This window comes from Streptomyces luteosporeus, assembly GCF_039532865.1.
In the GTDB taxonomy this organism is placed as follows: Bacteria; Actinomycetota; Actinomycetes; order Streptomycetales; family Streptomycetaceae; genus Streptomyces; species Streptomyces luteosporeus.
The window spans coordinates 228,218-283,850 of record NZ_BAAASL010000003.1 but is presented as its reverse complement, the minus strand read 5'-3'; the positions used below and the strand labels follow the sequence as shown (position 1 = coordinate 283,850).

Here is a 55,633-nt window from a genome sequence, read left to right as displayed (position 1 = left end):
GCTCCTTGTCGGAGACCAGGAGGTTGCCCTCGCCGGCGCCCGTGGTCCCGCCGGCGACGGGACCACGGTCGATCACGGTGACGGAAAGGCCGCTGCGGGCGGCGTAGTAGGCGCAGGCGGCGCCAACCACCCCGGCTCCGACGACGATGACGTCAGGGGAGTTGCTCTGAGACACGGCAGTAATATTTCACATTGCACTACTCCTGCCAAGGGTCTGCCGGACCGTACCGGGCCGGGCGGCGTTTTTTCTACCGCTCCGTCAGTTCGCCCATCCACGCCTCGATCGCGTCCGGCGTGCGCGGCAGCGCGCCCGACAGCAGCCGGGCTCCGTCTGCGGTGATGACGAGGTCGTCCTCGATGCGCACGCCGATGCCGCGCAGTTCCGCCGGCAGGGTCTCGTCGTCGGGCTGCAGGTACAGGCCGGGCTCGACGGTGAGCACCTGGCCCTCCTCCAGGACGCCGTCCAGGTAGGTCTCCGCCCGGGCGCGGGCGCAGTCGTGGACGTCGAGGCCGAGCATGTGGCCGCTGCTGCACAGGGTGTAGCGGCGGTGGAGGTCGCCCTCCGCGCTCTTCAGCACGCCCCACTCGGCGAGGCCTTCGGCGATGACGCGCATGCCGGCCCGGTGGAAGTCGCGGAAGCTCGCGCCGGGCTTCAGGGCGGCGATGCCGGCCTCCTGTGCGGCGAGGACGAGCTCGTAGACCCGGCGCTGGACGGGGCTGAAGCGCCCGGACAGCGGCAGGGTGCGGGTGATGTCGGCGGTGTAGAGGGTGTCGGTCTCCACGCCCGCGTCCAGGAGCAGCAGGTCGCCGGGGTTCAGGCGGCCGTCGTTGCGTATCCAGTGCAGGACGCACGCGTGCGCGCCGGAGGCGGCGATCGTCTCGTATCCGGTGCCGTTGCCCTCGGCGCGGGCGCGCAGGGCGAAGACGCCCTCGATCCACCGCTCGCCGCGCGGGTGGGCCAGGGCACGCGGCAGGGCCCGCACGACGTCCTCGAAGCCGGCTGAGGTGTGGTCGACGGCCAGTTGCAGCTGTTCGACCTCCCAGGCGTCCTTGACCAGGCGCAGTTCGCTGATCGCGGCGGCGAGTTCGGCGTCGGTGGCCGCGTCGCGGCCCTGTGGCAGCCGGTCCTGCGCGTCGAGGTGCACGCAGCGGATGCCGGTCATGCGCTCCGCCTCGGCGAGGTCGGGGCGGCGGCCCACCCAGAACTCGCCGTAGCGGCGGTCGCGGTAGAACTCCGCGGACCCGGCGCCGCGCGGGGAGCGCGGGCGTATGTGGAGCACGGCCTCGTGCCCGTGCGGCCCGTCGGGCTCCAGCACCAGCACGTGGCCGGCCTGCTCCTCGCCGGTGAGCCCGGTCAGCCAGGCGTACGCGCTGTGCGGGCGGAAGCGGTAGTCGCAGTCGTTGGACCGGACCTTGAGTTCGCCCGCGGGGACGATCAGCCGCTCACCGGGGAAGCGTGCGGAGAGCTTCGCCCGGCGGCCCGCGGTGAGAGCGGCCACCGGCAGCCGGATGTCGCCCGGCAGCGGGGTGGCCGCCCAGCCGCCCGCCATGAACTTCTCCAGCTCGGGGCCGACGGGGAGATCGTGACTGACCGTACGGGGGGCACTGGCCGGCGGTCGGCTCATGAGGGGCTCCTCCTGGGGGGAAATGCCTGATTAACCGTCAACTTGTCATGGCGCTGGGATGAACGAAAACGGACTGAGGGGTTGTCAGTGCCATTTCACATTACTACGTTACGTGTCACACGGCGCCGCCTCGCACCCCCCACGGACGACGCGCTCGCGCCGTGCAACCTCCCACGCACACCTCCCACCAGGAGTACATCGGTGTCCCTCTCCACCCTGCGCAGAACCGTTCGCAGACCCCTGCTCACCGCGGCCATCGCCGTGACGCTGTGCGCCACCGCCGGCCAGACCGGCTGGGCGGCCCCCTCCCCCGCCAAGGCCCCGGCACCCGCCACCGCCACCAAGGCCACCAAGGCCGCGCCCAACCCCTTCGACGAGGTGAAACGTCTCGCCGACGCGCCGCGCCCGGCGATCGAGAAGCCCACCGCCCCCCGCGGCCTGACCAAGGCCGCCATCCCCGGCCCCGCCACCGACAAGGCCGCGCAGGGCACGTCCAAGGGCGTGGCGGCGGCGCCGCGCGTCACCGTGCGCGGCGTCACCGTGGCCTGCACGGTCGACGGCATCGCCGGCCTCGGCCCGGAACAGTTCGCGGACTTTCTCATGGACCCGGCCGTCACCGCCGACGGCTGTCTGCGCAGCGTCCTGTGGACCTGGGACTCGCGCATGACCCGCGTCTTCTCCCGGGAGAACGTACGGGCCGTGGCCCTGCGCGCCGAGCGCTACGGCTACTGGCACGACGGGAAGAACACCGACCACCTGCTGGAGATGTTCACCTATCTCCACGCCGCGGCCTACCACGACTTCGCGCACGACGAGATAGACCTCTCCGACGCCACGACCGTGGAAGCCGTGCGCCGCGCCGTCTACTACTTCGGCATCGGGCAGCACACCTTCGACGCCACGGCCACCAACGGCACCACCCTGCGCGAGGCGCTCTACGCCGCGAGCACCCCCGAGCTGCGCCAGTACCAGCTGCCGCTGATGAAGCGGATCCTGGGCATGCTGGACGCCTCCCACCCGCAGACCGCCAATGACCCGGCCTGGGGCAACGCCGCCCTCGGCGCGCTGTCCGTGGGCTACCTGGGCGTCAACAACGAAGACCCCGGTTTCGTCGCGGCCGCCACCGCCGACCCCGCCTACCGCGCGGCGCTCAAGGCGTTCGCCGGCTACGGCCACCTCAAGGGCACGCCCAACGACTGGGTGGCGCGCGACGCGATCAACGAGTACGGCCGGCTCAGCCAGATCGGCGCGCTCAAGAGCGAGATCGGCTCCTCGCTCGGCGGCGTGCTAGACACCGTCGTGCGGACCTTCGGCCAGGGCAGCGAGCCCTGGGGCAAGGTCGTCACCTGGCTCAACCAGCTCGACATGTGCAAGCAGTACGGCGTGTGCAAGGCGGACATCGAGCGCCGGCTCTTCCCGAGCACGTACACGTACGACAACGGCGGCATCAAGGTCCGCACCGCGCTCCCCCGCGAGACGGTGGACCGGCTGTACTACGCGAGCAAGCAGGTCAAGGCGCAGTACCACCGGGTGCTCGGCACCGACCAGCCGCTGGCGGGCGACACCAACTCCACGCTGAACATCGTGCTGTACGCCTCCCGCCAGGACTACGAGATCTACCACCCGCTGCTGACGGGCATGGACACCAAGAACGGCGGCATCTACATCGAGAACGGCGCGACGTTCTACACGTACGAGCGCCGCGTGCCGCAGGACTCCACGCTCACGCTGGAGGAGCTCTTCCGCCACGAGTACACGCACTACCTCAACGGCCGCTGGGCGGTGCCCGGCAGCTTCGGCGACGGCCCGTGGTACCAGGGCGACCGGACGACGGCGATGGACGAGGGCACGGCCGAGTTCTTCGCCGGCTCCACGCGCGACGACGGCGTCAAGGTCCGCAAGTCGCTGGTGCAGGGCATCATCAACGACACGGCGAACGGCGGGCCGCGCATGAGCGTCGACCAGCTGCTGCACGCCGAGTACGAGCGCGACGGCTTCCGCTTCTACAACTACGCGGGCACGTTCTTCGAGTTCCTGTGGAACGAGCGGCCCTCGCAGCTGCGGGAGATGTACGGCTACCTGCGGGCGAACGACGTCGCGGGCTTCGACGCCTGGCGCAGCCGCATGGGCCGCGACTGGTACGTGCAGCGGGACTACAACGCCTTCCTGGACAAGCAGATCGGCCAGGTCAAGGACCTGTACGTGCCGGCCACCGCGTTCACCCCGGTGAGCCGGCTGCAGGACGCCTCGGCCTCCCAGGTCCGCTCGTCCTTCGCGGCCGCGACGGGCCAGGCGCCCGACGACTGCCGCACCGCCGGCTCCCCCGACCGCCCCCGGTTCGTGTGCAACGGCAGGATCACCGCGAACCTGAGCAGCCCGGGCAACGCCGATGCGGTCTTCAAGGACATGTCCGAGACGGTCGACTACTTCATCCTCGACCGCACCAAGCCCCGCAGCAACAACTTCGCCGACATGAACTGCTCCTTCGGCAAGGTCGAGCAGTGGTCCGGCCGTGCCGCGGGCACGGCGGACTACGTGTGCGAGGGCCCGCTGCGCGGCTGACGCCGCGTGCCGCCCAGGCTCCCGGGCAGGAAGGCTCGCCTCCTGTCCGGGGGCTCACGGCACCCGCCTACGGGCGTCAGGTCGTCCGACCGGGCAGTGACGTGGCGCCGGGCAGCGACGCGGCGAGGAAGAAACCGGTCAGGGAGTGCTCCGCCTCGGCCAGGCCGGCCGGCGTCCCCTCGAAGACCACCTCGCCGCCGGAGCTGCCGCCGCCGGGGCCCAGGTCGACGACCCGGTCGGCGTTCACACGGAGACGACGCGCTCGAGCGCCCGGCGGTTCTTGGCGCTCATCTCGTCGGGTTCCTTGCGGCTGCGTCGCGCGCTCGTTGCTCACGCCAGCGACGATCGCGGACACCTCGTGGCCGCAGTCGACACCGGGCTCGCCCCGTCAGACCACCTGGAAGTTCGCCATCATCGCCATGTCCTCGTGTTCGAGGTTGTGGCAGTGCAGCATGTAGCGGCCCTGGTAATGGGTGAACCGCACGAGGACCTCGACCACCTCGTACGGGCGGACGTCGACGGTGTCCTTCCAGCCGGCGTCCGCCGGCCCCGGCCCCCGGCCGCCGCGGGCGACCACCTGGAACTGGCCCAGGTGCACGTGCACGGGGTGGTGGAAGTCGCTGCTGAAGCGCCAGCGTTCCACCCTGCCCAGCCGCGGGGAGGCCAGGACCGCATCGGTGTCGAACGGCCGCCCGTTGACCGTCCACATCTGCCGGTCGTCCGGGCCGTGCGTGCGGCGGAAGTCGAAGGAGCGCACCGGCATCGTCCGGTCCGGGACGAGGGGGGCGAACGAGGTCGACAGACGGGCCGGCACCCGGCTGTCGTCCTTCCCCGTGCGCACGACGCGGAAGCGCATGACGTCGCGCATGCCGCCGGCGGCCGCGGTGTTGCGCAAGGTGAGCTCGCTGCCGAGGGGGAAGGCCGAGAAGTCGACGACGACGTCGAAGCGTTCGCCGGGTGCCATGGCGAGGGACGTCACGGCCCGGGGCGCGGCCAGCAGGCCGCCGTCGCTGCCGATCTGGACGAACGGCGCGCTCCTGCCGGCGGGGGCATCGAGCCGCAGCCGGTAGCGGCGGGCGTTGGAGGCGTTGAGCAGGCGGAAGCGGTAGCGGGTGGCGCAGACGTCCAGGACGGGCCAGGGCGCGCCGTTGACGAGCTGGACGTCGCCGAGCACGCCGTCCGGGAACGCGTCGTGGTCGTGCGGGGCGGGATAGCGGAAGGAACCGTCCTCCTCGAAGGAGCGGTCGCACAGCATCAGGGGCACGTCGCGCTCCCCGTGCGGCAGCGGCAGCCGCTCCTCCTCCGCGTCGGTGACGAGGAAGAAGCCGGCCAGGCCGCGCCAGACCTGCGGGGCGCTGAAGTCCATGCGGTGGTCGTGGTACCAGAGGGTCGCGGCCCGCTGCGGCAGCGGGTACGCGTAGCTGCGGTACCCCACGGCCGTGCGCCCGCCGTGCGCGGCGGCCATGCCCGCGTCCGCCCCGCCGGGTGCGCAGCGCACGGGCAGCAGCAGGTCGGTGGGGTAGCCGTCGGACTCGGGCGGGGTGACGCCGCCGTGCAGGTGGGTGACGGTGGGCACGGCGAGGCCGTTGCGCACCCGGACCACGGTGCGGCGCCCGGAGCGGGCGGCGAAGGTCGGGCCGGGGAAGATCCCGTCGTACCCCCACACCGTGGTGCTGCGGCCGGGCAGGATCTGCGCCGTGCCCTCCCGCTGCTCGACCTCGTAGAAGTCGGTGCCGTGCGCGCTGCGCACCGGCCGGGCCACCGGCGGCACGGGCAACGGCACCGCGAAGGGCCGGGGCAGCGGGCCCGCACTGGCCAGGACGCGCCCGGTGGACGCCGCGGCGAGGCGGGACCAGCCGGCCGCGCCCACCGTGATCGCCGCTCCGGCGGCGGCCGTCAGCCCGAGGAACCCCCGCCGGCCCGGGAGCGCGGGCCTCACCCGGCCGCCCCCGCCGGCGCGGGGCGGGCGGCGTCCTGCTGGGCGAAGGCCCAGCAGGTCAGACCCGCCGCGCAGCCGAAGACGGCCATGCCCAGCGGCAGGTGCCCGGCCAGGATGCGCGCCTCCCCCAGCCCTTGCTGCACGCCGACCAGGGCGGCGAGCACCGCGCTGGCCACGGCCGGCCACAGGGGCCCGCGGGCGGCGCGCCACACGGCCAGGGCCGCGGCGGTCTGGACGACGGTGAGGGCGCCGAGCACGCCGGCGTTCGCCGCGTGCCAGGCGAGGAAGTCGAGGTCGCCGGTGACGAACAGACCGGCCAGTGCCGCCTGCGCCAGGGTGTCCAGCAGCACCAGCACGGCCGCGGTCCGCAGCGCCGCCAGCGGCCAGCGGCGCGCGGGCGGGTGGAGTTGTGCGGTCACCGGGGGCCGGCCGCGGCGGTCAGGGCCTGCTCGTAGGTGTGGAAGCCGTCCTCGACGCCCAGGAGGACGTCGTTGAAGGCCAGGTAGCCCTCGGCGATGACCGGGGTGTCGCGCAGGGCCTCGACGAGGAAGTAGTACGCGCCCAGGTCCTCCGTCTCGAGCAGGGCGAAGTCGGAGAAGCGGCCGTTGAAGGCCTCGGCGTCGAAGAAGCGGGCCTTCACCCGGTCCGCGTAGGCGGCGAAGACCGGCTCCAGGTGCTGGGCGCGCAGGGCGTTGCGCTCCTCGCGCGACAGGGCGAGCCAGCGCGGCGTGACGGTGTAGGTCAGGACGATGCCGTAGGTCATGAGGGTCCCCCGAAGAGATTTGCTAACACCGTTAACTTTCGGAACAAGCTAAAGTTACAGGTGTTCACTTTGTCAAGAGAAGGCGAGGGCACCCTCGTGCCGGGCACATCGGGAACCCCAGCCGGCGGACGCCGCCACCGCGTCCGCGAACAGGCACTGACCGAGATCCTGGACACCGGCCGCCGGCTCCTGGTCGAGGAGGGGCCCTCCGCCGTCACCCTGCGGGCCATCGCCCGCGAGATGGGCATGACCGCACCCGCCCTCTACCGCTACTACGCCGGCCACCGGGACCTCGTCCAGGCCCTGGTCTCGCGCCTGTACGACGAGCTGGCGGTCTCGCTGGCCGAGGCCCGCGAGCGCCGGCCGGCCGACGATCCGGGCGGGCGGCTGCGGGAGGTGTGCCGGCAGCTGCGCCGCTGGGCGCTGGCCCATCCCCGCGAATTCGGGCTGCTGTTCGCCAAGCCGCTCACGGACGCCGACACCGCACCCGGTTCGGCCGCGCACGACCCCAGCTGGCGCTTCGGCACGATCCTCCTGGAGCTGATGGTCCAGCTGTGGCGCCGCGGCACCGTCACGCCACCGGCCGGGCTGGATCCGGCGTGGACGGCCCAACTGGAGGAGGTGCGCGAGCACTTGGCCGGCGAGCCCGTCCCCCTGGAGGTCATCTACGTCTTCGTCTCCTGCTGGGCCCGCGTGTACGGCGCGGTGGCCGTCGAGGTGTTCGGCCACCTCGACTTCGCCCTCACCGACCCCGAACCGCTCTTCGAGCACGCCCTGCGCGACGTCCTCACCGCCCTGGGCGCCCCCGAGGCGTAGCCGCGGGCCCGAATCGCGGACCGGCCCCACCGCGCGGCATCGTGGAAGGTGACGTCCGGTACGACGACGTCCGGTACGACAGCGAGGTGGTGGACGCGGTGGAGCGACCCCTGGTCGTGGGCGCGGACGGCTCCCCCGGCAGCCTGCCCGCCCTGGACTGGGCCGCCGCCGAGGCGGCCCGGCGCGGGCTGCCGCTGCGCATCGTGTGCGCCTCGCTGTTCGAGCGCTACGAGGCCGGTCTGCCCTCGGCCGGCGGGGAGGAGCTCCCCGAACGGGTGCTGGCCGAGCACGTCGCCGCCGCGGCCGGGCAGCGCGTCCGGCAGGCGGCCCCCGGGCTCGACGTGCACGCCGAGGTCGTGCCGGCCGAGCCGGTGGACGCGCTGGTGGAGGAGTCGCGCCGGGCTTCCTTGCTGGTCACCGGCTCCTCCGGGCGGGGCGCCGTGCGGGAGCTGCTGCTGGGCTCGGTGAGCCTGTCGGTGGCGGGCCGGGCCCACTGCCCGGTGGTGGTCGTGCGCGGCACCGAGGAGAACGTCCGGGGCAGCGGCCGGCGCGTCGTCGTGGGCGTCGGCCGGGAGGAGGAGGCCCCGGCGGCCGTGGAATTCGCCGTGGCCGCGGCGCAGCTGCGCGGCTGCGAGGTGGAGGCGGTACGGGCCTGGCGCAGCCCGCAGCAGCAGGCCGACCCCCTCGTCGTGCTGGACCAGGCCGCCCGGGCCTACGCCGAGCAGGCCGCCGCCCTGCTGGAGGACGCGCTGCGCGGCCCGCTGGAGCGGTACCCCGGGGTCACCGTCCGGCGCACGGTGGTCGAGGGCCCGGCGCACAAGGCCCTGGTGCGGCTGTCGGCGGGTGCCGCCCTGCTGGTGGTCGGGGCCACCCGGCGGCACGGTCTGCGCGGCCTGCAGCTGGGCCGGGTCAGCCACCGTGCGCTGCACCACGCGCCGTGCCCGGTCGCCGTCGTCCCGCACGAGTGAGGCGGTGCCCGCCCCGGCGTTCAGCGGTGGTTCAGCGGTGCCCGGTGGCCTGCGGCGGGGGCGCGACGATCAGCGGGCAGTCCGTCCGGTGGGCGAGGGTGCGGCTGGTGGAGCCCGCCAGCATGCCGCGGAAGCCGCCCCGGCCCCGCGCCCCGACCACCAGGCAGCGGGCACGGCGGGCGGCGGAGGCGAGCATCCCGGCGGGGTCCCCGGTGAGGACCTCGTGGCGGACCTGCACCTCCGGGTACTGCGCGCAGTGTCCGGCGAGGGCCTCGGAGAGCACCAGCCGCGACTCGTCGAGGAACTCCGGCAGCTCCGCGTCCCGCGGACGGCGCACGTCGACGGCGACCAGCCCGGTGCCGGCCAGGGCCGCCTCCTCGAAGGCGAGGGCGACGGCGAGGTCCGAGGCGGGTGAGCCGTCCACGCCGACGACGACGGGTGCGTCCGCGGGCAGCCCGGCCGCCGGCTCGGGCACCAGGACCACCGGGCAGGCCAGGTGGCCGATCAGGGCGTCGCTCTTGTCGCCCGGGGCGAACAGGGTGTCCACCCCCGTGTACCGGCGCGCTCCGAGCACCAGCATCCCCGCCGACTCGGCGGCCTCGCGCAGCACGTGCACCCGCCGCCCGGCCACCAGGGAGGGGACGAGCTCCAGCTCCCGGTGGCGCATGAGCGCGGCCTCCATGGCCCGCTGCAGCAGGGCCTCCCCACCCGCCCGGAAGTGCGTGGCCCAGTGCGGCAGCTCCTGTCCCGGCCCGCCGTGCGGCGGCTTGCCGGTGGGCCACTCCTGGGCGTGCACCAGGTGCAGCGGCAGCCCGCGCCAGGCGGCCTCGTCGGCCGCCCACGCGACGGCGTGCGGGCTCACGGCGGTGCGGGTGACGTCGACGAGCACGGGTCCGCTCACGCGCATCCGCGGGGTCCCTTCCGTCGGCAGGTCCGCTTCCCTTCCGGCTTCCATCATCGGGCCGGACGGGGAGCGGCGCAGGCCGGGGCCGGCCCGCGGGAACCTCCCGCGTCGTCCGTCACACCCGTGGGCGCGGTGCCTGCGGCGTGCGCTCCCCCGTGCTCCGTACGGCCCTGCCGGCCCCCCGGGCGCCCTCGGGCCGCCGTCACCGCGGCCACCGCCCGTCCGTTGGGCAGGACGTGCAGGGGGCGAGGAGGACGCGCGGACGCCGGGTGAACCGGACACGGCTGGCGGTGGCGGGCGGTGTCGCCCTCGCGGCGGCCTGCGGGCTGCTCGCGGCCACGGCCGACGGGGTGCTGGCGGTCTCGGCCGCGGCCTCCGGCGGCGCGTTCAAGCTGACGGGCGAGCGGCTGGAGGGCGAGGGCTTCAGCGAGCGCACCGACGTGCTCGTGGAGCACGGCGGCGCCCGGCACCCGGTCGGCGTGGTGACCGCCGACCAGGCCTGGCTCAAGGGCCTGTGCGCCAGCCTGCTCGTGCCCACCCCCTTCGGGCCGGTGACGCTGCGCGGCAGCGCCGGGCGCATACGGCCCGTCCTGGCCACCGGCATCGTCGTCAACACCGACCGGGTGCGCGGCCGGGAGACCGTCTTCGAGGGCCTGCGCGTCGGCGTGCTTCCGGAGGGCGGCATCGGCGCCAGTACGCGCCATGCGACGGTCGAACGGCCGGAGTTCACCTCGTGGCTGGCCACGGCGGGCACCTTCCGGCTGAGCGACGTGGACATCGGCATCGAGGCGGGCCGGCACGAGTGCTCCTGACGCGGGCGGGGGCGGCGCGGCGGCGGTTCGGCGCCTGGCGCCGCGGCCGGCCGCTGGGCGCGGCGGTGCTGGCCGTGCTCGGCGCGCTGGAGTTGCTCTGGCTGCCGTTCACGGGCTTCCCGGCGGCCGTTCAGGTCGCCGGCGTGGTGGCCGGGGCCGGGCTGTCCACGAGCGTGCCGCTGCTGGTGGCCGCGGTGATGCTGGCCACGCACCCGGGGCTGCACACGCCCGTCGGGCTGACCGTGCTGGCCCTGGCCCTTCTCGCGCTGGTCACCTGCAACGCCGGCGGGATGCTGCTGGGCAGCCTGCTCGCGGGCGCAGGCGGGGTGTGGGGGTTCGCGTGGCTGCCGCCCGAGCGGGAAGCGGGGTGAGGGCCGGCCCTGCCGTCCTGCGGACTCTGCTGGTCTGCGCCGGAGCGGTCCTGGCGTGCACGGCCGCGGACGCCCGCGCCCCGGGGCCGGGCGCGGGCGCCGGATTCGCGGCCGCCGCCGCCCGCGACGTCGCGGGCGCGCCGGTCACCCTCGTCGCCCGCAGGGCGGTGACGGGCCCGGTCGGCTGCGTCCGCCCCGCCGGCGCGGGGCATCCGGTGCTGCGGTGCCGCTTGGAGCGCGCCACGCTCACCGACGCCGTCGTGACCGTCCGTACGGCGGGCCACCCGACCACGGCGCGTTTCGCGTACGCCGGGCTGTCGGGCGGCATCGACGTGGACCTCACCCGCATCGACGCCCGGCTCCTGGGCGTCCTTCCGGTGCACGTCGCCGCGGACCTGCCGCTGCCCGCGGCGGCCGCCCCCGGGCTGGAGCTGACCGACGTCACCCTCAGCGCGGACCGGGTGGCCGTCGGCGGCGGCCGGGTGCGCGACGCCGGGCTGGCGACCGGACGGTGACCACCGGAGGGCTCAGACGGTGCCGAAGCGGCGCTTGCGGGCGGCGAACGCCGTGATGAGGGCGCGCAGTTGATCGCCCGTGAAGTCGGGCCAGAGGGTGTCGACGAAGAAGAACTCCGCGTAGGCGGCGCGCCAGAGCATGAAGTTGGAGATGCGCTGCTCGCCGGAGGTGCGGATGAGCATGTCGATGTCGGGGAGGTCCGGCAGCGGCAGGTGCCGGGCGAAGAGCGGCTCGTCGATGACCTCCGGGTCCAGCCCTCCGGTGGCGGCGCGGCGGGCCAGCACGGCCGCGGTGCGCACGATCTCGTCACGGCCGCCGTGGTTGAAGCAGAAGGCCACGGTCATGGCCCGGCCCGCCCGGGTACGCTCCTCCGCCTCGTGCAGCGCGCGGATCACGGTGGGGGACAGCCGGGCCTCCGACCCGAGCCACCAGAAGCGCACTCCGCGCTCCACATGGCCCTCGAAGGACTCCGAGGCCTCCTCGGCCAGCCGCATCAAGGCGTTCACTTCGGCAGAGGGCCGGTTCCAGTTCTCGGTGGAGAAGATGAACAGCGACAGGTACTCGATGCCCTCCTCCAGCGCGCCGTCCAGCACGGACGACACCGCGCGGACGCCGGCCTCGTGCCCGCTCGTGCGCGGCAGTCCGCGCCGGGCCGCCCAGCGGCCGTTGCCGTCCATGATGAGGGCCACGTGGCGCGGCCGGTGGCCGCCCCCTGCCGCAGCAGACCGCCGGGCAGCGGCGTCCACGGCCATGGGGTAGGTCTCGCGCAGCAGCCATTTGACCACGGATATCCGCCACTTGGCGGCCCGGGCACCTCGACGAGGCATGGCGCCTCCTCACCTCGCGCTCCCGCACGCTGAGAGGAGTCTGCGCCGTGCCGGCGCCACTCACACCTCAAACCATCCGAAAAGATGAAATCATCAATCATAGCCTTGGATAAGCTCGTTGACCGACATGACCGCACCGCCCTCCACCCCGAGCGCCGCCGACCGGCTGGCGCGCCACACCGCGCGCTGCCTCTCACCACCCGTGCTGCCGGTGGCTGCGGGCTGCGCGGTGAGCTGGCACGCCGGCCGGCCCGGTTACGCAGGGCTGGTGTGGGGCGCTACGGCCGCGGTGTGCGGCGCCGTGGCCGTGGCGGTGATGGCCCTCGGCGTACGGCGCGGCTGGTGGTCGGACCTGGCGTTGAGCCGGCGCGCCGAGCGCCCGCTGCCGCTGGCCTGCGCCTCGGCGGCCGCGGCCGTGGTGTGGCTGGTCTGCCTGCGCGCGGGCGCCCCCCGCGACGTGCTGGTACCGGGCGCCCTGGCGCCCGCCGGCGGGGCGGTGTTCGTGCTGTGCACCCGCTTCGGCAAGGTCTCGCTGCACACCTGCGCGGCCGCGGGCAGCGTCGCCCTGCTGGCGCTGCGCGTGGACCCGGTGTGCGCGCTCCTGGCACCCCTGCCGGTGGCCGTCGGCTGGGCCCGGATCCGCCTGGGCGCGCACACGCCGGCACAGGTGTGGGCCGGCGGGCTGCTCGGTGCGGGGCTGACGGTGGCGGTGCTGCTCATCGCCGGCTGACGCGCGGTGCGCAGATCATCTCGATCGAGCGCGGGGAGAGGAAGATGCGCGCCGACGGGTGCGGGCGGGACCCGGGCACGGCCCGCAGCCGCCAGTGGGTGGCGACGGTGGCGACGACGGTCAGCATCTGGTGCATGGACAGCCGGTCGCCGATGCACTTGCGGGGCCCGGTTCCGAAGGGCACGTAGGCGCACCGGGGCAGCAGCGCCGCCCGTTCGGGCAGCCACCGGTCGGGGTCGAAGCGCAGCGGATCGGTGTGGTGGCGCGGGTGACGGTGCATTCCGTAGGCGCTGAAGACCAGTTCCGTACCGGCCGGCAGGGGTACGCCGCCCAGCTCGACGGCTTCGAGGGCGCGGCGCGCGAGCAGCCACACCGGCGGGTACAGTCGCAGCGCCTCGCAGAGCACCCGGCGCGTGTACACCAGTTGCGGCAGGTGCTCGGCGTTCACGTCGTCGCCGGCCAGGACGGTGTCGAGCTCGTCGTGCAGCCGGCGCTCGACGTCCGGATGGGCGGCCAGTTCGTGGAAGACCCAGGGCAGGATGTCGCCGATGCCGTGGGCGGCGGCGATGAGGTAGAAGACGAGCTCGTGGACGATCTGCTCGTCGTCCAGGCCGCTGCCGTCGTCGGCGTAGCGGGCACGGGCCAGGGCGGTGAGAACGTCGCCGTCGTCGCGCCGCGGGTCGGTGCGGCGTTCGTGCAGGGCTGCGCGGAGCGCGGCGCGCAGCCGGGCGCGCGCCCGCAGGAAGCCGCCGGTGCCGGGTACGGGCAGGGAGTCGGTCCAGCGCGGGGCGACCGAGCGCCAGTACAGGCCGGGAACGAGGTTGCGCTGGACGCCGGCGAGGGGGCCGGCCACGGCGGCGGCCGGTTCGCCGCAGAAGACCAGCGCGTTGACCTCGTTGGACAGCGCCAGCAGTTCCTTCTCCAGCCGCAGCCGCAGCCCCGGCCGCCAGTGGGCGAGCCGGTGGCGGGTCACGCGCGCGACCAGTGCCGTCCGCGCGGCCAGCCGCTCGGGGTGGAAGGCCGGTTGGATCGCCCGGCGGTGGCGCCGGTGGGCGGCGGAGGGGGTCAGGCCCTCGACATGCATGTCCATCACCAGGCTGACGCCGAGCTGCGGCCCGGCGGTGTCCGTCAGGCGGCCCTTGACGAAGTCGCGGGCCCCGGTGACCAGGAGGTGGTGCAGCAGCCCCGGGTCGGTGACGAGGTAGGAGGGGTGGAGGCCGGGGCGGAAGCGCACGAGGGGGCCCAGCTCGTTCATCCCGGCGATGAACTCCGTGGGACGGAACCACAGATCGGCGCCGTGGCCGATGAGCGGCAGTGCTCCGCGAGCCGTCGGGACGTCCATCGGCACCCCCCAGGGCCGGTCCGTGAGGTTTCCCCGCCTTCATGGGTACATACCCGTCATGACGGTCAGGGACGTCGTCGTCGTGGGCTCCGGTTTCGGCGGTTCGGTGGCCGCGTTGCGCCTGGCGGAGCGGGGGCACCGGGTGACGGTCGTGGAGGCCGGCTGCCGGTTCGCCGACGCCGACTTCGCCGCCTCCCCCTGGCAGGCGCACCGCCTGCTGTGGGCTCCCCGGCTCGGCCTGCGCGGCATTCTCCGGGTGCGGGTGCTGCGCAACCTGCTGGTGCTCACGGGTGTGGGGGTGGGCGGTGGTTCGCTGGCGTACGCCGGGGTGCTGCACCGGCCCGCCGCGGGGGCCTTCCGCCGGGCCGGGTGGGACCCGGCGGTGGACTGGGCGGCCGAACTGGCCCCGCACTACGCGGTGGCCGAGCGCATGCTGGGCGCCGCCCCGGCGCCGCTGCCCGACGCGGACGGCGCGGGTGAGGCGGTGCTGCGCCGGGTGGCCGGGGACGCGGGGGCGGGCGGCTCCTTCGGGCCGACCCGGGTGGGCATCGTGCTCGACTCCCCCGGCCGGCCGGTGCCGGACCCCTACTTCGGCGGGCGGGGCCCCGGCCGCACCGGCTGCACCCGCTGTGCGCGCTGCGTCCTGGGCTGCCGGGTGGGGGCGAAGAACACCCTGGTCAAGAACTACCTGCACCTGGCCGGGCGGCTGGGTGCCCGGGTGCTGCCCCTGACCACCGTGACCGCGCTGGCCCCGCGCCCGGACGGCGGCTGGTGGGTGCACACGGCGCCCACCGGCGGCCCGCCGTACCGCCGGGGCGGCGGCCTGCGCGCGGACCACGTGGTGCTGGCCGCCGGTGCGTGGGGGACGCCCGAGCTGCTGCACCGCTGCCGCGCCGCCGGTGCCCTGCCCGGCCTCGGGCCGGCGCTGGGCACCCGGACCTGCACCAACCGCGAGGTGCTGCTGGCCGTGGCGGCGCCCGGCTTCGACGTCGGCCCCGGTGTCGCCGTCGGCGCGCAGGTGCGGGCCGACGAGGCGACGGTGGTGCAACTGTGCCGGGTCGGCGGCGCCGGCCACCCGTTGTCCGCCCTGTTGGCCCCGCTGGCCGGGGCCGGCCCGGGCGCCCTGGCCCACTGGCCGGTGCGGGGCTTCGGCCGGCGCACGGCGCTGCTGCTGGCGATGGAGGCCCGGCCGTCCTCGCTCACCAGCCGGCTGCGGCACGGGCGCCTGGCCCTCGTGCCGGACGAGGGCCCCGGCGAGCCCGCCCGGCTGCCGGCCGCCGACACCCTCGCGCGGGCGTTCGCCGGGCACATCGGCGGCAGCGCCTACGGCCTGTGGTGGAACCGCCTGCTCGGACTGCCCTTCACCGCGCACCTGACGGGCGGCTGCCCGCTCGGCACCGATCCGCGCACGTCCGTCGCCGACCCGGGCCACCGGGTGCACGGCCACCCCACGCTGCACATCGCCGACGCCTCGGTCGTCCCGGCCGGCCTCGGCTGCAACCCGGCGCTGACCGTCACCGCCCTGGCCGAGCGCGCCTTCTCCGCCTGGCCGGGCGCATGAGCAGCCGCGGGAGCGACGGCGGGAGCAGCGGCAACCGCCCCGTGCACCCGGCCCTCGCCCGGGCCGGGGCCACCCGTGCGTTCCTGCTGCTCGCGCCGCACGTGCTGCCGCGCCTGGACCGGGCCGTGCACCGGCTGACGGGCGGCCGGCTGCTGCCCAGCCGGCTGCTCCTGCCGACCGTCGTGCTCACCACCACCGGGCACCGCAGCGGCCGGCCGCATGCGACGCCCCTGTGCGCGTACCGCTGTCCCGACGGCAGCTGGCTGGTCGCGGCCACCAACTTCGGCCGCCCCGGCCACCCGCACTGGAGCACCAACCTGCTGCGCACCCCGCGCGCCACGGTCACCTGGCGGGGCGTGGCCCACCCGGTTCGCGCACACCTGCTCTCCCCCGCGGCGCAGCGCGCGGAGCGCGCCCGGATCCTCGCGGTGCTGCCGGTGTACGACCTGTATGCGGCCCGGGCGGCAGGGCGGGGGGTGCGGGTGTTCCGGCTGCAGCTGCTGACGCGCTGACCGCGTGGGCAAATCACTACATATGCGACCCTTGCGACCTAGGCTCGGCCTCGTGATCAACCTGACGGGGCTCGTGAAGCGGCTGGCCATCGGCCGGGCGAGGCGCAGCGAGGAGCTGGGCGAGACGCTGCTGCCCAAGCGGCTGGCGCTGCCCATCTTCGCCTCCGACCCGCTGTCGTCGGTGGCCTACGCCACCCAGGAGATCCTGCTCGTGCTGACCCTGGGCGGCATGGCGTACCTGCACTTCACGCCCTGGATCGCCGCGGCGGTCGTGGCGCTGATGGCGGTGGTGGTGCTGTCGTACCGCCAGGTGGTGCACGCCTATCCGAGCGGCGGCGGCTCCTACGAGGTGGTCTCGCGGAACCTGGGCCCCTCGGCCGGCCTGGTGGTCGCGGCGTCGCTGCTGGTCGACTACGTGATGACGGTGGCGGTCTCCGTCGCCTCGGGCGTGGACAACGTCATCTCGGCCGTGCCGCAGCTGGCGGACTTCCGCGTGGTGATGGCGGTGGGCTTCGTGGCCCTGCTGACGGGGGTGAACCTGCGGGGCGTACGGGAGTCCGGCCAGGCCTTCGCCGCGCCGACGTACCTGTTCATCACCGGTGTGCTGATCATGGTCGGCACTGGGCTGGTCCGCTGGGCGCTGGGGCACGCGCCCGTCGCGGAGAGCGCCGGCTTCGGCATCGCGCCCGATCCGCGCGACGCGGGGCTGGCCGGCTTCGCGCTGGTCATGCTGTGCCTGCGCGCGTTCTCCAGCGGCTGTACGGCCCTGACGGGCGTGGAGGCGATCTCCAACGGCGTGCCGGCGTTCCGCAAGCCCAAGTCGAGGAACGCGGCCACCACGATGAGCGTCATGGGCGCCATCGCGGTGACCATGTTCGTGGGCGTGACGGCCCTCGCGCTGCTGACCAAGGTGCACATCACCGACGACTCCTGCCGGCTGACCGGCCTGCCGGGCGACTGCGGCTCGTACACCCAGCGCACGGTCATCGCCCAGCTGGCCGCGGCGATCTTCGGGGGCGAGCACAGTGCCGGCTTCTACTTCGTCCAGGCGGCCACCGCCCTGGTGCTGATCCTGGCCGCGAACACCGCCTTCAACGGCTTCCCGCTGCTGGCCTCGATCCTCGCCCAGCACCGCTACCTGCCCCGCCAGCTGCACAACCGCGGCGACCGGCTGGCGTTCTCCAACGGCATCATCGCCCTGGCGCTGGCCGCCGTGCTGCTGCTGTGGTTCTACAAGGCGGACGTCACCAGCCTCATCCACCTCTACATCCTGGGCGTCTTCACCTCCTTCACGCTCTCCCAGGCGGGCATGGTCCTGCACTGGAACCGCGCGCTGCGCGAGGAGGGCGACCAGGCCGTACGGCGGCGGGGGCTGACGGCGCGGGTCATCAACGCCACCGGCGCCGTCGTCACGGGCCTGGTGCTGGTGATCGTGCTGGCCACCAAGTTCGTGCAGGGCGCGTGGCTGGCCGTCGTGGCCGCGGCCGTGCTGTGGACGACGATGCGCGGCATCCGCCGGCACTACGACGCGGTCGCCGCCGAACTGGCCGTCGTCGACCCGCGGGCCGAGCTGGTGCGCCCCACGCGCGTGGTGGCGATCATCCTGGTCTCCACGATCCACAAGCCGACGCTGAGGGCCCTGGCCTATGCCAGGGCCCTGCACCCGGACCACCTGGAGGCGCTGACCGTCTCGGTGGACCGGGAGGAGACCAAGGCCCTGCAGGGGCAGTGGACGGCCCTGGACGCCGACGTCCCGCTGAAGGTGCTCGCCTCCCCGTACCGGGAGATCACCCGGCCCGTGGTGGAGTACGTGCGCTCCATCCGGCGCGACAGCCCCCGGGACGTGGTGGGGGTGTTCATTCCCGAGTACGTGGTGGGCCACTGGTGGGAGCACTTCCTGCACAACCAGTCCGCGCTGTGGCTCAAGAGCCGGCTGCTGTTCACCCCCGGCGTGATGGTCACCAGCGTGCCCTGGCAGCTGAGCTCCTCCCGCCGGGCCGACCACCCCGCCCGCCGCGCCCCGGGCGCCATCCGCCGCGGCGAGCCGGTGCCCCTCCACCAGCACCACCACCCGTTCGCCCACCACGGCCGCGAGCAGCAGAAGTAGCCCTCCTCAAGGGCAGGCGCCGTCGGCGGTGAGCGGGCCGGGGCCGACGAGGGGGCCGAGTGCGCCCGTCAGGGCGCCGAGGCACGTCTCGCGCAGTGCGTCGCGGGAGCACATCCGCCGGGTGAGCCATTCCACGCACAGGGCACGGACGAAGGCCAGCCAGCTCATGAGGACGGCCGACATCAGCTCGGGGGGCACCGCGTCGAAGGCGGCCGCACCGGCCAGGCGCTCGCGGAGCACGGTCATCTCCCCGAGGACGACGGCCTGGATCACGGGATCGCCCGCGAGCGTGCGGTTCGCGGCGAGCACGGTGTGACGGTTCTCGGCGAAGTAGTCGATGTGGCGGTCGAGTCCGGCGCGTACCTGGGGGATCAGGGGCAGGGACCGGTCGATCGGCGTCGCGTCCAGGAGCCGGTCTGCGGCCTGCCGGTAGACCGCCGCGAAGAGGTCGCGCTTGCTCGGGAAGTGGCGGTAGAGCAGGGCCCGGGAGACGGCGGCCTGCTTGGCCACGTCCTCCATGAGGACGTCGTCGTACGGCCGGGCCGCGAACAGCTCCGCTGCCACCGTCAGCAGCTGGTGGCGGCGCGCCGCGGGGGTCAGTCTGCTCCGAGTGGTCACGCCCCCAGGCTAGTTGACGCCCGTTCGGGCGGTGCCGTACGTTCGTTCCCAGGCTAGTAGATGCGTGTCTACTAAAGGGGGGCCGGTCGTGACCGGACTGCTCAGATGGCTCCTGCTCCTCATGGGCGCCGCCTGCACGGCGATCGGCGCCGCGCACCTCGTCGCCGGGGTCCACTCCGTCCCCGGAGAGGGCCTTGCGGGTGCGACCGTCGACAGCCGGGAGCGCTTCTACGGCGCGATCTTCATGGGGTACGGCCTCGCCTGGATCCACGTCGCCCGGCGCTCGCCGATCCCGGCCCGTGCCGTCCGGTGGCTGGCGGGTCTGCTGCTGCTCGGCGGTGCCGGCCGGCTGCTGTCCCTCCTCTCCCACGGGCCACCGCACTGGTTCCAGGTGGTCCTCACCGGCACCGAGCTCCTCCTGCCCCCGCTCTTCCTGTGGCTGGCCGCCGTCGAGGAGAAGGCGGCGAGCACGGCGGGACGGGCGGCGCCCGACTCGAACAATTGACCGCCCCGGTTCCCCCGGATGCCGCCCCACGCCTGGCGGCCGTGATCCGTCCGACGGATGCTGGGCCTGCGGGGCGTACGGCACCAACACACCGGGAGCGGGTACGTGAGGGCACCGAGCGCGGGGCGCACCGCCGTGATGCGCTGGTTCCTGCGCCACCTCCCGCTGGTTCCGGTCGTGATGCTGGTCGGCGGCGCCCTCATCGACGTCAACACCCCGCCGCACTTCAGCCTGGAGGCGGTCTACACCGCCGCGCCGATGACGGCCGCGGCACTGCTGTCGCTGCGCGCCACGATCCTGGCGGGCATCGGCGCGTGCCTCGCCGACGCGCTGGTGCTCGCGCACTTCGGCTTCCTCGACGAATCCGGCGGCCGCAGCGAGCTGGCGACGGTCGCCACGGTCTCGGCCCTCGCCGTCGTCGTCAGCCGGCTCATGCACTACCGGGACGTCCGGCTGCAGTCCGCGCGCGAGGTCGCCCTCGCGGTGCAGCGCGCCGTCCTGCCGCACCCGCCGCCGCGCCTGGGCCCGGTGCGCATCGCCGTGCGCTACCAGTCGGCCGTGCGGGAGGCGCAGATCGGGGGCGACCTGTACGGGGTGCAGGCGACCCCGTACGGCGTGCGCTGCCTGGTCGGGGACGTGCGGGGCAAGGGCATGCAGGCGGTCAAGGCCGTCGACGTGGCCCTCGGGGTCTTCCGCGAGGCCGCGGAGGACGAGCCGGCGCTCACCGGCATCGCGGCCCGTCTCGAACGGGCGCTGGTGCGCGAGGCCGCGGAGCGCGCCGGGTTGGAGGAGACGGAGGGGTTCGTCACCGCGGTGCTGGCCCAGATCCCGTACGCCGGCGACGAGGTGCTCCTGGTCAACCGCGGCCACCCGGCGCCGCTGCTGCTGCGGCCGGACGGCGAGGTGCGCTGCGCGGAGCCGTCCGACCCGGCGCTGCCCCTGTGCCTGGCCGGGCTGGGGCCCGACGGGGTGGCGGCCGACGCCCTGGCCTTCCCCGCGGGGACGACCCTGCTGCTGTACACGGACGGCCTGACCGAGGCCAAGGACCGCACGGGCGCCTTCTACGATCCCGTCGCCGCCCTGACCGGCCGTCGCTTCCGCGGGCCGGAGGAGCTGCTCGACGCGCTGCTGGCCGACGTCACCCGGCACACCGGGGGCAGCATCACCGACGACATGGCCCTGCTCGCGCTCACCCGGGACCGGTGAGCACTCACGGGGCGGCGCCCGCCGGGGCGGGGCAGGCGGTGAACCTGAAGCTGCTCGACGTCTCGAACCCGGCCGACAGCTGGGACTTCTTCCTCAACGTGGTCATGTTCGTCCCCGGCGGGCTGCTGCCGGCGAGCGCGGGCACGCGCCTGGCGACCGCGGCCGCCTGCGGCTTCGCCGGCTCGCTCGCCATCGAGACGATGCAGTACCTCACGTCCTCGGGCCGCACGGCCGACATCAACGACCTGCTGTCCAACTCGGGCGGCTGCGTGGCCGCTTACGCCTGTGCCGCGGCGGTCCGGGCGGCCGCCCGGAGGGCGGCGGCGACGGCCGCCGGGCCGCGGCTGCGGGGCTGACGCCGGTCCGCGTTCCCTCCGGGTCCCGGAAGGACCTGCGGCGCCCGGGGCTCACGGGAGGCCCGGGGCGCCCGGGTCGCGACAGCGGGCGCGCGCCCGCGCCTGCACCCGTGACCCGCTGCGGCAGTTGCTGACGCGGTGGTCCCCGAGGACTACGGTGTTCCCTGGTTCACCGCAGTCCCCCCACCCCTCTGCACGCACAGCATCCCTGTTTGCCTCCCCGTACGCCGTTCCGACCTGAGCGTTCGCGCGGGCGTCACACCGCCCGCCGAGACTGCGACGTGACGAGGCGTACGTGTCATGCCATCACAGGGCAGGAGAGAGAACGTGGTGAAGATCAGACGCACGCCCGGGGCCGCGCTCGCAGCCGGCCTCGCCGCGCTGGTGCTCGTCGCTCCCGCCGCGGCCGGACGGGCCCAGGCCGCACCGCCGCGGGCCGCGAGCGGCCTGCCGCTGGGCGCCTACAACCTTCCCGAGACCCGCCGCACCGCCGAGCTCGCGCCCGGAGTGACCTGGACCCACATCGAGCGCGGCCGCGCGGATGCGAACGACCGCTGGACGGTCGAGGTCGACCTGCTGCGGGACGAGGGCGCCGCCCGCGCCCTGGCCGACCGCCTGGCGAAGGCCGGCTTCCCGCCCACCGTCACCCGCGTCGACGACCGCCCCCAGGACCTGCCGTCCTCCCTGCCGTGGGGCTGGCGCGTACGGGTCGGCAGCCTCACCGACAAGGCGGCCGCCGCCCAGTTGGTGCAGAAGCTGCGCACGGCGGGGTTCAACCCGTCCCGGACGTACTTCACCGGTGAGGACGGCCGGGGACGCAGCGGCTCGGGCCCGTGGGTCGTCGACGTCCTGAAGGTCGACGCCGCGCACCGGGACCGCGTCCGGGCCCGGCAGTCGCTGGACCGGGTGCCGGGTGCCGAGACCGTCGCCGAGATGGTCAAGCGCACCGGCGGCATCGCCGGGATCAACGGGGGCTACGGCTCCGACGAGGAGGACGGCACGTTCGGCGACATGGCCGGGCTGTCCGTGATCAACGGTGAGCTGGTCAGCGAGGCCGTCAACGGGCGCAGCGCCCTGGTCCTGCCCGTGGATCCCGACCGCCGCCCGTCGGTCCGCCAGTTCACGACCGATCTGCGCGTGCGGTCCGAGGACGGTGCCGAGCGCGAGGTCGACGGGATCAACCGGCAGCCCGGAAAGATCCGCAACTGCGGCGGCGTGGGGGGCGACCTGCCCACCGAACGGCCGCTGCACGACGTGCAGTGCACGGACGACTCCGAGATCATCCAGTACACGGGCTTCTTCTACGGCCCCACCCACGAGGGCGCCGGAGCGGCGGCGGTCGTCGCGAAGGACGGCACGGTGCTCGACCTGCGCGACCACCGCGGCGGAGCGGTTCCGGCCGGCACGACGCTGCTCGCCGGTACCGGTGACGGCGCCGACTGGCTGCGCGACCACGCCCGGCCGGGCAGCGTGCTGACGGTCACCACGGACGTGAACGACACCACCTCGCACCGCTCGCTGCGCACCTCCGGCGACGGCCCCGCCGACATCGTCTCGGGCGGCCCGCAGCTGCTGCGCGACGGGCAGGTGGCGATCCCGTCCGAGGCCGAGGGCTTCGACCACCCCGACGACCCGGGCTTCTTCGACTACTTCTCCACCCACCGGCACCCGCGCACGGTCGCCGGCGTCACCGAGGACGGCTCGCTGCTCCTGATCACCGTCGACGGGCGCCGTCCCGGCTACAGCGAGGGCCTGTCCTTCCGCGAATCGGCGCTGGTGGCGCGCGCACTGGGGGCGGTCGACGCCATCAACCTCGACGGTGGCGGCTCGACGACGATGGTCGTGGGCGACAAGGTGGTCAACCGTCCGTCCGACGCGACGGGCCCCCGCCAGATGGCCACGGCCCTGATCGTCCACTGAGGCTTCCGCTTTGACGGTCACAGGGCGCCCGGCACCGGCCGGGCGCCCTCGGGGCCGTTCAGCCACGCCCCGTACCAGGCGCGGAAGTCCGGCCCGGGCGTGAGCCCGCCCCACACGGGGTCGTCGCACCACACCCGGCCCGCGTGCGCGCCGGTGACGACGAGCCGGGAGAAGGCCCCGCAGCCGATCTCGCCGATGACGAGCGTCCCGTGCACCGCGTACGCGGTGTCGCCGCCGTTGCCCGGCCCCGGGCGGGCGCGGGTGTGGGGGAAGGGCGTGGCCAGGATGCCGGGTTGGAGGTCCTCCTGCCGGAGGTCGTGGAGTGCCTCGTCCTCGTCGGCGTCCTCCGTCAGCCCGACGACTCCGTGGCCGGGGCCGGCTCCTCCGTCGGCGACGTGGAGGAGGAAGCGGCGGTAGGAGCCGGGCAGTTCGACGCCGTGCCGGCGTTCGAACGCCCGGACGTCCGCCTCCTTCAAGGCAGGCCGCAGCCGGTACCGATGGGTTGCGGCCCCGAAGCGCCGCAGCCCGGCGTCCTCGCGTGCCATGGCGGCGAGACGATCCCGCACCGCGGCACGGTCCCAGGACGCAGGGGACGCCGGGCTCGCGGTCATGACCGGTAGCGGTAGCGGATCCGGCCGCGGGTCAGGTCGTAAGGGCTCAGTTCCACGAGCACCCGGTCGAACGGGAGGATCTTGATGTAGTTCTTGCGGATCTTCCCGCTGATGTGGGCGAGCACGGTGTGTCCGTTCTCGAGCTCCACCTTGAAGGTGGCGTTGCGCAGGCACTCGACGACGGTGCCCTCCACATCGATGCCGCCTGATGTTTTCGTCATGACTCTCACTTCCTTTCGTTCTTCTTGCGTTCTGTCGTGCGTTCTGTGACGGACGGTGTGCGGCGTCAGCTGCGGACGAGTTCCACGGTGCTGCCCGCGCGCCGGGCGCCGATGCCCTCGAACAGGGCAGTGGCCGCGGCGTTGGACTCGTCCACCTCGGCCCACGCCGAAGCCTTTCCGGCACGGTGCAGCGAGCCCAGGGTGTGGGCCAGCAGCGACCGGGCGACGCCGCGGCGGTGGTGGTCGGCGCGGACGGCGATCAGGCCGATCCGCGGCTGCCGGAGCAGCTGTGCCACCCGGATCAGCCCCACGTACCGGCCGGCGTGCTGCGCCACCGCGTACTTCGACGGGTCGATCACGGTGCTTCCCGCCGGGCGGGGCAGTACCTCGGCGGGCATCGTCCGCCATCCGGCGGCGGCCTCGACCTCGTCGCGGACGACGCGGTCCAGGGCGCGCAGCGGGGCCTCCTCCGCCTCGCCGGCAGGCACGATCGTCACGTCCTGCGGGGGCCGCACCGGGCCGAGCCCGGTGACGTGCGGGTCGGTGGGCACGCGATAGCCCCACTCGCGGCGTGCGAAGGTGAAGCCGGCCCGTTCCCAGGCGGACGCCGCCTCGTGGTCGTCCTCGTCGACCACGGTGTAGAGCGGGGCCGGCAGGTCCGCGAGCATCGCGTGGGCGATGCGGTCGAAGACGGCGCCGTGCCACGCGTCGATGCTGACGAAGAGCCGCCCGTCGGGTCGCTGCGCGGTGTCGCCGCGGCCGACCACGCGGTCGTCCCCCACGGCCTGCCACTGGGTGTCCGCGACGCGCGTGACGGTGGGATGCAAAGAGTTCATAGGTGTTGCCTCTCGGGAGTGCCTTGTCCCAGGCGCTCCCGGCGACACCTGCGTCAGCCACCCACCGCGACGGAAAGGGGGAGCACCCATACGGATACAGCCTTCATGGGTCTCTCACCTCCTTGCGTTCTCTCACGGCTGCGATGACCGTATCAGCCTCCGGCCGCCCGGCCCAACCGGTTTGGCGGGCCGGGACCGGGTGCCTCCGGGGCCGTCGCGCGGCGCCGCCTCCCCGGAGGGACCCGGTTGGTGTCAGCTGCCGGCGAGGAGTTCGAGCGTGTCGACGACGCGGTTCGAGAAGCCCCACTCGTTGTCGTACCAGGCGACGACCTTGATGTGACGCCCGTCGACGCGGGTGAGGGCGGAGTCGAAGATCGACGAGGCCGGGTTGCCGGTGATGTCGGACGACACGAGCTCGTCCTCGGAGTATTCGAGGATGCCCGCGAGGGGACCCTCCGCCGCGGCGCGGTAGGCCGCGAGCACCTCGCTTCGCGTCACCTCGCGCGCGACGTGCGTGTTGAGCTCGACGATGGAGCCCACCGGGACGGGCACGCGGATCGAGTCGCCGGACAACTTGCCGTCGAGCCCCGGCAGTACGCGGCCGATCGCCTTGGCAGCACCCGTCGTCGTCGGCGCAATGTTGACGGCGGCGGCGCGGGCACGGCGGGCGTCGCGGTGCGGGCCGTCCTGCAGGTTCTGTTCCTGGGTGTAGGCGTGCACGGTGGTCATGAAGCCGTGCTCGATGCCCGCCAGGTCGTCGAGGACCTTGGCCAGCGGCGCCAGCGCGTTGGTCGTGCACGACGCGTTCGAGACGATGGTGTGCGCGGCCGGGTCGTACATGTCGGTGTTGATGCCGAAGGCGAGCGTGACGTCGGCGCCGTCCGACGGCGCGCTGACCAGCACCTTCTTGGCACCCGCGTCGAGGTGGGCGCCCGCCGCCTTCGCGGCCGTGAACCGGCCGGTCGACTCCAGCACGATCTCGGCCCCGAGGCCGGCCCACGGCAGCTGCGCCGGCTCCCGCTCGGCCAGCACCTTGATGCGTCGTCCGTCGACGACGAGGGTGTCACCGTCGACCTCCACCGGGCGGCCGAGCCGGCCCGCCGCCGAGTCGAACTTGAGCAGCCGCGCGAGAGCGGCGGGCTCGGTCAGGTCGTTGATGGCGACGACTTCGAGCGCACTGTCGCGCTCGAGTAAGACGCGCAGCACATTGCGTCCGATGCGGCCGAACCCGTTGATGGCGATGCGAGTCATCCGTTCATCCCCTTCCCTTCAGCTGCAGGGCTGTGCGGGGCATCGGGATTCCCGGGGCCCGGCACGGTCGGCATGATCCCCCATCCTGCCCCCTTCGATGAGGGGCTAACCCGGCCGTCAGGCCACCAGCAGGAGAACAAGAATGAGGGCGCCCACGGGAACAAGGAACATCGTCGTCAGGTGCGTGAACAGCGTTCGCATCATGCCCAGTACGGAGAACACCATCAGCCCGCCGGCGAGCCAGCACCCGTACACCCAGCCCGCGGCATCGGCCAGGGCCGTCTCCTGCGCGCGGGTGGTGGCCTCGAAGAACCAGACGCCTCCGACGGCCACCAGGAAGAGCACACCGCACAGCAGCACATTGCCCACGCCGACGAGGCGGGCCGCCTTCCCGTCGACCCGGCGTGCCCGCTTTCGGAGGCGTCGTGGGTTCATTCCGCTGCGAGAGTGCTCAGGTGGTGGTGGAGCACCTCGTGGCCCTCGGTGCCGGGGTGCAGGCCGTCGGTGAAGAGGTCGGGCCGGTGCCGGAGGGGCTGCCACATGTCGAGGAAGTCGACGTGGTGTTCCTCGCACCAGGTGCGCAGGGACTCGCGCAGGCTCACTGCACGTGCGTGGGTGAAGCACAGACCCTCGTAGTCGGCGGTACGGGTTTCGTCGAGCCAGACAGGGCCCATGACGACGAGGCGTGCGGCGTGGGTCAGGGCCGTGGCCGCCAGCGAGGCGAGGTTCTCGGCGAGGGCCTTCGGGCCGTCGGGGGCGGCCGAGTCGTTGATGCCGGCGGCGACGAGGAGGGTGTCGGGGCGGCGCGGGGCCAGCAGGGCGGGGGTCTGCTCGGCGACGTCGGTCAGGGTGCTGCCGGGGACGGCCAGGTTGAAGACGCGGTGTGCGGTCTCGTTCTGTGCGATGTGGGCGGCGGTCAGGCGGGACGCCCAGCCGCCGTGCGGGTCGCAACGGCCGTAGGCGATGCTGTCGCCCACGATGACGATGCGCTCCGCGGCGCGCAGCGGGTTGGCGTCGAGGTAGGCCCAGGCGCTCTCGCCGGAGGTGAGGACGACGCGTCGGCGGGCGTAGTCGTCGACCTCGTAGGCGTCGGCGGCCGCGAGCTCGGCGTCGGTCAGGTGCAGCACGGTGCCCTCGGCCTCGGCGCCGATCCTCCGTACGAGGGTCAGGTGCACGTCGAGGCCGCTGGTGGCGATGACGGACGGGTCGGTGATCGTCAGGGGCCTGGTCGCATACCCGGCCAGCGATGCCGGGGAGCCGGGTACGGGCCGTCCGAAGAGGGCGGTCTGGACGTGTTCGTCCCTGAGGGTGCCGAAGGTGAACAGGGTGTGCGGGCGGTGCTCGGTCACGGTGGGCTGCGTGGCCTTTCGTTCCATCTGGTGCGTGATCGGCTCACCTTAACGGGCCCCTTGATCACCGCTGACGGCACGGCGCTCCCCGCTCGGGCGCAGGTGTCCGGGCCGATGGCCGCGCGCCCGCCGAACCGGGCGAGCGAGCCCGGCGACCCGCTCGCCCCGGCGCGGCCAACGGCCGCAGGCCCGCGCCCCCGCTGCGAAGCACCCTTTCCTGTCAGCCCTGCATGCTCCAGATCTGCCAGTCGTCGGTGTGCCACGGGCAGGTGACGGTGCCGCGGCCGTAGCCGTACATCAGGCTGTTCTGACCGGCGTCGAGACAGGCCGGGTCATTGATCACCCCGCGTGGGTTGAAGAACTGGAAGCTGTTGGAGGGGTTGGGGGCGGTGTTGCCGACCCAGGTCAGGTTCCACTGGTCATCGGGGTTCCTGTAGTCGCAGGAGTTCGTGCGGAGTTGGTCCCAGCTTCCGTTCCACACCGGGTAGTGGTCCCACCTCATGCACTGACCGGTCGCTGCGGACTGGACCTGGACGCGGGCGTAGTAGTTGTCCACGTCGGAGTCGTAGGAGAGCACGTTCCATCGCTGGTACGAGCTGCCGTTGCAGGGCGCGGTGCGGACCCCGGCGTTGGCGCCGCCGCCTTCGAGGCACCAATGCGTGTGGTGGTTGATGAGCTGGACATTGCGCTGGTAGGTGTTGGCGTGCGCGGTGCCGGTGCTTACGACCATGGCGATGGTCGTGACGACCGCTGCGCCGAGCGCAGACTTGATTCTGGTCTTCACGGGAGCTTCTCCTATCGACCGGCTGTCCTGTCGGGTGCGGTTCCGGAGTGCCGGTGCCCGTGGTCCGCCGAGTGGCGTGGGGCACGGATTCCAGGGAAGCGGATGACATGTCCGCGGTCGAATGATTCGATTTTTTTCGAAGAGGATCGCGTGACAGGGGCTGCTCATGATCCGGATCCAGCTGGGCGTGCAGGGTTTGGGCAGAGTCCGGTTCGCCGTGTCGCCTCTGGACGCGGCCAAGGATCTGCTCTTCGCTCTCGGCCGGTTCCCGCGTGTGCTCGGCGCGGGCTGGCGCGCCCGGGCGGTGGACGCCCTGGCGGAACGACGGCTGGGGCTCCTGGCTGCCGTCGCCGGCGGAGGGCCGGGCGGTTATGCTCCCGACTTCCTGCGGCCGGAACCCGCGGGATTTCAGGTGGCCTTGGACACCGCCCTGCATCAGGTGGCGACCACGCCGAGCGAGCGGATCCGTTACGAACTGACGGCGGCCATCGGCGGCCACTCATGGGACGGGACCGCGGGCAACAGGCCGCCTCGGCTGCTCCTGATGGCCATGGAGAGGGGCGAGCAGTATGTGGCGCAGCGTATCGCTGCGGAGCTGGAGCAGTTCTGGTGCGCCGTCCTGGCGCCCCACTGGCCTGGCATGCGGGTCCGGTTGGAAGGGGAGGTCGCCGATCGGGCCTCCCTGATCGCCCGCCACGGCATCGCGGACACCGTCAACCAGTTGGCTCCCAACCTGGAGTGGCACGACGGTGCCCTGCGAGTCCATTTGCTCGCCACCAGCTCCCACCATCTGAGTCTCGACGCCGACGCCGCGATCCTCGTACCCAGCGTCTTCGCGGGACGTGCGATCTTCTGTGGCGCCGAGCCCCCGGGCGCGCCGGCTCCCCGCACACCACTGATCGTCTATCCGGCTGCGCAGAACGACTCTCTTCCGCCCTCGCGCGGTGACGAACTGATCGGCACGACCCGCGTGAAGGTGCTGGCCGAGCTCGCCCAGCCGCGCACCACGGGAGAGCTCGCCCGGCGTCTGTACCTCAGCCCCGCGACCGTCTCCTACCACCTGCAGATCCTCCACCGCGCAGGGCTCGTGCAACGCACCCGCCGGTCCCGGACCGTCCTTTACCAGAGGCTCGCGACGAAGCCCCGTTTCGCCGACGGCCCCGGATGACCACCCCGGATGACCAGGAACGCCGGGCTGATGCTCCAGCCGTGGATCGTCCGCGCGAACCGGCCCGCTATCCGGGACATCAGGCCCTCGAAGGTCTCCTGCCAGCGGGCAGGGTCTACGGTGCGACCCGCGGCCATCGCATGATCCTGAATCTTCACACACCGGTGATCAGATGTGGCCGTGCCGTCCGCTCAACCGGCACCATCAGCAAGATCACGAATGTCCCGCTGGAGTAGCAGCTAGGCCCGAGGTCCTAGGCCGGGTGCGACTGCGGCCCGATCTCTGGCGGGCCACAGCCGCCCTACCGTGATCCACATGGAAATACCCGAGCACCACAAGCAGGCTGTCGTTCCCCACATCATGGTCGAAAGCGCCGCCGAGGCGATCGAGTTCTACGCGGAGGCGTTCGGCGCGGTCGAGCTCTTTCGGCTCGAAGGCGATGCCGGGCGGATCGTGCACGCCGAGGTCGGTATCCACGGCTCCACGCTCATGCTTGGCGACGTCGACGTCCCGTTCTCGACTCCGGACCGGGTTGGAACGTCTGTTGCGCTGCACGTCTACGTGCCGGATGTGGACGGCCTCACCACGAAAGCTGTGACCAGCGGCGCCGAGCTGCTCACGGCGCCGGCCGACATGCCCTACGGCGCGCGGCAGTCGATGCTGCGTGATCCGTTCGGCCACGTGTGGATCTTCCTTACGCCGATCGCGGCGGCGTGATCCGCATGCCGAACGTCGCCGACCGGGAAGAAACCGCGTACTCAATCGGCCGCGCGCTCGTGCTCGGCCCGGGCGGGCTCGCCGGCACCGCCTGGATGGCAGGACTGGTCCACGGTCTGCGTCGCGAAGGGATGGACCTGGGCGAGGCAGATCTGATCGTTGGCACCTCGGCCGGTGCGATCGTGGCGGCGGCGCTCGGCGCCGAGGACGGCCTCGGCCGCCTCGCCAACCCGGTGACCGGCGATCGCCCCCGACCCCCCGGACCGGACACAGGACGGACCGCCGAGGTGTTCGCCGTGCTCGGCACGCCGGGCCTGGCGCCTGACGAGGCCCGGCGTCACGTGGGACGGATCGCGATGGACACGGCCGACCCCCGCGCACAGCAGGCACTGCTCGCCGTTCGGCGCGAGTTGATCGGCACCGACGCCTGGCCGGAACGTCGTCTTCTGATAACGGCCGTGGACGTGGCGAGCGGCGAACCCGTGGTCTGGGACCGCGACAGCGGCTTGCCGCTGGTCGACGCGGTGGCCGCGAGCAGCGCTTTCCCCGGCACGGCGCCACCGATCGCGGTCGGCGACCGGCACTACATGGATGGCGCACTGCGCGAGGGCACCAACGCGGACCTGGCCCGGGGCGCCCGCACGCTCCTCGTCGTTGACCCGCTAGCCCATCAGTTCCCGCGAGATCCGCGCCAACAGGCGCAGGTCGCCCTCGGCGCGCAGACCGTGCTCACCATTGCTCCGGACGAGACCTCGATTCGTGCCTTCGGTACCGACCCGAGCGACCCCGCGGCATGGGCTCCTTCCTTCCAGGCGGGATTCGCGCAGGCTGCCGACGAGCACGAGCGGCTGCTTGCCGCCTGGATCAATCCGCGAGCCGAGTGAACCCCTCTGAGACGGTGTCTTGATTGGCGGTAGTTCGTTGATCTGGCCATGGGGATAGTCGAGCGGCTGGTGCCGGACGGGTTGTGGGAGGTGTTCCAGGACGTGGCGCCGGAGGCACCGCAGCGTCCACAGGGCGGTGGGCGGCGGCGGTGCGACGACCGTGCGGTGCTGGCCGCGATCGTGTTCGTGGCCACCTCCGGCTGCACCTGGCGTCAGCTGCCGCCGGTCTTCGGAGCCTCCTGGCAGACCGTGCACCGACGTTTCGCTGACTGGTCTGCGGCCCGGGTCTGGGCCAAGCTGCACCGCGTACTGTTGGACCGGCTCGGTTCAAAGGGCGATGTGGACTGGTCGCGTTGTGTGATCCACTCGATCAGCGTCCACGCCGTCAAAGGGGGCCCTGACGGGGCCGAATCCGACCGACCGCGGCAAGAATGGGCCGGAGGCCCATGTCATCTGCCACCGCAACGGTCTGCCGATCTCAGTGGGCGTCTCCGCTGCCAACCTGCATGACAGTCAAGCCCTCGTGCCGATGAGGCGCGGCATACCGCCCATCCGGTCACACCGCGAGCCCCGACGCCCTCGGCCGGCCCGGCTCCACACGGACAAAGGCTACGACGGCTACGACTTCGACCACCTGCGGAACTGGCTGCGGCGCCGGCAGACCGTGCCCCGCATCGCCCGGCGCGGCATGGACAACTCCGGCCGACTCGGCCGGCACCGCTGGGTGGTCGAGCGTACGCTGTCGTGGATGTGCGGCTGCCTCCGCCTGCACCGCCGCTACGAGCGCAAAGCCGAGCACATCCTCGCCTTCATCGGCATCGCCAGCGCCCTCAACTGCTACCGACGCAATGCCAACTGAGACGACCTCTTAGTAGGCCCCGGACTCCTATCTCTGACACCAGGCGCAAAGTAGGCACGTCTCCGCTGGTCAACGGTTCGGCCGACTGCGAAGTAAGAACGCTGTCACCAGCCGCAAGGGGTAGGTGCCGGAAAACGAGGGTCTGTCGACACTCGAACCGGCCGGAGTATTTGCGCGGGCCGGCAGTGTGGGCAACCCGTGTCGGGAATCAACGTCGGCAAACGGTGACCTCGGAGCCGCTACCTGCCAGTTACTTGCCCCTGGCGTCCGAGGTAGGAGGCCGGGGCCTTCGAGCAGAACTGTGCGTCGTTGCGGGCCGTCGCCCGCAACGGCTTCCAACAGCGCTCACACCGGCGCGCGCCCGGCCATCCCTCACCGTACGTCCGGGACCCAAGCATGGACACCTACGGTGGAACCCACCCGAGATCCGTCACTCTCAGCTACATGTGGGTAGGTTCGCCGTTCATTAACGGCACCCCACCGTCCCCGGCCTCGACGAACTCCACCACTGGCTCGCCCGCGGCTACGGACGATCCCTCCGCAACGGCACCGCCCGCGCCCTCCCGGGCACCACCCCCGACCACTTCGACGAACGCCTCCGGCCAGATGTCCGTGACGAACCCGGGCTCCCCATCGTCGACGCCACCCACATGACCGCCCTCATGCAAGCCGCCGACGGCCTCTACGCCCCTGTCACCCCACGCAACCGCGCCCTCATCCACGCCATGCTCGCCGGCCTCCGCCGCGGCGCCATCACCCGCCTCGACACCGACGACCTCCGCCCCCCACGGCACCGACACCACCGCAAAAATCTGGAAGAAAGGCGGCGGCACCCGCCTCATGACCCTGCCCCCCCTCCTCGTCCTCGACGCCTACCTCCCCCGCCGGCACCATCACGGCCTTCGGGGAGGATCAGAACGGTCAGTAGCGAGGGCGGCACCCGTGTCGGGGGGTCCGGCGATCGGACGCGATGGCACCGTATGGGTTGATTTGACCAATAAGGGTGGCGAGTGCGAGGCGTTCCCAGCACGATGGGCGACATAGCCATCCCCTCATTCCCCGACCGGGTCCCCAGCGGCGAAGTCTCGGATGACGCGCTCGGGACCGGAGAAGCCAGGTGCCGTCGGGATCACCCAGCATCTGGACGCGTTGCAGAGAGCCCTTGCCGATGCCCCCGCACCGGCGGCGGGCCGAATTGGGACCCCGACGAGGTCACGAAGCACATCTTGGCTCTGAAGGGGGGTCTGGGCGCTCAATCTCCGCATCCTCGACAGTCCTGACGGCAAATAGACCATCCACCTCCTCACCGGTTTCGGCTTGCCGATGGGCGATTCTCGCCGCCTTGGGTTCTGTGCTGCTCCGTGGGTGATGCATGGTGGCAGTAGCGGGGGCGGTCAGGTGGTGGCGAGCTGCCCGGGGATGCGGCCGGAGGCGCGGAGTTCTTGCAGGTCGGGGTCACCGGGGGCAAGGGCAAGCCGGTTCATGGCGAACGCTTCACCCGGGCAGATCACCCGGCAGTGCGTCGCTGACCTGGCCCTCCTCCCCGTCCAACCGGAGGGCCACCTTGGCGGCCGCGTCCTTCATCGGCTGTGTGACGGGATCACCCACCTTCGCCTTGAGCACAGCGTCGGCAAGCTCCCGCGTGTACGCCAGGAGGTTACGCGAAGAGTCATCCCACATGTGGCTGGTCCTTTCCGTCTTACTGGTCATTTGATCAACGCTCAGAGCAGCAGAGAAGGAGCGATACAGAACACGGTTCCCTCGTTCAGGTCATCTGCTTGGCCCGGGCGCCGGGGAGCTGGCGGCTGGGCGCGCTGCAGCGCGGAGTCACCGAACCGGAACCAAGATCGGTCCGATGTCGCTACTGGCCGTTCTGATTCCTCCTCAGAGGCGCAGTACCGCCAGGGCGGCCGCCGGAGCGTCGTGGGCCATCCCCCCAGCATGACCGAAGGCACGGCCGAAGCCCGGCCGAGGGCCGGTCACCGCGATTTCATTGTCATGCCTACGGTGAACCAGCATGGCGCACCACACAAACGCGGCCCGGCGGCACCGGCTCCGTCACGGCCTCTCGGCAAGCGCAGTCGCCGCCGTCCTCGCCCTCGCGCTGCCGGCACCGGGCACCGGTTCCCCCGCGGTGGCGGCGCCGGCGGCCCCAGCCGAAGCGCAGCACGTCGCCGCGCAAGGCATACCGGAGAGCGGTCGGCTCCCTTATGCCGAGGACGATCTGATGCTCAGGCTCTACGAGGTCCGGCACCGACTCGACCTGGCGGGGAAGGGCAATGACGCCCTCAGCCCGTTCGTCAACGCGGCCTTCGTCCTCGTCGATCCCAGCGGACTGGCCGACGACACGCTCAACAAGCTGCTGAAGGGTCCTGCTCCCGGCGCTCCCCCCGTCATCGCCTGGGAGGTCGACGCGTACGACCTCAGGAACTATCTGCCCGCGCAGGAGGCCGAACACGCGCGCAAGGGAAAGCTGGACAGGCTCCTGCTGGTCGGCGGCCTGAGCTTCCGGGAATCGGGGAGCAAGTGGGAGAACAAGCCCGGGCTCCATTCGGAGACGCACATTCTGGGCGAGCTGGCGAAGCTGCGGACGGCGAAGGCCCCGCTGAAGGAGCTGACCTGGGCTTCGGACCGCTTGTACTGCCAGGACTGCCGGGAGAAGACCTCCTCCGAGGCCCGGCGCTTCCACGCCTACGACTACGACCTGACGGACGAGGAAGTCGCCCAGCAGAACCAGCGGATAGCGACAGCCAAGAAGATCACCGACACTGCGAAGAGAACCGCCGAGCTGAAGAAGATCGAGGCGGAGTACACGAAGATCCAGGACGAAAGGGCGCGGCAGGCCCAAGCGGGCCTCGCCAAGGACCTACCGCGGGCCCGCGACCGGTACGCGCAGAACAAGGCGGACGAGGCCCGGTACACAGGCGAGACGAACGGCGTGTTCGGGACTCCCCCGCCCGACTGCCCCGGGCACACCGCCCACCACGCCGCATTCACGACCGGCCGCGGCCTGCCGCAGGCTGCCGGGCGTCCCTGCGGTGAGGGCGACGGGACTCCGTCCCGCGGCAGCGGCCTGGTCAAGGCCCTCGCCCACCCGGGCTCCGTGCCCGGAGGCATCGATTTCTCCACGCTCGAGCTGCGCCACCTCGCCGATCCCGGCGGGAAGGGTTTGAAGTACTCCTTCAGCGCCGCCCCGGGCGGCTCCGGGGACGGCAAGGACCCGGCGACGGGCGTGAAGGCGGCGCGCGAGTCGTCCGACGCCTTCTTCGTGTGGCTGTCGCTGCCCGCCTCCACCTTCTGGGTCAACCTCAACCCCAACGAGCCCGACCGCGTCGTCGACTCCGCCCTCGGCCGTACCGACGTGGGCCGCGTCCTTCTGCAGGCCGATCTCCAGCTGAAGAAGACGACGGCCAAGCTGATCCATCCGGACGGCGACCTCGGCCGGCAGTTCTGGGAACAGATATCCGGGCGGTGCATGTCCTTCCGCACCTGGATCGTGCCCGGGCGGGCCGGCGTCCATGAGAAGGACGGCCAGCTGTACATCCTGGACGCCCCCCTCACGGTCAAGGCGGAGTCGCAGTACTTCGGCGGCGCGCGCGGCGCGGCCTCGTGCGAGGAGCGCGACAAGGGCGCCGAGGCACGGAACGAGGCGGTGTTCCGCCGGCTGGTCCTCCCCGAGATCGAGAAGGCGGTGAACCACGCCCCCGAATACGCCGCCCTCCGGCGGGTCTACCTCAGCCGGGTCGCCGCCGAGTGGTACCGCGAACGCTCCCGGAGCTCGGCGACCACCTACGGATCGCTCGTCGACCGCGGTGACATCACCCGCTGGGTCACCCGCACCGACTGGAAGCCGAAGGACACCTTCGACGCGTACGTCCGCTCGTTCCGCGACGGCGAGTTCCACGTCGAGCGCACCACGCGCGACGGCGACTACATCACCACCAGGACCTACATCTTCGGCGGCGTCGACTTCGCGAACGTCACCCTCGGCAAGGTGGACGCCGCCGGCGCGTTCCGCGGGCAGTGGACGGAGATGCCGCGGGAGACCGCCCTGTCCGCGCAGACGGCACTGGCCGGGGCGCAGGACGCACACGTGTGGCTGGGCGGGGACAACACGCCCCCGGGCGCCAAGGGCCCGGCGACGGCCCGGCGCACGGCACCGGCCGCATCCCCCGGCGGCGGGGGTCGCGACTACCACGGGTGGCTGCCGTACGTGGCGGCCGTCTGCGTCCTCGTCGCCACGTTCGTCGTCAGGCGACAGCGCCACCACAGGTAAGGGAGCACCCATGCACAATCGAGCCGTTGCCGTTGCCGCCGCCGCGGCCGTCGCAGTGATCACGCTGGCGGGCTGTTCGGGCTCGTCGGAGAAGCACGCGGCCTTCGGGGAGGCGGTCACCGTCGACTCGTACGACAAGGGTCCGCTCAGCGTGACCGTCGAGCGTATCGACAGGGGCAGCAGCAGTGACCTCAACGTGCTGAAGAACGCGGCCAAGTACGCCGGCAAGACGCCGTACTACCTCCACTACAAGCTCACCCGGACCGAGAGCGGAAAGGGCAGCTCGGGCACGAACTTCGTGGTGTCCGACGGGGACAGGGAGCTGACCCACCTGACGATCATGGGGAGCTTCGATCCCACCGGCGACTGGCGCGATCCGCTGCGCTACAGGGCCTTCGACAAGTGCGAGGGCGCCGACGGCTTCGAGAAGACCGGGCCGGGCCAGAGCGTCGAGGGCTGTGCCGTCTACGTCGCGGAGGCGGGGACGGGGGCGCCGAAGACCGTGAAGTGGGTGACGCGGCGCGACGCGCAGGCCACCTGGGAACAGTGACGGTGACGGCGGCGGTCCGTCGCGCCGCCGTCTACTTCACCGCCCCCCTGATGTCGCCCACTCCGCCGTCCACTGTCGCCACCCCGATCGTCGCGCAAGGGACCAATTAGCGCCACAAGCTGGCACCTGTGGAAAGAAGTTGGGAGATTGACTTCTGGACTCGCATCAAACTTCGCACATCTCACGCACAACCGGGGCCGGACGCAACACGATATCCAGCCATGAGGCGCGGGGGACTGCATCGAGAGCTGCAACGAACAGGTGTGCGATATTTTGTGTTGGTCGTGCTGGGGGCGGCCGGGGCGCTGGCAATGGCCCAGCGTTTTCATCTCGGTACTGCCGAGACCGTGGTATCGGTGTTGCTGAGCCTTGCGTCGGTGTACATCGCCTGGGCGGCGTTCCGTGCCGACCGTGCCGAAGCTACGGCCGTAGAACTCAGCGCGATCGCCGGGCAGCTGGCCGAGGCAGTCAAGAACCAGTGGGACGACGAGGCGGCCGAACGGCGGGTCAACGCCCCCTACCCCCTGCCGGTTGCCTGGCACGCCGCCACCGACGACCTGGCAGAGCCCTGGCAGTCGTTGACGGACCTGGCCTGCGCCTGGCCCGGCGGACCGCCCGGCGACCCCGCCCTCTGGCCGCGGCACGCCGCTGGGCTGTCCGGGCGGGGAGCGGACATCGGTGAGGTGTTCGCCGAACGGGTCCCTACCCGGCGCCTGATCCTTCTGGGGGAGCCTGGCGCAGGCAAGAGCGTGCTGCTGATCCGGCTCCTGCAGGACCTCATCGCACGCCGCACGGAGCATGCCCCGGTGCCCGTGCTGTTCGCGCTGGCCTCCTGGGATCCTCACCAGCCGTTCAAGTCATGGATGGCGGAGCAACTACGCAGGATGTACCCCGGGTTGCGCGCTGCCGCCCCGCACTCGGCCATCCCTGCAACCAACGCCGCGAGCCGTCGCGCCGATCTGGCGGAGGCACTGCTGCACGCCGGCCGCATCCTGCCCCTGCTCGACGGCCTCGACGAACTGCCTCCTGCTCTGCATGCCACCGCGCTCAATGCCCTCAATCGCGCGCTGCCCGCTGACCATCCCCTGGTCCTGGCCAGTCGTGCCGCCCCCTACCGCGCCGTCCTCCAGCACCCGGCCACACCGGTCCGTCTCAACGGCGCCGCTGTCATCCAGCTCCGCCCGGTCGCCCCCAACACGGCAACTGCCTACCTGCGTCGGGACGCCGGCGGCCCGCACACCACGGCTGCACGTCGCTGGGACGCCGTGATCGCGCACCTGGGCACCCCATCCCCAGTGGGACAGGCGCTGAGCACCCCTCTCGGGCTGTTCCTGGCCCGCACCATCTACAACCCTCGTCCCCACAGCTCCCCTAACCGCGCAACTCCTCACCCGCCCCGCTGGACAACCGAGCAAGCCCACCGCAGCCTGATCTTCCTCGCCCGGTTCCTGCAGAACCAGCAAGCAGGCAGCCCGGATCTGGCCTGGTGGAAACTCCCTCACGCCGTTTCGCCACACCTCCGCCGCCTGACAAGCACCATCACGTTCGGCATCGTGTCCGGCTACACGCTGGGTGTGGCGGTCGGGCTCGACGGCGGCCCTATGCCCAGGCTCGTGATCGGAATCGCAGGCGGACTCGCGATCGGTTCGCTGGCAGGGTTCCTCGTAAACCCCGCCCCAGGCACACGGCTTCGCTGGTCACCCCGCAGGACCACGGCCGGCTTCCTCTCCGGGCTGTGTGGCGGCTTCGTCATCGGGTACGAGAACGGAGTCAAGAACGGCCTCGCAGAGGCGTTCAGCAACGGGCTCGGGAACGGGCTCACCTTCGCCGTGCTGACCGGCATCGCTTTCGGCCTCAAAGCCGAGGTACCCGACCTCGCCACCATCACCGGGCCCGTCACTCTGCTCTCCTCAGATCGTCGTGCCTTCATCGCCACCACACTCGTCGGTGGCCTCGCAGGAGTCCTGGCAGGCAGCCTGGCCGTCACGATCGGGGGTCTCGAAGTCGGCCTGCTCGCCGCGGCCGTGGACACGGGCACACTCGGGCTCGCCTGCGGACTGGGGGTCGGCCTGACGCAGACAGCACGGCCGCACCGAACTCGCCAGCCTGCTCGCCCCAGGTGACAGCCTGCGCTGACCTGGGCGAATCGGGGTAGCCCTGATTGGCGATGCCCGGCAGGGCAGGGCTACTTCTGGCTCGGCTGGAAGTGGTGGAACACTCCAAGACTGGCTCATGATCATTGTTCCTGGTGGGGCCACCGCGTGTGGGAAAGCTGGCCCAGACTTGCAAGGGCGTGGCTGGTCGCCGCGTCCGTGTCCCGGCCGAACCAAGGACTGTCATCGTGAGCGAGCGTGTTCTCACCCCCCGCAACCGGGGCTTCCTCTTCCTCGACTCCCACCCGGCCGGCTGCCGGCAGCTGGTGGCCGACATGTGGCAGGCGTGCCCCGCCCCCGCCGGCATGCCGGCAGGCGACGGGCCAGTCGCGCTGGTCGTCGGCTCCTCCGCCGGTTACGGCCTCGCGGCCACGCTTGCCGGACTCAAGCGCGCCGGTATTCGCGGTATCGCGGTGTCCTTCGAGAAAGCTCCCACCGCGCGGCGCACCGCGACGGCGGGCTGGTACCGCACCGCCGCCACCGCTGACATCGCCCGCACCGCAGGGCGGGATCTGGTCTTTCTCAACGGCGACGCGTTCTCCGACTCGACGAAGGAACAGGTCGCCGACCTCATCGAGCAGCGTTTCGGCGGTCGGCTGGACTACCTGATCTACTCGGTAGCCGCGCCCCGACGGACCGACCCCGACACAGGCACCACCTACGCCTCGGTCCTCAAGCCGATCGGCCGGGCGAACCGCACCAAGACCCTTGTCTTCGACAGCGAGGGTGTTCCCGAGGTCCGCGAGGTCGAGACGGGGCCGGCCGAGGGTGACGACGTGGAGCAGACCGTGGCCGTGATGGGCGGAGCGGACTGGGAACGCTGGATCGACCACCTCGCGACGCGGGGACTGCTTGCCGACAAGTTCGCCACCGCCGCGCTGTCCTACATCGGCTCGCCACTGACAGCGGCAATCTACCGGCAGGGCACCATCGGCGCGGCCAAGGCCCACCTGGAGGCCACCGCCCGCACCCTGAACGATCGTCTCGACAAGACAGTGGGCGGGCGGGCCGTAACCTCCGTCAACGGCGCCGCCGTCACCCAGTCCTCCACCGCGATTCCTGGCATCGCCCTGTACACCGGCCTGTTGCGCGGCGTCCTCGGAGAGAACCTCGTCCCGCCGATCCGCCAGCTCGCCGCCTTGTGGGACCAGCTCACCGGCGCCGCCCCGCTCGACTTGGACGACGAGGGTCGTATCCGCCTGGACACCTTCGAACTGACCGACGATGTCCAGGCGGCCGTCGCGGAGCGCTGGGAGACCGCCACCACGGCGACCATCGCCGACCTGGCCGATCTCGACTGGTTCCGTGCTGAAGTCCGACGCCTCTACGGATTCTCCGTGCCTGGCATCGACTACACAGTGCCGATCGCGACCGACGTTCCCTGGCCCGACCACACCCCCTGGCCCCCGTCCGGAGAAGAGCCAGAGGGAAAGCGCTGCTGAGCGAACTCACCCCCTGCGGAATGGGTATGCGGCCGGCTACAAGACGAGCAAGGCCGCCTTCTGCCGCAGGTGATCCGCTTCAGGCATGCCGCGGAACCGATTGAGCCGGGCGCCCATGTCCTGGGCTGCCGTGTGGATCTTGATGGAGCGGATGCCGTCTGCGCAGTCGAAGAAGTCGTGCCAGGTGGCGAGGGCGCCGTCGGGGTCGCCTTGGCGGAGGCGGACGCCGCCGAGGTCGGCGAGGACGATGGCGCGGGTGCGGCGGCGGTCGAGGCCGTGGATGTCGAGGGCGAGGCGGAGGTGTTCTTCGGCGGCGTCGAGGTTGCCGAGGCGGGCGAGGATCATGCCGGATTCGTGGGCCCAGCGGCCGGGGGTGTAGTGGGCTGCCCATGATTCGCCGGGCTGGGCGCCGGGGTGTGTGTTGGCCTTCTTGGAGAGGGTGAGGTGGCGGGTGGCCTGCCGGGGGTCGTCGTCCTGGGCGGCGGCGTTGGCGAGGGTGGCCTGGTAGTGGGCGACGGCCCGAGCATTGTCGATGTTCTTGCTGTAGCGGACGCATGCTTCGCTGAGCTGGACGGCCTCGGCGCGGAAGCCGAGGTCGATGGCCTGGACGGCCAGGCCGCGCAGGGCGGTGGCGGAGAGTTCGGGGTCGCGGGCTTCTGCGGCGAGGCGGTAGGCGTGCGCGTAGTACTGCTGGGCTCGGCCCTGGTGTTCTGGGTCGTTGCCTTCGTCCTGGGCCATCCAGCCGGCGAGGTGGACGAGCTGGGAGGTGGCGGCGAACAGCTCGCGGCCGGTGGCCTCGGTGTATCTGCCGTTGAGCCAGGGGGCGACGTCGTCGGTGAGGTAGCGCACGGCGAGGTGGCGGGCGTGGCCGCCGCCGAGTTCGGCGGCGGCATCGCCGAGGGCTTTGACCATCTGCTGGATGGCGGTGACCTCGCCGGCGCCGACGCGTACGGCGCCGACAGGGGCGGTCTTGGTGCGGCGGGTGATGCTGTCGAGGTCGGGCAGCGCAAGGGCGCTCAGGGCGTAACCGCTCGTGGCCCAGGAAGTTTCGGCGGTGCACGTCTCGCCTCCCCAGCTGGATAACTGGGTCCAGTGCCATCGCGGCCGCCGAGGTCTTCGGCTACGCGGACGAGAAAATCCGCCAGGCCACGGGCGAGCTCTGGCCGGGCGCCACGGTGCGGCTCGGGCAGCACGTGCCGAGCGTGACCGCCTACGTCCGGCGCCTGTCGGTCGACGGCCGCCCGCTGTACGCGAAGGTCTCCCTGCTGGGGATGTCCTTGGTGTCGGTGCTGCGGGGCACGGCCGGCAACTGGGCGCAGGTGCGCGCCGCCCAGGCTGCGTACCAGGGCTCGCCGGGGACCCTGCTGGAGCGCGAAGTCCACCTCTGTTTCACCCCGACCAACGCCTCCTGGGCCAATCCGATCGAGACGCACTTCGGACCGCTGCGACAGTTCACCCTCGCCAACTCGAACCATCCGAACCACGCAGTCCGGACCCGCGCGCTGCACGCCTATCTGCGATGGCGCAACACCAACGCAGGCCACCCCGACGTCCTGGCCGCCCAACGCAGGGAGCGCGCCCGTATCCGCAGAGAGAAGGGCATCCGCTGGGGGGAAGACCACTCCTCGCCGCGTGATCCAGCGATCCGGCGAACGTATGCGGCACAGTACTAACGTCCTGGGAAGAGGCACGAGGAGGGCACAGTTCCGGCGGGATTGCGCATGCACTCAATGTCCGCACAGCCCCCGGAAGTGGTTCGACTGAACGGCCTGGATGCATCAACCGGCTCCCCCGCGGACGAAACGCCCACTTGTTACTGGTCGACTGGCTGGGTGATGAAGGTGGTCTCCGGGTCCCAGGCCGGGCCGGCGTAGGTGATGAGGGACCGGACGAGCTGGCTGCGCTGGCGTTCGGTCATGGGGCCGAGAACGCAGACTGGGACGTTGGTTCTGGGGTCCATGCGGAGGTACCCAGCCCTGTAGTGCCAGCCGGCCGGGCGTTGCAGGGAGTGGGGCGGTGCGGTGGGGTCGAGGTCGAGGAAGAGCCCGGTGTAGTGGTCGATGGGCGCCTTATAGTCGTAGTTACGGCAGACGAGCACCTTGATCGCGACGCGGTCGAGGGTGGGCCAGGGAAAGGTCTCGCTGCCGACCTCAGAGGTGACGGTGATGCCCTCGCCGTCGACGATGAGGCTCCATGTGGATCTGGGGCGGCGGGCGCGGGCGTCCCTGGCCCTGATGAACGTCCCATTCGGTATGGCGATCAGGCACACCAGCACCGCGGCAAAAGGCACCATGCCAACCGCGATGAAGATGCCCGTCTGAGCCTCGTTGTACGGGTCGGCCTGGTAGGCACGAAGGAAAATGGGGATCAGGACCGCCAATACTGCGCTTGATGCCAGGAACACCACCCAGTACGGCCACATCTTCTGCAGCCTGACGTAGGTCTTCAGAGGCTCTTCGCCGCTCCAGGTGAGCCGTACCTCGTCTTCCTCTCCCACGGTTCCCGGCACGGTGGGTACTGGGACCGTGGCGGGTACCGACCCGGAACCTGTGGCTGCTTGCAAGTCTCGGATGCGCCGTAGGACTTCGGCCGCGGTCTGGGGCCGTTGCACGGGGTCTCTGGCGAGCAGGCGCGCTACAAGATCGGTCAGGGCGGTGGGTAAGTCGGAGCGCAAGGTGTCCAGCCGGGGCGGGTCCTCGTCGAGTTTGCGCCGTACGACCGCCATCGCGTTCGGACCGGTGAACGGGGCCTGTCCGGCGAGCATGACGAAGAGCAGGCCGCCGAGCGCGTAGAGGTCGGAGCGTGCGTCACCGCGTTCGGCGAGGAACTGCTCAGGCGCTCCGTACTCCGGCGTGCCGGCCGGAGTCAGCTGGGAAGAATGGGCCAGGGTGAAGGCTGTGTGGAGGAAACCGGCGATGCCGAAGTCGACCACCTTCACCTGCCGGTCCGGGGTGAGCATCACGTTGTGCGGCTTGATGTCGTAGTGCACGACCCCGGCGGCGTGGGCTGCGGCCAGGGCGGCGCAAATCGCCTCGGCCAGGGCAAGGGCCGCGGCCGGCGCGAAGACGGGGCGGGTCCGCAGGTGTTCGCTGAGCGAGCCGCCGTCCACCTTCTCCATCACCAGGAAGAGCAGGTCCTCGTGCCTGCCGTAGTCGTACAGCGACGCCACGTTCGGATGGTTGATCTGCGCGGCGGCCACCGCCTCGCGGTCGAAACGCTGGGCCAGCTCGGGCGGCAGATCGTCGCCCACGGCGAGCAGCTTCAGCGCGACATCACGATGGAGTCGGCGGTCGCGCGCGGCCCACACCTCTCCCATCCCGCCCCGCCCCAAACGCTTCAGCAACTCATAGCGTCCCGCTATCAGGTCCCCAACGTGCACCGGCCCCCCACAGTCCAAGTCCTGCAGTGAGCATAAGGACCGGAGCGGTGACCGCCTACAGCGGCGGAAGACGTTTCGGCCTGGGCTGGCCCCTGCCAATGGCGCCCGGCCGATCCCGTTCTGGCGACCGCCGAGCGGCAACACCTGCTGCGCGGTGGAGCCGCCGCCTCCACCGCTGTAACTGCTGGCCCTCTCGGTCCGTCAGCCTCCGGCCGCTGGCTGGCTCCGCCGCCACGGCGCCCCCGCACCGGCTCGGATGTCGGTAAGCACCCATCCGGTTCAGGCATCGCTACCACCAACCCGGCGAACGTATGCGGTCACAGCACTAGCTTCTGGTTCCCGGCTTCCCGGTGCGGCTGGCGGTGGGCCGTACGACCTCGCACCGACCGTACGGAAGCTGGACGCCCAGCGACCGGGCCAGGTCGTTCTGGCACTGCTGGTAGGCCGCCAGCAGGAAGGCGTACAGGAGACCGGCGGCCGTCCAGCAGCCGTACTCCGCCCCAGCGGACCCCCACCCGAGGGGCGCCCATGTGAGGACGAACAGTGCCGGACACGACGCAGCGGCGAGGAGCCGGTATTGCCGCCGACCGGCCGGGCCGGCGAGCCGCCAGAGCCGGAAGCAGACGACCAACGGCGTCACCAGGAGCGAAGCGAAGGCGAGTGTGGTCAAGAAGGGGTGGCCGCGACGGAGCCTGCCCGCCGGTGCCGGGGGTTCCGCCGCCCTGCGCAGCCTGTTGTCCGTCAACGCGAGGCGGTGGAACGGAACGGCTCCCACCAGCGGAAAGACGAGCGGGGCCATCGGGGCCACCGCGAGTGGCCAGGCCGCCGCTTCCGTCCGCGGCCGCCCCTCGACATAGGCGCCACCGGCGACGGCAACGGACGGCGGCTCGTCGGTGGCCGCCCTGCGGCCGGTGCGGGCGGACTTCAGCCAGTGGAACCGCAGGGTGAACAGGGCCAGGATCCATACGATGAAGGTCAGCTCCAGGACGATGTCGTCCAGAGGCGAAGACGTGGTGGGCTGGTGTCGGGCCCACGACGTGAGGTCGACGACCAGGCTGGACCCGTACAGCAACGCCAAGGCCAGCAGGCAGGCGGGGGGGAAAGGCGAGGATCAGGATGTCCGCCGATCGTTCGGGAGGGCGGTTGCCCTTGCCCACGGAGGCGAACACCAGGCGTTCCTGTGCGTAGGCACCCACCGACTTGTTGACGAACCAGCTGGCGGCGCAGTCGCGGTACGTGAGCTCGGTCTGACCAGCGAGGCACAGGAGCTGACGCTTGAGGCGGAACGCCGAGGCGAAGGGCCGGGTCGTCACGAAGCCCGTGACGAAGTAGACCATCACCAGCAGGAACAGCCCTCCGGTGCCCAGCAGGACGGCATCGCTGATCTGCCGCGGGAGGTCCCCGCCGCCGCCTCCCGTGAGCAGGCTGATGGATTCTCTGCTGATGCCCTGGAAGGACGTGCGAACCCGAGTGGACACCTTGGCGAACATGGCCAGCCGGCCGTCGATGAGGTTGGTGAGGACCGAGCCGAGGATCAGGGCAGGGACGAAAAAGCTGATCACCGTCAACACCGGATGGATGTCCGGCAGCGACCTGCGGTACGCGGCGATGGTGGTCCGCGCCCGGTCCTCCTCCGGTGACAGCTCCTCCAGAGCCTCGCGGAGGTTGCAGTGGCGTTCGAGCGCCATGAGCGACCGCTCGACGTGGCGGACGACGAGCATGCGCGTCCCCAGCGTCATCCGGGGAATGCGGCTGACCGGGCGCAGCAGCCGCCAACGGGACGGCCGGCAGGGCACGGGCGCGAGGAGCAGCGGTAGGGAGGCCGCGTCATCCATGGCCCGCTCGTACATCTGGAGCAGCCGGGCCACGTCCCGGGCGAAACTTACGGGGCTCACGGGCTCCGCGCGCTCCTGATGCATTGCTGTCCCTTCGGGACCCTCAGGGCCCGCGGGCTGATCGGGGACTGCCGACCTTGCGATCATGCACCGCGACCGCCGCCCCCAGCGCCTGGCACGCCGTTCCTCGCCTATTTGGTTACTGGCCAGGGCCGCACGGTGGGGTCGACTCTCGGCTGGGGATCAGCGGGAGCAGAACCGCACCCCGTGCGGCCCTCGCCAGGTCCGGCGTGCTGCAAGGTGCGTGTCGCAAGAGATCCCACAAACGCCTGGATGAGCCTTCCTCGGCGCTGAGCATGGAGGACCAGCTCGGCGCGCTCGGCCTGGTCCTCCATGTCATCGTGCTCTGGACGACGAGGTACATCGACGCTGCCGGCGCCCTGCGCCCGCTACGTGCTCCTGGCGCGTCCTGGCAGCCGTACTGCCCCCCCTAGCCGAGACCGGCGCGCCCTCTTCATGCTCCGGAGAGCCCGTCCCACTCGGAACAACTCGTCCAGGAACGTGGCCCGGCCACTCCTGGCGGCGCCGGACCAGACCGGGCGGGCCGCCCGCGTGCAGATTTGCATCGGGCCGGGGGCGGTGTGCGACAGTGGGCCCTCCGGTTCACCAGGTGCTCCGCCACGTGCGCGGCGGCCGCCGGAACTCCCCACATCTCTCATCCCCGAACGACGGTTCCGGCCCTGTCCTGCGCAGATCCGGACCGTCCGCACGCCCTTCCGTCCCCCTCACAGAGGAACCCCTCCCCAGAGAACGATGCAGGCGACGACCCTTCCTCCCCGTACCGCGGACCTGTTCGCCCAGGGCCTGGAACTGCAGACCGGCGCGGCCCTGCTGCGCTTCGGAGCCGCGCGGCCACGCCCGGCCGACCGGATCAGCTGGTCCGGCGACGGTGCGGTGGCCTGGCTCGACGAGCCGCGCGGCCACCTGTGGAGCGTCGGCGAACCGACCGCCGCAGCCGGGCTCACCCTCCGCGCAGCTCACCAACTCCCCGGAGCAGTGAGGGAGTTCACCGGCCCCAGGGGCACCGACGTGCTGCTCGGCCGCCATCTCGCGGTGGCCGACCCGGTCCCCTGGGTCTTCCGTTGGACGCTCGACGAGCCGCCGCTCCACCCAGCGGAGGAGCGGGTGACCGAGCTGGACGAGGCGCACCACGGCGAACTGCTCGCCTTCCTCGGCGAGCACAGCCCCGCGCACTCGACCGGGCCCGGCTCCTCGGACGTCCGTCTCTGGGCGGGGATCCGTGACGCGGACGGGCGGCTGGTGGCGTGCGGTGCCATGAGCAGTCTGCGGGACAGCGGCGCGCCGCTGATGGCGTCGGTTGCGACCGACGCGGCCCTGCGCGGCCAGGGGCTCGGTGCCGCACTCACCTCATGGCTGACCCGGTACGCCGTCCGCAGGTACGGCTGCTGCACGCTGTGGCAGCTTGCCGACAACACCCCTGCGGACCGGCTCTATACCCGCCTCGGCTACCGCAACGAGGACCCCTGTGTGGCCGCGAGGATCAGCAGCCACTGAGATTGGACCGCACTCGATGACGTGTCCGGTCCCCGGCACGCGGGCGCAGTGGTCAACCACTGGTGCGTACCCGACCGCATGAACAGGGACAAGCTGCCCCAGCTTCATAGCGCCGTGACTTGTGCTTCCCGTGCACCGATCGACCTCGGGAAGATCAGAGGCGAGTGCGTGCCCGCGAGTACCAGGAACACCAGCAGGAGTGCTGCGGCTGCACCTGGGTTCCCTTCGATGATAAGCACAGTCGCGACGGCTGAGCCGCAGAGCACGAGCAGCATCGGCAGGATCCAAGCGCGCATCATGATGACGAAGGCTATCGATGAGTCGAAATACTCCTCGCACTAGGCCGCTCACTGGGTATTCACCGGGCACTGAGGCGGCCCTCGTCTGATCATGCGCTCCGACCAAGGGCCCACGTGACCATGACGAAGGCCGTGAAGGTGAGTCTGCTGCCTGATCATGTTCTGGGGGACGCGTTCGCGAAAGCGTCATGCTTCCGCGACGACTTAAACGCCACGTCCGGGTCGAGTCACGCGCGGTCACTGACCAGTCTTCGCGCTCGGGCGGTGGGTGAAGGCACTCCGGTAGGCGGCCGGGGTCATGCCGATCTGGCGACTCAGGTGCTGGCGGAGTGACTCACCGGAGCCGAGGCCACTGCGGCGGGCCACATGGTCGACGGTGAGATCGGTGGTCTCCAGCAGCTCGCGGGCCCGCAGCAGCCGCTGCTGGAGCAGCCATTGGAACGGGGTCACACCAGTCTCGGCTGTGAAGCGGCGGGTCAGGGTCCGGACACTGACCTTGGCCCGAGCGGCCAGGTCATGCAGAGAGATCGGCTGGTTCAGGTGCTGCAGTGCCCAGATGCGGGCCGCATCCAATGAGGAGTCGGTCTCGGCCGGGAGCGGGGTCTGCACGAACTGCGCCTGGCCGCCGTGGCGCACCGGGGTGACGACGGCGGCACGGGCCGCCGTATTGGCCGCGGCCGCGCCGTAGTCGCAGCTGATCAGGTGCAGGCACAGGTCGATCCCGGCGGCCGAGCCCGCACCGGTGACGATCCGTCCGTCCTCGGCGAACAGCCTGTCGGCGTCCACGCGAACCGCAGGGAAGGCGCGCTGCAGTTCCTCGGCCAGGGCCCAGTGGGTGGTGGCAACACGGCCGTCGAGGAGCCCGGCCTGGGCGAGGACGAAGGCGCCGCTGCAGATCGAGGCAACGCGCTTACCCGCGGCGGCCGCCTCCTGCAGGGCGTCCAGCGCGGCCGGCTCGGCGTCGTGCCGACTGGCGGTCGAGGGAACGATCACCGTGTCCGCCGCCGCGACCGCCTCAAGGCCATGTCGGATCACCACCTCGATACCGCCCGAGGCGGCGACCACACCGGGCACAGCAGTGCACACCGTTACCTCGTAGCCGGGGTGTCCGCCGAGCAGCGTGTACGGCATGGACAGGTCGAAAGGCTTGACCGCAGGGACGGCCAGGACGGCGACACGGTGCATGGCTAGATCCTTGGACTGCGTGGCGTTCAGGCCACTGACCCTACCCTGCGGTCGCGCGGCAGAGTTGAGCGAGCGGTCGGGCCCACTGCGAACCACGTTCCCCCTTCAGGGAAACGTTCCTCTTCTTGGTGAAAACGGAGACAACGTCATGGCTGAACACGCCGTCATCGGAGCAGGCGCGACGGGGATCGCCACCGCAAGGCAACTGGCCGACAGCGGCGAGCGGGTCCGCCTCGTCACTCGCAGCGGCAGCGGCCCGGAGCACCCCGGCATCGAACGGATCGCCCTGGACGCGGGCCGCACTGACGAGCTGGCCGAGACACTGGCCGGAGCGACCACGGTCTTCAACGCCGCCATGACCGCCTATCACACCTGGCCGGAGACCATGCCGCCGTTGTTCGCCTCCATCCTCTCCGCGACCGAGCGGGTCGGGGCCGATTACGTGATGCTCGGCAACCACTACGGCTATCAGCAGACCACCGGGCCGGTCACCGAGCGCACCCCGATGGCCCCGCACACCCGAAAGGGCCGGGTGAGGGCCGAGCTGTGGCGGCAGGCCAAGAATGCCCACGACGAAGGGCGGCTGCGGGCTACCGAAGTGCGAGCCGGCCAGTACCTGGGCCCAGGCGCAGTCTCAGCGTTCACGCTGCTGGTCGCGCCCCGGGTCCGCGACGGCGAACTGGCTCTCGTCCACGGCAACCCGGATGCGGCGCACTCGTTTTCGTACACCGAGGACGTTGCAGCGGCGCTGGTGGCGGTCAGCGGCGACGATCGGGCCTGGGGACGGGCCTGGCACGCCCCGGTCATCACCACGACCCTGCGCCAGGCGGCAACCGAACTCGCCGAACTCAACGGAGCGCCCGAACCGCGGTTGGAGCCGCTCACCGAACGGGATATGACGCTGCTGTCCTTCACCGATCCACTGTGGCGGGAGTTCGCCGAGATGAGCTACATGTCCGAGCGTCCGTTCCTCGTGGACGACAGCGATATCCGCGACGCCTTCGGGCTCAAGCCTTCAACGCTCCACGAAGCACTGGCGGCCTAATGCTGCGGTGGGCGGGCCGGAACTCCCGTCCCGCCCACGCTGGACATGAGGCGCTCGACGATCGCAGCACGGTCCCGTGCTGCGTACAGGGCGTTTCGTATCCCCGGTCCTCAGTAGGCTGGGCTGTCCACTCTGGCTCCGTGTCCGGGGACACGGAGTGGGCCGGGGAGAAAACCTGCTCTACTCGTCGGCGTATCGGGCCAAGCGCTACGGGGCGAGGCACTTGGCGCCTGGAGCTTCGACGGTCGCGGCGCTTTGGCGCACAGCTGCGATCCGCTGTCGGCGTCGCCGTCCGCGCCAAACGGGATCGGCCCTTCGCATTGGGCGTCCGAAACTTCTCGTGTCCTGGCGGCCATGCCAGGGCTCGGGGTTATGGCTTTATCGAGCAGTAGCGGCGTCACTTGTCGATGGGCTTGGGAGGCGCGCCCCGATCCACGGTCGGGTGATGTTGATGAGTTTGGGAGGAACCAGGTCTCTTGCCAGGGCAGCATCGCGATGCTCCTGGTGAAAGGTGCTGGTCATGCCGCCGATGCCGAAGGTCGAGCTGTACGCGGCGATCCGGCGTGACCATCGCGACGGCATGTCGATGCGGGAGCTTGAGCGCAAGCACGGCGTGACGTGGCGGACGGTGCGGAAGGCGCTGGACACGGCCTGGCCGGAGCCGCGGAAACACTGCTGCCGGATGACCTAAAAGCGCATGCTGGGTCGCCGTCCACCGGTCAGGACAGCGGGCGGCCTCGTCCTGGCCGGGCCGGCAACCAAAGCACTCACCGTCTTCCTTCGGCCAATACGGCTGCAAGGAGTCCCGGGAAGCGGGCATCAAGGTCGGCGCGGCGCAGAGCCATCAGACGAGCCTTTCCCACCCGACGGGTCTGAGTGATTCCGGCTTCGCGCAGGATCCGCCAATGGTTGGACAGCGTCGATCTGGGCACGTCCACGCCGTCCGGGCTGCACGCGCTCTCGCCGTGCTCGGCCATCCGGCGGACCAGTGCCAACCGAACCGGATCCCCCAGGGCATGCAGCACCACAGCCAAGTCCACGTCCGCATCGTCAGGCTGTCCCACTGACCCTCCTCGCCTTCGCCCACATCACGCACGTAGTATGCAGATCACTTCGACGTTTCGGGAAAGTCGAAATGATCTAGGAGATGACCGTGCCGGCGCTCGCCACCCTTGCCCGCGTCTACGTCGACGACCTCGACGTGGCACTGCCCACCTTCGTCGCACTCACCGGAGAACAGCCACGACTCCGGTTCAGTTACCGAGACCTGGACCTCGCGAGCGTCGGCGACTATCTGCTGCTCGCAGGTTCAGAAGAAGCCCTCGCCCCCTACCGCGGCACCCACGCCACCGCGATCGTCGAGTCCCTCGACCAGGTCCTGGAGCTCACCGAGCAACACGGCGGAAAGATCCTCGACGGACCCAACGAGGTCCCCACCGGTCGCAACATGACCGTGCTACACCCCGGAGGCGCGACCATCGAGTACGTGCAGTTCCACGCAATCGCACGATCAGCACTCGCATGAGTCGACCAGCCGCCCTGAAACAGACACGCTCGCTGGCGCCGTCAAAACTGCTGAGCATCCACATGCCCGCTGATCGCCAACTGCCGCCCAAACTCATCGACAAACGCTGTCATGAGGGTAGGTATGGACGGTGCCTGGACCGCGCAGAGCAAGCTGTCAGATGCGGATCGGAGTAGGCCACTCCCAGCCTCAGCCAACGCGTTCGCCTTCCCTGAGATAGGTGCAGCCGCCGTTGCACAGCATGTCGACGGCAGTCGTCAGAACGCGTGCTTGGAACGGCGGCAGCAGTGGCGCCCACTCCTGGATCGTGAGCATCTCCCACCGGTCATGCTCGTCCGACAGCTTCACGAGCACGCCATCGTCGACTAAGGGGCCCTGGAACAGCCCCCACACCTCCGCTACACCCTCGGGGTTCATGGTCCAGTCCAGCGTGAGCAGCCGCGGCTGCGCTGGCATGGACAGACCAGTCTCCTCGAAGGTCTCGCGCACTGCGGTGCGCCAAAGGTCCTCGCCTTCATCGTGCGTACCGCCGGGCAGCTGCCACTCGTCCTTCCAAGAAGCGTGCAGCATCAAGATGCGGTAGTCGGCGTCGTGCACGAGAGACGAGGCAGCCGCCACGATGCGCGGCCGGGAGGCGAGCCATTCAGCCCGCGTCATTTTCGGGTGCGCGCTCACCGGATCATGGTTCCCTTCCGTTTCCAGCTGCTGGCAGTTCGAGGTAGGCGGGCACGCCGGTCTCCCGGGCCCGCAGGACGGCCGTGAGGCGCTGGTACTCCTTCATGCCCATGGTCGCGGCCCACTCGCTCATGGACCGCACGGCGTGCAGGTCGTGCTCGTCGGGGTCGAGACGGATCTTGCCGATCTCCTCGTTGGTGAGCCGGCCGCCGTCGAAGCAGAATCCGACCTTGGCCACCGGCCACTCCCCGGGCCCTTGCCAGAACACGGCCAGCAGCCGCGGCTGCCCGGCGAACTCGATCCCGGTCTCCTCCTTGCATTCGCGTACGGCTGTCTCGAACGGCGACTCGCCCTCGATGTCGGTGTTGCCGCCGGGCCACTGCCAGATGCCGCGGGTGGCCGGCACCGAGCAGCGCAGCTGAAGCGGACGGTCCTCGGTGTCGGTGAAGAAGAAGCACGCGTACTGGGCGTGCATCGGCAGCGTCTTCACGTACTGCTCGGGCGGTACCCACTGCGTCGCCATGGCGCTCCCTTCCCTGACGGCCCGGCCGGCTACCGGATGTGGGCCAGGTGGCTGGCTTCACGAAGGTAGGGGCATCGTCCGCCGCGCAGGACCTCCGTGGCGAGGGCCAGGACCCGGGCCCGCTCCGCAGACACCAGCGGAGCCCACTGTTCGGCGGTGAGCATGCGCCAGGCGTCGTGCTCGTCCGACAGCTTCACCTTCACCGTGCTCGCGTCGACCAGCGGGCCCTTGAACAGGGTGAAGACCTCGGGAATGCCCTCGGGGTGCAGGCCCCAGTCCACGACCAGCAACTCGGGCACCTCCGGCATACTCAGGCCGGTTTCCTCGAAGGTCTCTCGCACGGCCGTCTGCCACAGATCCTCGCCCTCGTCATGGCCACCGCCGGGCCACTGCCAGGCATCCCCCGTGGAGGTGTGCAGCAGCATGATCCGGTACTCCGAGTCGTGGACGATGGAGGCGGCGCAGCCGAGAATGCGCGCGCGGCTCGCAAGCCATTCGGCCCGGGGAAGCCTCGGGTGTGTGGTCAACGTGCCGTCCTCTCCATCAGGATGCTGGTCAGGCGGATGCAGGGCACAGGCGCCGGCGCGGCATGCTTGGCCCTCATGGAGTCGAGCGGAGCGAGGTCGGCCCGTACGACGCCGCCAGGGAGCTGGTCATGAGGGCCCAGTAGCGGTCGCCGTAGGACCAGTGCCACCACACGGTCGGGTAGTTCACGAGCCCGGCTCCGGTAAGGGCGCAGGCGAGGGTGCGGCGGTGCCCCGCGGCCCTCGGCGCTGATGTTGCCGGCGTCCATGTAGCAGGCACCGTTGCTCCGTTCCGGGGTGGCGTTCGTGCTGGTGCCCAGCTGAAGCTCGTGGCCGTCCGTGTCGGCCAGGGTGATGTCGACGGCTGCGTCGGCCGTGTGCGGGGCGATGCCCGGCGGAGCGACGTAGCGGCTGGCCGCCACGTGTACCTGGTCGCTGGTCCACTGCGGGTTCGCGGCCCGCAACCCGGCGGCGTACTGCTCGAAGTACCGCTCGCGGAGCTGTGGCGGCCGGTATCCCTCGACGAGGAGCAGCCGCAGCCCGGCAGCGCCGCCTGCGCGGCCAGGAGCCGTTCGAAGAGGCCGGCCCGTACATGTGCGAACGCCCCGGCAGTGTCCTGGCGACTGTGATCGGCCAGCAGGTCGCTGCCGCCCACGTCCACGAGCAGCTCACCGCACTCCTGGACGGGTATCGCTGCGACCTTCGGGTCACACATCAAATGATCTCGGGCATGGTCACCCTGCCTTCCCCTCCGTCAGCACGGCGGTCGCTTCGTTGACCGTACGGATGGTGCGGTGAGGGTGGGGGCCGTTGCCGGGGAGCGGCCGGCCGTGGGAGACCCATACCGTGGCAAGGCCGGCATGGTGGGCGCCTGCGATGTCGTTCTCGAGGCTGTCTCCGACCATGACCGCGTGCGGCCCCGGCTGGGCGCCGAGCCGGGTGAGGGCATGGTGGAAGATCCGCGCGTCCGGTTTGCGGATCTCCACCGCCTCGGAGATGACGACGGCGTCGACGAGGTCGTAGAGCCCGGCGCGCCGGAGCTTGGCGGTCTGGTTGTCCACCATGCCGTTCGTGACCACGCCCAGCCGCCAGCCTGCCTCCCGCAGGCCGGTGAGCATCGCGCACACCTGCCGGTCGGGCTCGACCAGCTCAGGCATCCGGCGCCGGTACTGAGCGTGCAGCTCCGCCACGCCGGGCCGGACGCCGAAGGTGGCCTTCACCAGCTCGAAGAACTCCACCCGCCGCGACGAGTACGCCGGATCCGTCCTCAGCAGCCACTCCAGCGGCACCCGGTGGGCGGCCGCGAACTCCGCCGCCCACCGCTCGAACGCCTCGCCGCGCCGGATCAAGGTGTCGTCCAGGTCGGACAGCCCTACCGGGTCAGCCATGGTCGTCCCCGAGGTAGAGGGCGCCCTCGACCTCGACGTGGAGCACGGCATGGACGATCCGGGGCAGCGACGGCGGCAGCAGCCGGATGTCCCCCAGCTTGGACAAGGGCACCCACTCGACGCCGGTCTGCGTGTCGTCCTCGTTGTGCCCGCCGAGCACCGGGGGCTGCGCCACGACCTCGCACCAGAACACCGCCTCCACCCGGTGCGCCACCTCGGGCGGCACCGGTGTCACGTCCTGGTGGCGGGCGGGGATGTACTCGCGGAGCACCACCAGACGCCGGGCCCTGACGGTGACGCCGGTCTCCTCCAGCACCTCTCGTTCCGCGCACTCGCTCAGCGTCTCCCCGGACTGCTGGCCGCCACCGGGCAAGAAGAAGGTGTCCGGACGCGGCCAGTCCCCGCGGACCATCAGCAGATGCTGGTCCTTGACGACGATCCCGGTGGCCGCATTCCTGAGCCGCCCCCCGGAGTCGGGCACGATCACCTTTTCCTTACCGCCTGATGGGCCTTCCACCTTCCGTTCTCCCTCCCCTTGGGTAAAGAGCGCCTCGGTCAAGGCACCCAGTGCCTAACTGGTCTCGCCTGCGGATGGTCACGGTCGGCACAACGCGGCGCGCTCCCTCACGCCAATCAGCACCGTGGTCATCGAGACCTTCACCCCCAGGCCCGGCCAGCGCCTGCCCGACGGCCCGCACCCCGGCGTCTTCCCGTCGACAAGGACATCGTCCTCAAACGACACCTCGACAACTCCGTGCTCATCTTCACCGGCGAGCGGAGCGCCGACCGGGGCGAGTTCCACTACCGCGAGGTGCTGCTGCGCGACGGGCAACCGGCACGCGTGCTCCCCGGCAAGATGCGCTACTGGGAACGCCGAGGACATCGACGCCTCGCCCGGGCCGCCGGCCTCACCCTCGAGACCCGCCACGCCGACTGGGCCGGCGCGCCCTACGTCCCGGGCACCAGCCCGAAGCACGTCTCGCTGTACGGCCCGACCGGCCGATAGCAGAACCCACCTCCGCCGCCTCCGCGGGAGGCGACGGAGGCTTGTGCACGCCGACGGACCGCGACCACTGGGCATGCGGCTTTGGCACCTGAACGGTCGGTGGTGTACTGCTGCGACGGGGTTCTCGCACCGTTTCTACACGCGAGGGCGGAGCGGTGGGCGCCGCCGGACGGGCACCAGGAACCGCGCGGGATTATGCAAGACGTACCGGGAGCGCCCCGAGGTGCTGTTCGCTCACCAGGACGGCGAGGCGCACAGTGCCCTCGAAGCATCCGGCACGTCCGTCGTGGTGAAGGTGCTGACCCGGTACACCGACCTGGTGGAGGCCACGATCGAAGTCGTCTCCAGCACCCGGGAGCAGCTCGTGGTAGCGGGGTCCAGGTCCCGAGAGAAGGCGTACCTGGGCGGGATCGAGACGGCGGTGGCGCAGTGGCCCGATCTGGTGCACTACCGCATCCTGTACGGCCCACCGCGTCATCGGGCACTGGCCGACCACCTCGTGCGGCTCCTTGAGCTGCGCGACCCCACGGCGTGCCGCAACGGGATCAAGAGCCTGCACGTCGGGTTGGTGGAGCGGCACGGAGTCCTGGCGCGGTCCTTCGTGGCCTGTGAG

The 55,633-nt window shown here is 71.6% G+C and carries 57 protein-coding genes and 4 pseudogenes (2 of these 61 cut by a window edge); 30 read left to right on the top strand and 31 right to left on the bottom strand.

Annotated features, from left to right (window positions below; translation table 11 throughout):
• Together ABD361_RS05235 and ABD361_RS05230 are read right to left on the bottom strand one after the other, a co-directional pair.
• On the bottom strand, positions 1–175 hold the 5' portion of the coding sequence (locus tag ABD361_RS05235; RefSeq protein WP_344433509.1) for an NAD(P)/FAD-dependent oxidoreductase. It extends 974 nt beyond the left edge of the window; the window shows 175 of its 1,149 coding nt (coding positions 1–175); the start codon lies at positions 173–175; its stop codon lies off the left edge, out of view.
• 73 nt (positions 176–248) lie between these two features.
• Complete coding sequence (locus ABD361_RS05230; protein ID WP_344433508.1) at positions 249–1,625, bottom strand: aminopeptidase P family protein; 1,377 nt, start codon at positions 1,623–1,625, stop codon at positions 249–251.
• Positions 1,626–1,826: 201 nt separating this feature from the next.
• Here ABD361_RS05230 and ABD361_RS05225 point away from each other — a divergent pair, with 201 nt between their 5' ends.
• Positions 1,827–4,187, top strand: a complete 2,361-nt coding sequence (locus ABD361_RS05225; protein ID WP_344433507.1) for a collagenase — start codon at positions 1,827–1,829, stop codon at positions 4,185–4,187.
• A 76-nt stretch (positions 4,188–4,263) separates the two neighbouring features.
• Here ABD361_RS05225 and ABD361_RS05220 read toward each other — a convergent pair whose 3' ends face one another.
• From ABD361_RS05220 to ABD361_RS05205, 4 genes are all read right to left on the bottom strand, one after another.
• Positions 4,264–4,434, bottom strand: a complete 171-nt coding sequence (locus tag ABD361_RS05220) for a hypothetical protein (RefSeq protein WP_344433506.1) — start codon at positions 4,432–4,434, stop codon at positions 4,264–4,266.
• Positions 4,435–4,575: 141 nt separating this feature from the next.
• Positions 4,576–6,126, bottom strand: a complete 1,551-nt coding sequence (locus ABD361_RS05215; RefSeq protein WP_344433504.1) for a multicopper oxidase family protein — start codon at positions 6,124–6,126, stop codon at positions 4,576–4,578.
• Entirely contained in the window at positions 6,123–6,545 is a 423-nt protein-coding gene (locus ABD361_RS05210) for a hypothetical protein (RefSeq protein ID WP_344433503.1), read from the bottom strand. Before ABD361_RS05210 ends, ABD361_RS05215 begins: the two co-directional genes overlap by 4 nt.
• Positions 6,542–6,889 carry a darcynin family protein gene (locus tag ABD361_RS05205; protein ID WP_344433502.1) on the bottom strand — a complete coding sequence of 116 codons (348 nt, stop codon included), beginning with the start codon at positions 6,887–6,889 and terminating at the stop codon, positions 6,542–6,544. The genes ABD361_RS05210 and ABD361_RS05205 overlap by 4 nt, the downstream gene beginning before the upstream one ends.
• Before the next feature lie 96 nt (positions 6,890–6,985).
• On the opposite strand from ABD361_RS05205, the gene ABD361_RS05200 reads away from it, so the two are divergent.
• Together ABD361_RS05200 and ABD361_RS05195 are read left to right on the top strand one after the other, a co-directional pair.
• Complete coding sequence (locus tag ABD361_RS05200) at positions 6,986–7,705, top strand: TetR/AcrR family transcriptional regulator (protein WP_344433501.1); 720 nt, start codon at positions 6,986–6,988, stop codon at positions 7,703–7,705.
• Between the two features lie 41 nt (positions 7,706–7,746).
• A complete protein-coding gene (locus ABD361_RS05195) occupies positions 7,747–8,673 on the top strand; it encodes a universal stress protein (RefSeq protein WP_344433500.1) in 927 nt (308 codons plus the stop codon).
• Positions 8,674–8,704: 31 nt separating this feature from the next.
• Here the strand turns inward: ABD361_RS05195 and ABD361_RS05190 are convergent, their stop codons facing one another.
• On the bottom strand, positions 8,705–9,574 hold the full coding sequence (locus tag ABD361_RS05190; RefSeq protein ID WP_344433499.1) for a universal stress protein: 870 nt from the start codon (positions 9,572–9,574) through the stop codon (positions 8,705–8,707).
• A 272-nt stretch (positions 9,575–9,846) separates the two neighbouring features.
• Here ABD361_RS05190 and ABD361_RS05185 point away from each other — a divergent pair, with 272 nt between their 5' ends.
• Genes ABD361_RS05185 through ABD361_RS05175 form a run of 3 tightly spaced genes read left to right on the top strand, consistent with a single transcriptional unit; the run spans position 9,847 to position 11,275 of the window.
• A complete protein-coding gene (locus tag ABD361_RS05185) occupies positions 9,847–10,389 on the top strand; it encodes a DUF6230 family protein (RefSeq protein ID WP_344433498.1) in 543 nt (180 codons plus the stop codon).
• Positions 10,380–10,760 (top strand): DUF6114 domain-containing protein, encoded by a 381-nt coding sequence (locus tag ABD361_RS05180; protein ID WP_344433497.1) that lies wholly within the window; start codon positions 10,380–10,382, stop codon positions 10,758–10,760. Before ABD361_RS05185 ends, ABD361_RS05180 begins: the two co-directional genes overlap by 10 nt.
• Positions 10,757–11,275, top strand: a complete 519-nt coding sequence (locus ABD361_RS05175; RefSeq protein ID WP_344433496.1) for a hypothetical protein — start codon at positions 10,757–10,759, stop codon at positions 11,273–11,275. Before ABD361_RS05180 ends, ABD361_RS05175 begins: the two co-directional genes overlap by 4 nt.
• Positions 11,276–11,287: 12 nt before the next feature.
• Here the strand turns inward: ABD361_RS05175 and uppS are convergent, their stop codons facing one another.
• Positions 11,288–12,103, bottom strand: a complete 816-nt coding sequence (gene uppS / locus ABD361_RS05170) for a polyprenyl diphosphate synthase (RefSeq protein WP_344433495.1) — start codon at positions 12,101–12,103, stop codon at positions 11,288–11,290.
• Between the two features lie 127 nt (positions 12,104–12,230).
• Here uppS and ABD361_RS05165 point away from each other — a divergent pair, with 127 nt between their 5' ends.
• Positions 12,231–12,833: a phosphatase PAP2 family protein gene (locus ABD361_RS05165; protein ID WP_425583153.1), complete on the top strand. Its 603-nt coding sequence runs from the start codon at positions 12,231–12,233 to the stop codon at positions 12,831–12,833.
• Here the strand turns inward: ABD361_RS05165 and ABD361_RS05160 are convergent.
• Positions 12,820–14,175, bottom strand: a complete 1,356-nt coding sequence (locus ABD361_RS05160; RefSeq protein ID WP_344433492.1) for a cytochrome P450 — start codon at positions 14,173–14,175, stop codon at positions 12,820–12,822. The genes ABD361_RS05165 and ABD361_RS05160 overlap by 14 nt on opposite strands.
• A 58-nt stretch (positions 14,176–14,233) precedes the next feature.
• Between ABD361_RS05160 and ABD361_RS05155 the strand changes: the two genes are divergently transcribed.
• The 3 genes from ABD361_RS05155 to ABD361_RS05145 are packed head-to-tail and all read left to right on the top strand — an operon-like array spanning position 14,234 to position 18,355.
• Positions 14,234–15,736 carry an FAD-dependent oxidoreductase gene (locus tag ABD361_RS05155; protein WP_344433491.1) on the top strand — a complete coding sequence of 501 codons (1,503 nt, stop codon included), beginning with the start codon at positions 14,234–14,236 and terminating at the stop codon, positions 15,734–15,736.
• Positions 15,733–16,248, top strand: a complete 516-nt coding sequence (locus ABD361_RS05150) for a nitroreductase family deazaflavin-dependent oxidoreductase (protein WP_344433490.1) — start codon at positions 15,733–15,735, stop codon at positions 16,246–16,248. Before ABD361_RS05155 ends, ABD361_RS05150 begins: the two co-directional genes overlap by 4 nt.
• Positions 16,249–16,300: 52 nt before the next feature.
• On the top strand, positions 16,301–18,355 hold the full coding sequence (locus ABD361_RS05145) for an APC family permease (RefSeq protein ID WP_344433489.1): 2,055 nt from the start codon (positions 16,301–16,303) through the stop codon (positions 18,353–18,355).
• 6 nt (positions 18,356–18,361) lie between these two features.
• Here ABD361_RS05145 and ABD361_RS05140 read toward each other — a convergent pair whose 3' ends face one another.
• On the bottom strand, positions 18,362–18,973 hold the full coding sequence (locus tag ABD361_RS05140; protein WP_344433488.1) for a TetR/AcrR family transcriptional regulator: 612 nt from the start codon (positions 18,971–18,973) through the stop codon (positions 18,362–18,364).
• 88 nt (positions 18,974–19,061) lie between these two features.
• Here ABD361_RS05140 and ABD361_RS05135 point away from each other — a divergent pair, with 88 nt between their 5' ends.
• The 4 genes from ABD361_RS05135 to ABD361_RS05120 all read left to right on the top strand — a co-directional run bounded on the left by ABD361_RS05135 (position 19,062) and on the right by ABD361_RS05120 (position 22,960).
• Positions 19,062–19,478, top strand: a complete 417-nt coding sequence (locus ABD361_RS05135) for a DUF4345 domain-containing protein (RefSeq protein ID WP_344433487.1) — start codon at positions 19,062–19,064, stop codon at positions 19,476–19,478.
• Positions 19,479–19,583: 105 nt separating this feature from the next.
• On the top strand, positions 19,584–20,684 hold the full coding sequence (locus tag ABD361_RS05130) for a PP2C family protein-serine/threonine phosphatase (RefSeq protein ID WP_344433486.1): 1,101 nt from the start codon (positions 19,584–19,586) through the stop codon (positions 20,682–20,684).
• Positions 20,681–21,040, top strand: a complete 360-nt coding sequence (locus ABD361_RS05125; RefSeq protein WP_344433485.1) for a VanZ family protein — start codon at positions 20,681–20,683, stop codon at positions 21,038–21,040. Before ABD361_RS05130 ends, ABD361_RS05125 begins: the two co-directional genes overlap by 4 nt.
• 327 nt (positions 21,041–21,367) lie before the next feature.
• Positions 21,368–22,960, top strand: coding sequence for a phosphodiester glycosidase family protein (locus tag ABD361_RS05120; RefSeq protein WP_344433484.1), 1,593 nt, complete (start codon positions 21,368–21,370; stop codon positions 22,958–22,960).
• A gap of 17 nt (positions 22,961–22,977) precedes the next feature.
• Here the strand turns inward: ABD361_RS05120 and ABD361_RS05115 are convergent, their stop codons facing one another.
• From ABD361_RS05115 to ABD361_RS05085, 7 genes are all read right to left on the bottom strand, one after another.
• Positions 22,978–23,505 (bottom strand): SMI1/KNR4 family protein, encoded by a 528-nt coding sequence (locus ABD361_RS05115; RefSeq protein WP_344433483.1) that lies wholly within the window; start codon positions 23,503–23,505, stop codon positions 22,978–22,980.
• A gap of 62 nt (positions 23,506–23,567) precedes the next feature.
• Positions 23,568–23,792 carry a translation initiation factor IF-1 gene (infA, locus tag ABD361_RS05110; protein WP_344433482.1) on the bottom strand — a complete coding sequence of 75 codons (225 nt, stop codon included), beginning with the start codon at positions 23,790–23,792 and terminating at the stop codon, positions 23,568–23,570.
• A gap of 65 nt (positions 23,793–23,857) precedes the next feature.
• A complete protein-coding gene (locus ABD361_RS05105) occupies positions 23,858–24,628 on the bottom strand; it encodes a GNAT family N-acetyltransferase (protein ID WP_344433481.1) in 771 nt (256 codons plus the stop codon).
• A 252-nt stretch (positions 24,629–24,880) separates the two neighbouring features.
• Positions 24,881–25,879 (bottom strand): type I glyceraldehyde-3-phosphate dehydrogenase, encoded by a 999-nt coding sequence (gap, locus tag ABD361_RS05100; protein WP_344433480.1) that lies wholly within the window; start codon positions 25,877–25,879, stop codon positions 24,881–24,883.
• A gap of 117 nt (positions 25,880–25,996) precedes the next feature.
• Positions 25,997–26,248 (bottom strand): hypothetical protein, encoded by a 252-nt coding sequence (locus ABD361_RS05095; RefSeq protein ID WP_344433479.1) that lies wholly within the window; start codon positions 26,246–26,248, stop codon positions 25,997–25,999.
• 62 nt (positions 26,249–26,310) lie between these two features.
• Positions 26,311–27,255, bottom strand: a complete 945-nt coding sequence (locus ABD361_RS05090; RefSeq protein WP_344433478.1) for a GDSL-type esterase/lipase family protein — start codon at positions 27,253–27,255, stop codon at positions 26,311–26,313.
• A 193-nt stretch (positions 27,256–27,448) separates the two neighbouring features.
• The gene (locus ABD361_RS05085; RefSeq protein WP_344433477.1) at positions 27,449–28,012 is read right to left on the bottom strand and encodes a hypothetical protein; all 564 of its coding nucleotides are present in this window, start codon (positions 28,010–28,012) and stop codon (positions 27,449–27,451) included.
• Between the two features lie 166 nt (positions 28,013–28,178).
• Between ABD361_RS05085 and ABD361_RS05080 the strand changes: the two genes are divergently transcribed.
• The 4 genes from ABD361_RS05080 (at position 28,179) to ABD361_RS05065 (ending at position 31,640) form a co-directional block, all read left to right on the top strand.
• Positions 28,179–29,180: an ArsR/SmtB family transcription factor gene (locus ABD361_RS05080; protein WP_344433476.1), complete on the top strand. Its 1,002-nt coding sequence runs from the start codon at positions 28,179–28,181 to the stop codon at positions 29,178–29,180.
• Between the two features lie 315 nt (positions 29,181–29,495).
• Entirely contained in the window at positions 29,496–29,897 is a 402-nt protein-coding gene (locus ABD361_RS05075) for a VOC family protein (RefSeq protein WP_344433475.1), read from the top strand.
• Between the two features lie 5 nt (positions 29,898–29,902).
• Positions 29,903–30,781: a patatin-like phospholipase family protein gene (locus tag ABD361_RS05070; RefSeq protein ID WP_344433674.1), complete on the top strand. Its 879-nt coding sequence runs from the start codon at positions 29,903–29,905 to the stop codon at positions 30,779–30,781.
• Positions 30,782–30,829: 48 nt separating this feature from the next.
• Positions 30,830–31,640 (top strand): IS5 family transposase gene (locus tag ABD361_RS05065; RefSeq protein WP_425583147.1). Its coding sequence is split into 2 segments (ribosomal slippage): positions 30,830–31,168 and positions 31,170–31,640, totalling 810 coding nucleotides; the frame shifts between segments, so codons are not numbered across the junction.
• Between the two features lie 440 nt (positions 31,641–32,080).
• Here ABD361_RS05065 and ABD361_RS05060 read toward each other — a convergent pair.
• Both ABD361_RS05060 and ABD361_RS05055 read right to left on the bottom strand, forming a co-directional pair.
• Positions 32,081–32,482, bottom strand: a complete 402-nt coding sequence (locus ABD361_RS05060; protein ID WP_344433474.1) for a hypothetical protein — start codon at positions 32,480–32,482, stop codon at positions 32,081–32,083.
• A 652-nt stretch (positions 32,483–33,134) separates the two neighbouring features.
• Positions 33,135–33,350: a hypothetical protein gene (locus tag ABD361_RS05055; protein WP_344433473.1), complete on the bottom strand. Its 216-nt coding sequence runs from the start codon at positions 33,348–33,350 to the stop codon at positions 33,135–33,137.
• A gap of 307 nt (positions 33,351–33,657) precedes the next feature.
• Here ABD361_RS05055 and ABD361_RS05050 point away from each other — a divergent pair, with 307 nt between their 5' ends.
• The 4 genes from ABD361_RS05050 (at position 33,658) to fabV (ending at position 40,061) form a co-directional block, all read left to right on the top strand.
• Positions 33,658–35,916, top strand: a complete 2,259-nt coding sequence (locus ABD361_RS05050; RefSeq protein ID WP_344433472.1) for a hypothetical protein — start codon at positions 33,658–33,660, stop codon at positions 35,914–35,916.
• 10 nt (positions 35,917–35,926) lie between these two features.
• The gene (locus tag ABD361_RS05045) at positions 35,927–36,466 is read left to right on the top strand and encodes a hypothetical protein (protein ID WP_344433471.1); all 540 of its coding nucleotides are present in this window, start codon (positions 35,927–35,929) and stop codon (positions 36,464–36,466) included.
• A 275-nt stretch (positions 36,467–36,741) separates the two neighbouring features.
• Positions 36,742–38,589, top strand: coding sequence for an NACHT domain-containing protein (locus ABD361_RS05040; protein ID WP_344433470.1), 1,848 nt, complete (start codon positions 36,742–36,744; stop codon positions 38,587–38,589).
• Positions 38,590–38,807: 218 nt separating this feature from the next.
• Entirely contained in the window at positions 38,808–40,061 is a 1,254-nt protein-coding gene (gene fabV / locus ABD361_RS05035; RefSeq protein ID WP_344433469.1) for an enoyl-[acyl-carrier-protein] reductase FabV, read from the top strand.
• A gap of 36 nt (positions 40,062–40,097) precedes the next feature.
• Here the strand turns inward: fabV and ABD361_RS05030 are convergent.
• Positions 40,098–41,216 (bottom strand): annotated as a pseudogene (locus ABD361_RS05030) (NsdA family TPR-like regulatory protein); the annotation flags it as partial.
• 221 nt (positions 41,217–41,437) lie between these two features.
• Here ABD361_RS05030 and ABD361_RS05025 point away from each other — a divergent pair.
• Positions 41,438–41,734, top strand: a pseudogene (locus ABD361_RS05025) (hypothetical protein); the annotation flags it as partial.
• A gap of 140 nt (positions 41,735–41,874) precedes the next feature.
• On the opposite strand, the gene ABD361_RS05020 reads toward ABD361_RS05025, so the two are convergent.
• Both ABD361_RS05020 and ABD361_RS05015 read right to left on the bottom strand, forming a co-directional pair.
• A complete protein-coding gene (locus ABD361_RS05020; RefSeq protein ID WP_344433467.1) occupies positions 41,875–43,440 on the bottom strand; it encodes a serine/threonine-protein kinase in 1,566 nt (521 codons plus the stop codon).
• A 325-nt stretch (positions 43,441–43,765) separates the two neighbouring features.
• On the bottom strand, positions 43,766–44,518 hold the full coding sequence (locus tag ABD361_RS05015) for a hypothetical protein (protein ID WP_344433466.1): 753 nt from the start codon (positions 44,516–44,518) through the stop codon (positions 43,766–43,768).
• Positions 44,519–44,946: 428 nt separating this feature from the next.
• Here ABD361_RS05015 and ABD361_RS05010 point away from each other — a divergent pair, with 428 nt between their 5' ends.
• On the top strand, positions 44,947–45,354 hold the full coding sequence (locus ABD361_RS05010) for a hypothetical protein (protein WP_344433465.1): 408 nt from the start codon (positions 44,947–44,949) through the stop codon (positions 45,352–45,354).
• 734 nt (positions 45,355–46,088) lie between these two features.
• Positions 46,089–46,850, top strand: coding sequence for a GNAT family N-acetyltransferase (locus ABD361_RS05005; RefSeq protein ID WP_344433464.1), 762 nt, complete (start codon positions 46,089–46,091; stop codon positions 46,848–46,850).
• Positions 46,851–46,969: 119 nt separating this feature from the next.
• On the opposite strand, the pseudogene ABD361_RS05000 reads toward ABD361_RS05005, so the two are convergent.
• Together ABD361_RS05000 and ABD361_RS04995 are read right to left on the bottom strand one after the other, a co-directional pair.
• Positions 46,970–47,149 (bottom strand): annotated as a pseudogene (locus ABD361_RS05000) (hypothetical protein); the annotation flags it as partial.
• A 237-nt stretch (positions 47,150–47,386) separates the two neighbouring features.
• Positions 47,387–48,334 (bottom strand): GlxA family transcriptional regulator, encoded by a 948-nt coding sequence (locus tag ABD361_RS04995; protein WP_344433463.1) that lies wholly within the window; start codon positions 48,332–48,334, stop codon positions 47,387–47,389.
• 148 nt (positions 48,335–48,482) lie between these two features.
• Here ABD361_RS04995 and ABD361_RS04990 point away from each other — a divergent pair, with 148 nt between their 5' ends.
• Entirely contained in the window at positions 48,483–49,379 is an 897-nt protein-coding gene (locus ABD361_RS04990) for an NAD-dependent epimerase/dehydratase family protein (protein ID WP_344433461.1), read from the top strand.
• Between the two features lie 520 nt (positions 49,380–49,899).
• Positions 49,900–50,070, top strand: coding sequence for a hypothetical protein (locus tag ABD361_RS04985; protein ID WP_344433460.1), 171 nt, complete (start codon positions 49,900–49,902; stop codon positions 50,068–50,070).
• Positions 50,071–50,146: 76 nt separating this feature from the next.
• Here ABD361_RS04985 and ABD361_RS04980 read toward each other — a convergent pair whose 3' ends face one another.
• Positions 50,147–50,443, bottom strand: coding sequence for an ArsR/SmtB family transcription factor (locus tag ABD361_RS04980; protein WP_344433459.1), 297 nt, complete (start codon positions 50,441–50,443; stop codon positions 50,147–50,149).
• A gap of 83 nt (positions 50,444–50,526) precedes the next feature.
• On the opposite strand from ABD361_RS04980, the gene ABD361_RS04975 reads away from it, so the two are divergent.
• Positions 50,527–50,904, top strand: coding sequence for a hypothetical protein (locus tag ABD361_RS04975; RefSeq protein ID WP_344433458.1), 378 nt, complete (start codon positions 50,527–50,529; stop codon positions 50,902–50,904).
• 189 nt (positions 50,905–51,093) lie between these two features.
• Here the strand turns inward: ABD361_RS04975 and ABD361_RS04970 are convergent, their stop codons facing one another.
• The 6 genes and pseudogenes from ABD361_RS04970 to ABD361_RS04945 form a co-directional block, all read right to left on the bottom strand.
• Positions 51,094–51,579 carry an NUDIX domain-containing protein gene (locus ABD361_RS04970; RefSeq protein WP_344433457.1) on the bottom strand — a complete coding sequence of 162 codons (486 nt, stop codon included), beginning with the start codon at positions 51,577–51,579 and terminating at the stop codon, positions 51,094–51,096.
• A gap of 4 nt (positions 51,580–51,583) precedes the next feature.
• The gene (locus ABD361_RS04965) at positions 51,584–52,102 is read right to left on the bottom strand and encodes an NUDIX domain-containing protein (protein WP_344433456.1); all 519 of its coding nucleotides are present in this window, start codon (positions 52,100–52,102) and stop codon (positions 51,584–51,586) included.
• A 29-nt stretch (positions 52,103–52,131) separates the two neighbouring features.
• The gene (locus ABD361_RS04960) at positions 52,132–52,629 is read right to left on the bottom strand and encodes an NUDIX domain-containing protein (protein WP_344433455.1); all 498 of its coding nucleotides are present in this window, start codon (positions 52,627–52,629) and stop codon (positions 52,132–52,134) included.
• A 73-nt stretch (positions 52,630–52,702) separates the two neighbouring features.
• Positions 52,703–53,341 (bottom strand): annotated as a pseudogene (locus tag ABD361_RS04955) (M15 family metallopeptidase).
• A 19-nt stretch (positions 53,342–53,360) separates the two neighbouring features.
• Positions 53,361–54,014, bottom strand: a complete 654-nt coding sequence (locus ABD361_RS04950) for an HAD family hydrolase (RefSeq protein WP_344433454.1) — start codon at positions 54,012–54,014, stop codon at positions 53,361–53,363.
• Positions 54,007–54,495 (bottom strand): NUDIX domain-containing protein, encoded by a 489-nt coding sequence (locus tag ABD361_RS04945; RefSeq protein WP_344433453.1) that lies wholly within the window; start codon positions 54,493–54,495, stop codon positions 54,007–54,009. Before ABD361_RS04945 ends, ABD361_RS04950 begins: the two co-directional genes overlap by 8 nt.
• A 273-nt stretch (positions 54,496–54,768) precedes the next feature.
• Between ABD361_RS04945 and ABD361_RS04940 the strand changes: the two genes are divergently transcribed.
• Both ABD361_RS04940 and ABD361_RS04935 read left to right on the top strand, forming a co-directional pair.
• Positions 54,769–55,020 carry a hypothetical protein gene (locus tag ABD361_RS04940; protein ID WP_344433452.1) on the top strand — a complete coding sequence of 84 codons (252 nt, stop codon included), beginning with the start codon at positions 54,769–54,771 and terminating at the stop codon, positions 55,018–55,020.
• Between the two features lie 223 nt (positions 55,021–55,243).
• Positions 55,244–55,633 carry the 5' portion of a hypothetical protein gene (locus ABD361_RS04935; protein WP_344433451.1) on the top strand. Its footprint extends 72 nt past the window's final position, so only the first 390 of its 462 coding nucleotides appear in the window; its start codon is at positions 55,244–55,246; its stop codon lies beyond the right edge, outside the window.

Excerpts from the sequence above, each read along its gene's own strand:
- ABD361_RS05060 (WP_344433474.1), bottom strand. The coding sequence starts at position 32,482 with ATGAGGCGGGTGCCGCCGCCTTTCTTCCAGATTTTTGCGGTGGTGTCG.
- ABD361_RS05045 (WP_344433471.1), top strand. The coding sequence starts at position 35,927 with ATGCACAATCGAGCCGTTGCCGTTGCCGCCGCCGCGGCCGTCGCAGTG.
- ABD361_RS05005 (WP_344433464.1), top strand. The coding sequence starts at position 46,089 with ATGCAGGCGACGACCCTTCCTCCCCGTACCGCGGACCTGTTCGCCCAG.
- infA (WP_344433482.1), bottom strand. The coding sequence starts at position 23,792 with ATGACGAAAACATCAGGCGGCATCGATGTGGAGGGCACCGTCGTCGAG.
- ABD361_RS05155 (WP_344433491.1), top strand. The coding sequence starts at position 14,234 with ATGACGGTCAGGGACGTCGTCGTCGTGGGCTCCGGTTTCGGCGGTTCG.
- ABD361_RS05160 (WP_344433492.1), bottom strand. The coding sequence starts at position 14,175 with ATGGACGTCCCGACGGCTCGCGGAGCACTGCCGCTCATCGGCCACGGC.
- ABD361_RS05050 (WP_344433472.1), top strand. The coding sequence starts at position 33,658 with ATGGCGCACCACACAAACGCGGCCCGGCGGCACCGGCTCCGTCACGGC.
- ABD361_RS04965 (WP_344433456.1), bottom strand. The coding sequence starts at position 52,102 with ATGGCGACGCAGTGGGTACCGCCCGAGCAGTACGTGAAGACGCTGCCG.
- ABD361_RS05070 (WP_344433674.1), top strand. The coding sequence starts at position 29,903 with ATGCCGAACGTCGCCGACCGGGAAGAAACCGCGTACTCAATCGGCCGC.
- ABD361_RS04985 (WP_344433460.1), top strand. The coding sequence starts at position 49,900 with ATGCCGCCGATGCCGAAGGTCGAGCTGTACGCGGCGATCCGGCGTGAC.
- ABD361_RS05055 (WP_344433473.1), bottom strand. The coding sequence starts at position 33,350 with ATGACCAGTAAGACGGAAAGGACCAGCCACATGTGGGATGACTCTTCG.
- ABD361_RS05010 (WP_344433465.1), top strand. The coding sequence starts at position 44,947 with ATGAGGTTGGTGAGGACCGAGCCGAGGATCAGGGCAGGGACGAAAAAG.
- ABD361_RS05080 (WP_344433476.1), top strand. The coding sequence starts at position 28,179 with ATGATCCGGATCCAGCTGGGCGTGCAGGGTTTGGGCAGAGTCCGGTTC.
- ABD361_RS05205 (WP_344433502.1), bottom strand. The coding sequence starts at position 6,889 with ATGACCTACGGCATCGTCCTGACCTACACCGTCACGCCGCGCTGGCTC.
- uppS (WP_344433495.1), bottom strand. The coding sequence starts at position 12,103 with ATGCCTCGTCGAGGTGCCCGGGCCGCCAAGTGGCGGATATCCGTGGTC.
- ABD361_RS05230 (WP_344433508.1), bottom strand. The coding sequence starts at position 1,625 with ATGAGCCGACCGCCGGCCAGTGCCCCCCGTACGGTCAGTCACGATCTC.
- ABD361_RS04995 (WP_344433463.1), bottom strand. The coding sequence starts at position 48,334 with ATGCACCGTGTCGCCGTCCTGGCCGTCCCTGCGGTCAAGCCTTTCGAC.
- ABD361_RS04975 (WP_344433458.1), top strand. The coding sequence starts at position 50,527 with ATGACCGTGCCGGCGCTCGCCACCCTTGCCCGCGTCTACGTCGACGAC.
- ABD361_RS05115 (WP_344433483.1), bottom strand. The coding sequence starts at position 23,505 with ATGGCACGCGAGGACGCCGGGCTGCGGCGCTTCGGGGCCGCAACCCAT.
- ABD361_RS05165 (WP_425583153.1), top strand. The coding sequence starts at position 12,231 with ATGACCGCACCGCCCTCCACCCCGAGCGCCGCCGACCGGCTGGCGCGC.
- gap (WP_344433480.1), bottom strand. The coding sequence starts at position 25,879 with ATGACTCGCATCGCCATCAACGGGTTCGGCCGCATCGGACGCAATGTG.
- ABD361_RS05105 (WP_344433481.1), bottom strand. The coding sequence starts at position 24,628 with ATGAACTCTTTGCATCCCACCGTCACGCGCGTCGCGGACACCCAGTGG.
- ABD361_RS04950 (WP_344433454.1), bottom strand. The coding sequence starts at position 54,014 with ATGGCTGACCCGGTAGGGCTGTCCGACCTGGACGACACCTTGATCCGG.
- ABD361_RS04990 (WP_344433461.1), top strand. The coding sequence starts at position 48,483 with ATGGCTGAACACGCCGTCATCGGAGCAGGCGCGACGGGGATCGCCACC.
- ABD361_RS05075 (WP_344433475.1), top strand. The coding sequence starts at position 29,496 with ATGGAAATACCCGAGCACCACAAGCAGGCTGTCGTTCCCCACATCATG.
- ABD361_RS05150 (WP_344433490.1), top strand. The coding sequence starts at position 15,733 with ATGAGCAGCCGCGGGAGCGACGGCGGGAGCAGCGGCAACCGCCCCGTG.
- ABD361_RS05090 (WP_344433478.1), bottom strand. The coding sequence starts at position 27,255 with ATGGAACGAAAGGCCACGCAGCCCACCGTGACCGAGCACCGCCCGCAC.